The organism is Sulfitobacter sp. IGS-18 (assembly GCF_059628195.1).
The window spans coordinates 2,466,286-2,522,595 of the sequence record NZ_CM184556.1; the positions used below are offsets into that span (position 1 = coordinate 2,466,286).

Sequence of the window (56,310 nt, forward strand, 5' to 3'; positions counted from 1 at the left end):
AGATCGAGGCCTTTTCAACGGCGATCCCGGCCAGATCGTCGAAGGCCTCCAGATGGGCGGCGGCAACGGTGGTGACCATCGCCACATCCGCCTGGGCCATCCGCGCCAGCGGGGCGATCTCTCCGGGGTGGTTCATGCCGATCTCGATGATGGCGAATTCGGTGTCGGCAGGCATCCGCGCCAGGGTCAGCGGCACCCCCCAGTGGTTGTTGTAGCTGGCCACGCTGGCATGGGTCCGGCCCTGGTCGCCAAGCATCGCCAGTAGCATTTCCTTGGTCGAGGTCTTGCCGACACTGCCGGTCACCGCGACCACCCTGGCCCGGGTCCGCGCACGGGCCGCCTGCCCCAGCTTTTCAAGCCCCGCCAGCACGTCATCGACAATCAGCAATGGCGCATCCTTGGCCAGGCCTTCGGGGATGCGCGACACCAGGGCGGCACCCGCGCCGCTCTCCAGCGCCTGCGCCACAAAGTCATGGCCGTCGCGGACATCCTTCAGCGCGACAAAGAGGTCGCCCTTTTCTATTGTCCTCGTGTCGATGGACACGCCGTCACAGGTCCATTCCCCCAGCGCCCGCCCGCCGGTGGCTGCCGCGGCCTCCGCTGCCGTCCAGAGCGTCATGCAAGCCTCCCGTCCAGCGCCGCCACGGCAACGCTTGCCTGTTCCACATCGTCAAAGGGCAGCACATCCTGCCCCACGATCTGCCCCGTCTCATGGCCTTTGCCCGCGATCAGCAGCGCATCTCCCGGTCCCAGCAGGTCGATGCCGCGCAGGATCGCCTCGGCCCGGTCGCCGACTTCCATCGCCCCGGGCGCGCCTTCGAGGACCGCCGCGCGGATGCTTGCGGGATCTTCGGAGCGGGGATTGTCGTCGGTAACGATCACCGTGTCGGCATGGGTCATCGCCGCCGCCCCCATCAGGGGCCTTTTGGCCCGGTCACGGTCACCGCCCGCGCCGACGATGGCAATCAGACGGCCCATCACATGCGGGCGCATCGCGGCCAGCGCGGTGGCAATGGCATCGGGCGTATGGGCATAATCGACAAAGACCGCCGCCCCGTTGCCCCGGGTCGCGGCAAGCTGCATGCGGCCCCGTACCGTGGTCAGATGCGGAAATGTATCAAAAACCTCCTGCGGTTGCCCGCCGCAGGCGATCACGAGGCCAGCAGCCAGCAGCACATTGTCGGCCTGAAACCCGCCGATCAGTTCCAGCCGTTTCTGCACCGCCTTGCCCTGCCATTCAAAGCGCAGGTCCTGCCCGGTCGCGTCATAGCGCTGCGCCGTCAGGTGCAGATCGCCGCCGTCGCGGCCCATGGTCAGCACCTCGCAGCCGCGCGCGCGGGCAATCGCGGCCATGTCGACCCCGCGGGGGTCGTCGGTGTTGATCACCGCCGTGCCATCCTCTGCCAGCACGCGGGCAAACAGCCCCGCCTTGGCGTCGAAATAGGCGTCAAAGGTCTCGTGATAATCCAGATGATCCTGGGTGAAGTTGGTAAAGCCCGCGGCGCGCAGGGTCACGCCATCAAGCCGCCGCTGGTCCAGCCCGTGGCTGGAGGCCTCCATCGCCGCATGGGTGATGCCATTGTCCGCCGCCGCGCGCAGGGTGCGATGCAGGGTGATCGGCTCCGGCGTGGTATGGGCCAGCGGCGCGGTCCAGGCCCCCTCCACACCGGTGGTGCCAAGGTTCACGGCAGCAAAGCCCATCTCGATCCAGATCTGGCGCACAAAGGTCGAAACGGAGGTCTTGCCATTGGTCCCGGTCACCGCCGTCATGGTTTTGGGCTGGCCGCCGAACCACAGGGCAGCGGTGCGCGCCAGCGCCTCGCGGGGAACGTCAGAGACCACCAGCGCGGCCCCGGCGGCGCGGATCGCATCGCCTGCCATCGCGGCCCCCTCGGGGTCGGTCAGAACCGCCACGGCACCGTCGCCAAGCGCCTTGCCGATGAACCGCGCGCCATGGACCTGGGTGCCGGGCATCGCCGCAAACAGGCACCCCGGCCCGACCTTGCGGCTGTCCACCTGCAGGTCTTCGATTGTCGGATTCGCCCCATTGGCCGCCATCAGGCCAAGGGAGTTCAGAGATGTTTTTCGGGGGCTGCTCATGGCTGCGCCTTTGCGGCTTGGTTCTTGAGGCTAGTTGTTGCCCGCAAGCGTTACCACAGCCTCCTCAAGCGGTTCAACAGTGGGTCGCAGCCCCAGCAGCGGCGCAATCCGGCGGATCATCTCAGCCGCAACCGGCACGGCGGTCCAGCCCGCGGTACGGCGCGGTTTCGCGCCGGAGGTTTCGACCGCTTCGTCCAGCGTGACGATCAGCACGTATTTGGGATCATTTGCCGGGAAAAAGGATGCGAATGTCGCGATCACCTTGTCCTTGTAATATCCGCCCGTGGGTTTGGGTTTGTCCGCTGTACCGGTCTTGCCCGCGATCTGGTAACCCGGCACTTCGGCAAAGCTTGCGGTGCCGTCGGTGACCACCTTGCGCAGGATCCGGCGCGCATCGGCCGAGGCATTGGCCGAGATCAGGCGCGGCCCGAGCTGGGGGGTTTCCTGTTTGATCAGCGTCGGTTTGACCTGATATCCGCCATTGGCCAGCATCGCATAGCCCGCCGCCAGATGCATCGGGCTGCTGGACATGCCATGGCCATAGGAAATCGTGACCGATGACAGTTCGGTCCAGCGTTTCGGCAGCAATGGCTTGCCACCTGCGGCCTCCACGATCTCGAAGGGGGTCGCCTCGAAGAAACCCAGCTTCTTGAGGAATTCCTGCTGCCTGGCCGCCCCGATCTGCAGGGCGAGCCGCCCGGTGCCCCGGTTCGACGAATGGACGATGATATCCGCCACGCTCAGCTTGCCGTAGTTCTTGCCATGGAATTCGCCGATCCTGAAACCGCCGACCTTCATCGGCCCGGCGGTGTCGATCACGGTGTCTGCATTGACCAGCCCCAGTTCGATCGCCTGTGTTGCCGCAAAGATCTTGAAGGCCGAGCCCAGTTCGTAAACCCCCTGAACCGAGCGGTTGAACAGCGGGCTGTCCGAGGCATCCCCCTTTGTTGCAGGCCGGGGGCGGTCGTTGGGATCGAAACTAGGCAAGGAGACGACACTGACCACTTCGCCGGTCTTCACGTCCATCAGGACCGATGTGGCGCCCTTTGCATTGAACAGTTTCATCCCGCCCGCCAGCACCTGTTCGGCGGCCGCCTGAACGGTCAGGTCCAGCGACAGCTGCAGCGGCTTGTTGCCGTTGGCAGGGTCGCGCAAATAGTCGTCAAAGTATTTCTCGACGCCCGCCACACCGATGACTTCGGCGGCATGTACGCCTTCCTTGCCAAAGCTGGCGCCGCCCATCACATGGGCCGCCAGCTTGCCATTGGGATAAAGACGCATGTCGCGCGGTGCGAACAACAGGCCCGGATCGCCGATGTCATGCACCGCCTGCATCTGCTCGGGGCTGATTTTCTTCTTGATCCACAGGAACTTGCGCTTGCCGGTGAAATCCTTGAGCAGAAGTTCCTCGTCCAGGTCCGGGAAAACACCCACCAGCTTTTTGGCCGCGGCTGCCGGGTCCACCATATGGCGGGGCTGGGCATAAAGCGCATGGGTCTCGAAATTGGTCGCCAGAATGTTGCCGTTGCGGTCCACGATATCCGCCCGCGAGGCCGAGATCACGGCACCCGGCGCATGGGCGCGCGGCTCCACCGCTTCGGAAGTTGCCAGAAGCCCCATACGCGCGCCCACCACGGAAAAGGCGCAGAAAAAGAACACGCCCAGCACCAGCAACCGCCCTTCGGCGCGTTGCCGCGACCGGTCGCGCATCTGCTCGTGCCGGATGCGCTTGTTCTCGCGTTCGATGGCGTCGGGGTTCTCGCCCCGCTGGCGGGCATCCAGAATACGCGCCAGCGGGCGCAGCGGTGTGCGGATCATAGCGGGTCCTCCTGGCTGTCGGGAGCATTCATGGTCGAGACATCGACCGGATCGGTGATCGGCAGCAGCGGTGCCGGCGGATAGGCCACCTGGTCCACCGCGCCGAACTGGTCGGGTTGCAGCGGCAAAAGCCCCAGCCGGTCAAAGTTGAGCACCGCCAGGTCGCGCAGCCGTTCGGGGCGGTTCTGATAGGCCCATTCCGCCTTGAGCACGGCGAGGCGCGCATAGGCGCCGCGAATATTGGCATGCAGCTTGTCAGCTTCGCTCAGCGCCTGCTGGGTCGCGTAATTCTCGCGGTAGGCCCAGAAGGCCAGTCCGATGACCGCCATGGAGGTGAGAACGTATAAGACTGCTCGCATCGTTACTGTCCCTTGACCATCGGCATCCCGATGGATTTCGCATCAACCGCACCGCTGGGTGCATCCGTTCTGATCGCCACCCGAAGCTTTGCCGACCGGCTGCGCGGGTTTTCGTCCAGTTCCTGCGCGTCCGGCCCGATGGCCTTGCGCTTTTCCACCCGGAACTGAGGCTCCGGGCGGTCAACCTCGGGGGCAAAGCGGTTGGCATTGCCGCCGCCGCCCGACCGGGCCGTCAGGAATCGTTTGACCATCCGGTCCTCGACCGAGTGAAAGGTCACGACAGCCAGTTGACCGCCGGGCCGCAGGGCGCGCTCTGCCGCCATAAGGCCTTGGAAAAGCTCGCCATATTCATCGTTGACCGCAATACGGATCGCCTGAAAGCTGCGGGTCGCCGGATGCGACTGACCGGGCTTGGCGCGCGGCAGGCAGCCTTCGATCAACTTTGCCAGTTGCAATGTGGTGGTGATCGGCGCCTCGGCACGGGCGCGCACGATTGCCTTGGCGATGCGACGGCTTGCGCGTTCCTCGCCATATTGGAACAGGATGTTGGCAATCAGCTCTTCGTCGCCCTCGTTCACCAGATCGGCAGCCGAGGGGCCGTCCTGCGACATGCGCATGTCCAGCGGCCCGTCGCGCATGAAGGAAAAACCGCGTTCGGCCAGGTCCAGCTGCATCGAGGACACACCGAGGTCGAGCACGATCCCGTCGAGATCCTGCGCATAGGTGTCCATCTTCGAAAACACGCCCTGCTGCATGGTGATCCGCTCGCCATAGGCATCGGCCCATTCCGCCGCCATCTCGAAGGCCAGCGGGTCGCGGTCCACCGCGATCACCCGGGACGCCCCCGCCTCTATCAGGCCGCGGGTATAGCCGCCTGCCCCGAAGGTGCCATCCAGCCAGACACCCGACACGGGTGCGACGGCAGCCAGCAAGGGGCGCAGCAGAACGGGAGTGTGGGGGGCAGTCTGTTGAGGGGAGGCCGCAGCAGCCATCAGGTTCAGGCCTCCTGATCGCCGTCCAGGAAGGCCATCGGATCGAAATCCTCAGGCAGGTCGGTTGCCCAGGCTTCCTCTTCGGCTTCGTAGGTTTCGGGTTTCCAGATCTGGAAGGTATCGCCGGTGGCGAAAAAGAACGCCTCGGCGTCCAGGTCGATCTTCTTGCGCAGCTTGGCGGGGAGCACCAGGCGGCCGGTTTCATCCACCGTGGTGGGAAAGGACTGACCATGGAACAGGCGTTGCAGCGCCTTACGGGCAACCGATCCACGCGGCAGCGCGTCGATCTTGCTGTCCACCTCGTCGATGGCTTCCATTGTATAGCATTCAAGGAAATTGCGCTTGGCATCGCCATAGACGATCACAAGCTCGGGGTTCTCGCCGGATTTCCAGTTGGGGTCGCCGGCTTCCAGCACACGCCGAAAAGAGGCCGGTATGGATACCCGCCCCTTGCTATCGACCTTGTGCTGGCTTTCGCCTCTGAACCTGCGGCCCACTTGTTTTCCTGCCTGCGCGCTTTGCGCTTATCTTCTTGTCGCGCCCCCGCGAATTTTCTGTCCTCTGGTCCGAAGTGATCTCCGGACATGGAAACGGCGGGTTGATCTGCTGCCACTGATCAACCCGCCGCCCTCGTCCCGCAGCTTGGCGGGGAAGTCCGACTGCGCGCGCCACCTGGGGGGATGTCTGCTCGCCCGCGCGCCGGATCTCTTTGGTCTGATGAAAGCGAGGTGCCTGTATGAAACCTGCTAGGTTTTATTTTTATTTGGGGTCGTTTGGTGCCCCGTGTCCCGTTCTCATCCGATGCACTAGGGATGCCACGGGAAATCATGGGCGTCTACATTTTTTTTGCCATAAACCCACGATATTTAGTTTTACACATGCTGGTGAGACTAAATCTGGTGGCGAAATTCCGGCCATTTTCCGCCTATTAAGTATGATTTTCAGAAATTAACACAATATATAGGGTCGCGTCATCGCGCGCCAAAACTTCCCACGAATTCCCAGAAAAATTCATCCGCAGATTTATCCACAGGGTATGTTCCACTCCTGTTCCATAAAACGAAGGCCAGATTCAAGGGAGATCAACCCATTTCCCATAAATTTGATTCGTATTCGGCAGGTTCTGGCCGAATCACCGGCCCGGGTCCCTCCCATTTCCCGCGATTTCCCAGAACACCGCCCCTGATGAGCGGTCTGTCCCATGATTGCCCAGAGAAAGCCCCCGCAACCTTTCCACCAGACCGGATTTCCCGTATAAAGGGAACTATCACCAGGGTTTCGCCTTGCCACCTGCACCGGCGCTGCCCCTTTTCGTTCACAGGAAAAGCCCAGAAAAAACCAAAAACAGGGCGAACCATGACCGCATTCCTGCCGTCAAACAGGTTTTAATCTTTCGACCCGATAACTAAGCGTCAGCCGTCCGGCGCCCACGATCAAAGGAATGATGAATGAGTATCGCTTCTGATATCGAAGCTTACATGTTGACGCTGATCAACGAGGTACGTGCCGAACATGGCCTGGGGGCGCTGACCCTTGAAATGAATCTGAACCAATCCGCAGACGACCATAGCGACTGGATGATCCGGACCGATACCTTCAGCCATACCGGCGTCGGTGACAGCACGTCGAACGATCGCATTCGGGCCGCAGGCTTTGACCTTTCCGGCGCCTGGCGCACGGGAGAGAACCTTGCGGTTCAGACCATTCGCGGCCCGGATGGCCTGTGGGACGATGTGCGCGACCTGCATGAGGGGCTGATGAACTCCGCCTCGCACCGGGCGAATATCCTGAATGCAAGCTATACCCACATCGGCATCGGCATTGACGTCGGCCCGATGAGCTATGGCACCGGCACCTTTTACAACTCCATCGTCGTCACCCAGAACTTTGGCGCGACCCAGGGCGCCCTGGACGAGCAGATCATGGGTGACGCCCGCGCCAACGTGATCGAAACATCCTTTGGCGAGGATTATATCACCGGTGGCGCAGGCAATGATCTGATCAGCACCGGCAGCGGCCACGACACCATCGACGGCGGCGGCGGCAATGACAGCGTCCGCGCAGGCGATGGCGCGGACTTTGTACGGGGTGGCATTGGCGCGGACGATCTGCACGGCAATGCCGGGTCTGACACCATCCTGGGTGATATCGGCAATGATGCCATCCTCGGCGGCAACGGGAACGATCTGCTGCGCGGCGGCGCGCAGGAGGACAGCATCGCCGGTGGCGAGGGCAATGACCGCATCTTTGGCGAAGGCGGCTTTGACCTGCTGCGCGGTGGTGCGGGCAATGACACCATCGACGGCGGGGATCAGGCCGACAACCTATACGGCGACGGCGGTGACGACCTGCTGCTGGGCGGTGCCGGCTTCGACCGGCTGTTCGGCGGTGACGGCAATGACATGCTCCTTGGCGGCGATACCGGTGACGCCCTGTTCGGCCAGCTGGGCAATGACACCCTGCGCGGCGAAGACGGCGATGACCGCTTTTTCGGCGGTGAGGGCAATGACCTGATCGAGGGTGGCAACGGCAATGACGCGATGAGAGGTGGCGCGGGCTTTGACCGGCTGGACGGGGGGGCAGGCAATGACGTGCTGGTCGGCCTTTTCAATGCCGATACCTTTGTCTTTGCGGATATGGCTGGCGGCTTTGGCAACGACACCATCAATGATTTCGACGCCAACAACCGCTTTGAGCGGATCGACCTCAGCGCGGTACATGCGATTGCCGATTTCAACGACCTGATCACGCACCACGTGCAGCAGGTCGGCCGCAGCGTGCTGATCGACGCAGGCGACAACAGTTCCATCCTTCTGCTTGGCGTCAGCCTGGGCGATCTCGACGGGACCGATTTCATCTTCTGACCTGCCCGGTTGAATGTGCCGATGGCCTGAAAGCTGCGGGAAACCGCAGCTTTTTCATTTCCAGCCGGATTGCTGACCTCCTGATCAAGAATTTGACTGCATCTGCTTGCACCGGCGCGGCACATTAGCCAAAAGGTTTATAACTTCAGGAGCATACTTTTGACCGTCGGACTAGCCATCATCGCCCATGCCATACGCATGTTGATTCATGAGCCGGGCACCACCCTGCGGGTGATCCTGCCGGGGCTGGCCATGGTCCTGCTCAGCACCATCGCCGCGACAGTGCTGGTGTCCGATGTGATTGCCGCCCTCTCCGGCAGCAACGCCAATGCGATACTTCAGATCGCCCCCGCCGATGTCCTGCTGATGCTGGCGCTGGGGCTGACCGGGCTGCTGGGCTATGCCCTGATGGCGATCCACTGGCACCGCCATGTCCTGCTGAACGGCCCGGAGCGCGCCCGGGACCTGCGTCCGGGCTGGAGCGTCATTGCCTTCTACATCTGGCGGGCCATCACCGTTGCCCTTGTCCAGATGCTGGCCGCCGTTCCGATTCTGACTGCCCTCACCGTGCTGGCCGGGTTCACCGGCTGGCAGGCCACGCCGGGCCAGACCGGTTCCTCCATGATCCTCGGGCTTCTGGCGGGCATCGCCTTTGTCTGGATCGCCCTGCGGTTCAGCATCACCCTGCCCGCCGCCGCCATGGGCCAGCGCATGGGCCTGCTGCAAAGCTGGATCGTCTCTGCCCCGATGTCCGGCGCGATCCTGTCGGTTGCGGCCCTGCTGTCCCTGATCAACGTGGCGACAAGCGTTACCCTGTCGCTGCTGCTGCCGGGTCCCGGCCCCGCGGGCCTGCTGCTGGAAACCTGTGTGTTCCTGGCCGAAGGGATCATCTTTGTCTCGGTCCTGACCACGCTCTACGGTCATCTGGTGGAAAAACGCCCCCTGGGCTGAAGCGGCGGCGGCTCAGGCCATGCCGCCCTTGACCAGCCCTTCCGCAATCCGCGCATAGGCCTGCGCCATCGGGCCGTCACCGGCGGCCACCGGCGTGCCCGCATCCCCCGCCAGACGGGTTTCCAGATCAATCGGCAAAGCCCCGAGCAAGGGCACGCCCATCTTCTCGGCCTCCGCCGCGACACCGCCATGCCCGAAGATCGCATGTTCCGCCCCGCAATCGGGACAGACAAACATCGACATGTTCTCGATCAGCCCCAGAACCGGGGTCTTGAGCGTCGCGAACATGTCGATGGCCTTGCGCGCGTCGATCAGGGCCACGTCCTGCGGCGTGCTGACAACAATCGCCCCGGTCAGTTCGGACTTGGTACAAAGGGTCAGCTGCACATCCCCCGTGCCCGGCGGCAGATCGACCAGCAGCACGTCCAGCTCCCCCCATTGCACCTGCCCCAGCATCTGCTGCAATGCGCCCATGAGCATCGGTCCGCGCCAGACCACCGCCTTGCCCTCTTCCATCATGAAGCCGATAGACATCATGGTGACCCCATGCGCCTGCAGGGGAATGATCGTCTTGCCATCCGGGCTGGCGGGACGCTTGTTCACCCCCATCATGCGGGGCTGGCTGGGGCCATAGATATCCGCGTCCAGCAGCCCCACCCGGCGGCCCTGACGCGCCAGCGCCACGGCAAGGTTGGAACTGACGGTGGATTTGCCTACCCCGCCCTTGCCGGAGGCAATGGCGAGAATGCGGTCCACCCCTGCGGGCCTGACCGGGCCCTCCTGCGGCTTGGGATGGCCCCCGATCTTCAGGCTGGGCGGTGCCGGCGGTTTCCTGGCCGGCCCATGTGCCGTCAGGGCCACGGAAACGCTGCGCACCCCCGGCAATTCCGCGACAACCTTTTCCGCCGCGTCGCGTAGCGGGCCCATGGCCTGCGCCACCTCGGCCGAGGGTGCCTCGATGACAAAGCGCACCACATCATCCTCGATCCGCAAGGCCCGGACCAGATCATGTTCGATCAGGTTCTTGCCATCGGGCAGGCTCACACGGGAAAGCGCGGTTTCGACATCGGTCTTGGTGATCGGCATGATAATCTCCTGTGGCTGCCCCTGACATGCCAGTTTCTGCAAAAATCACAAGGGGAGGCGCGCATCTGCCCAAGTCTTCGGCACTGCGCCCAGGAAACGTACCGGAACACCATGTTTTTGCTGCATAGCAGCATTGCAAAACTAATCATTGTGCAGACGCAGCATTGCGGCGATATTGTGTACAAGAAGCGCGGCAACGCCCTTCGAGAGAAAGACCAGACGGGGTCATCCTCCTCCCGACACCGTCTGTGATTGGCGGCGACATCCTCCTCCTCCCTGATGTCGCCGCCCTTTTTCTGTTCCCCCCCCCTGCCCGCAAGCACCGCGCCCTCCACAGCGCGGCGTTTCCGCATTCAGAACAATGACTTGCCGAAGATGCCGCCCATGCGCGCGCCGCATAACGGCAATGCAGCGATGGACGTTGTTCAGGATTTTTTGAGGCGTATATGCCTCTCATCCGAAACGACGATGATATGAAAACAAGAGGCGCCAAAATGGCATATTCGACACTGACAACCGCACCGACATCTTCCTTGCTCAGCCGCATCGGCTCCGCCTTTGATGCGCTGGCAACCCGCTACAAACAGCACCGTATGTACCGTGAAACATTCGACGGTCTCAGTGCATTGAGCAACCGCGACCTGGCCGACCTCGGCCTGAGCCGCAGCGACATCAAGCGCATTGCGATGGAAGCCGCCCGCGGCTGAGATACCTGAATCGGTCGTCCGCCTCCTCCCGGTTGGACGACTGGTACCCGGGGCCGCTGCACTTTCCTCCTCCCTGATGCAGCAGCGCCCCGACAAGACCCGAAGCCGATCCTCCCTTGACGCTTCGGGCCGACAAAGAGCAGCGGTGCCGTCCTCCCACGGCACCGCTGTTTCTTTATCCGCCCCCAAACACCTCTGGTCTGGCGCCGCCCTTGCTTGAACCTGGCAGGGCGCGCGACGGGCGGACACACCAGCCAAATCGCCGAGGGCCCCCGAAGGGGATACGGCTATTTTGCTTGTGGGGCCGCACGACGGGTGCCAGGACGGGATCAATCAAGGGTGGTGCCAGACCCTCTGGGATGGTGGGCCCGCAGCGAAAATCAAGCATGTCTTGCGCGCGCAGCGCGCTCCGCAGGATCACGCCTGCGTCAGGGCAGCCGTCTCAGAACGGCACGTCATCGCAGCCGGACAGGAATCGCGAGACCACCTTTTTCACCCCGGCCTTCTCGAAATCCACTTCCAGCTTGTCCCCTTCGATCCCGATGATCGCGCCATAGCCGAACTTCTGGTGAAACACCCGTTCACCCATGACAAAACTGCTGACAGCCTGCATGTCGATGGTCACATTGCGCTGCTCGCGCGGCTGGCTGATGCCACGTTCGCCCGCCCGCGCCTGCAGCCGCCGCCAGCCGGGCGAATTATAGACATTCGCCTCCGCCGCCGCTTCATGCAGGGTGCTTTTCGGCATCGCCGCCCCGAAACTGCCGCCATAAAGGCCGGGCGGGGTCAGCACTTCCACGTGGTCCTCGGGCAATTCGTCGATGAACCGCGAGGGCATGGCGCTTTGCCATTGGCCGAACACCATGCGGTTCCCGGCGAATGAGATCGTGCATAACTCCTCGGCCCGGGTGATTCCGACATAGGCCAGACGGCGCTCTTCCTCCAGCCCCTTGATCCCGCTCTCGTCCATGGAGCGCTGCGAGGGAAACAGCCCGTCCTCCCAGCCCGGCAGGAAGACGGCCGGAAATTCCAGCCCCTTGGCCGCATGCAGGGTCATGATGCTGACCTTCTCGCCGCCATCGTCGCTTTCATTGTCCATGATCAGGCTGACATGTTCCAGGAAACCCTGCAGGTTCTCGAATTGCTCCAGTGCCTTGACCAGTTCCTTGAGGTTGTCGAGCCGCCCCGGCGCCTCCGGCGTCTTGTCGTTCTGCCACATGCCGGTATAGCCGGATTCGTCCAGGATGATCTCTGCCAGCTCCACATGGCTGCTGCTGTCATCCGCCGCCCTGCGCCCCCAGCGGTCGATCCCCTCGATCAGCTGCCGCAGCTGCGCCGCACCCTTGCCGCCGATGCCGTCATGCGCGAGCAGGATGCGTGCGCCTTCCACCAGGTTCACGCCATGTTCGCGGGCGGTGGTCTGGATCTTCTGCTGCGCCACATTGCCCAGCCCCCGCTTGGGCGTGTTCACGATCCGCTCGAAGGCCAGATCGTCATCGGGCGAGGTCACCACCCGGAAATAGGCCATCGCGTCCCGGATCTCCAACCGCTCGTAGAAACGCGGCCCGCCGATCACCCGGTAGGGCAGACCGATGGTCAGGAACCGGTCCTCGAAGGCACGCATCTGGTGGCTGGCGCGCACCAGGATCGCCATGGAATCGAGCCCCATCGCATCCATCCCACGGGTGCCGCGCTGCATCGCCTCGATTTCCTCGCCGATCCAGCGGGCCTCTTCCTCACCGTCCCAATGGCCGATCAGGCGCACCTTCTCGCCCTCCTCGGCCTCGGTCCACAGCGTCTTGCCCAGCCGCCCCTCGTTGCCCGCGATCACGCCGGAAGCGGCGGCAAGGATATGCGGGGTTGAGCGGTAGTTCTGCTCCAGCTTGACCACATGCGCGCCGGGAAAGTCGGTCTCGAAGCGCAGGATGTTGCCCACTTCGGCGCCGCGCCAGCCATAGATCGACTGGTCGTCGTCGCCCACGCAGCAGATGTTGCGGTGCCCCTGCGCCAGCAGCCGCAGCCAGAGGTACTGGGCCACGTTGGTATCCTGGTATTCATCCACCAGAATATATCTGAACCAGCGCTGATATTGCTCCAGCACATCCGGGTGCCTTTGAAAGATCGTGACCATATGCAGCAGCAGGTCGCCGAAATCGCAGGCGTTCAGCTCTTTCAGCCGCCGCTGGTACTGATCGTAGATCTCGGTGCCGCGATTGTTATATAGCCCCGCATCGGCAGCAGGCACCTTTTCAGGCGTCAGCGCGCGGTTCTTCCAACTGTCGATGATTCCGGACAGCACCCGGGCGGGCCAGCGCTTGTCGTCGATGTTCTCTGCCGCAACCAATTGCTTGAGCAGGCGCAGCTGATCATCCGTGTCCAGAATGGTAAAGTTCGACTTCAGCCCCACCAGTTCGGCGTGGCGGCGCAGAAGTTTCACGCAGATGGCGTGGAACGTGCCCAGCCAGGGCATCCCCTCGACCTGCTGACCCAGCATCTGGCCCACGCGATTCTTCATCTCGCGCGCCGCCTTGTTGGTGAAGGTCACCGCCAGCACCTCATTGGGCCGCGCACGGCCCGTCACCATCAGGTGCACGATCCGCGTGGTCAGCGCCTTGGTCTTGCCGGTGCCCGCCCCCGCCAGCATCAGCACGGGGCCGTCCAGTTGTTCGACCGCGGCACGTTGCGCGGGGTTCAGACCATCCAGGTAGGGCTGCGGCCGCGCTGCCATTGCGCGGGCGGACAGCGACGCGCCTTCGAAGGCGTCCATTTCATCAAAGCTGCTCATGCCGCGAAACATAGCGAGTCGCGGGCCTGATGGAAAGCCAGGTTCTCATTATGTTCACGGCTCGTAAATCAACCCTAACAGAGCCTGAAAGTATCAGTCTAACCATATGCTTTAGAAGAATTTTCAACGGCTTTAACTGTTTACGGTTCTCTAACCAAATGGCGCTTAGTTTGTTTGGAGTTGGGCAACAAGAACAAGGAAGAAGCAATGTTCACCACAGCAGATGTCCGGGGCCTGCGGCGGCAGATCGACAGGTTCAATGTGCCCATGTTCATCGCCCAGCGCTACCGCGACACCGACACTTTTGAAATTCTCGCCCTGAACCGCCGGCACGAAATCGAAAGCGGCATGTCGATGAAGGGCGTGATGGGCAAACCCCTGAGTGATCTGTTGCCACCGAAACAGGCCGCCGCCGTCGCGGAGAAATATGAAAAATGCCTGACGGAAAAAAACCCCCAGCGCTACCGGGAGGTTCTGAACCTGCCAAGCGGGGCGATGATCTGGGATACGACCTTGCAATATGCGCATATCGCCGGACAGCCGGACCGGATCATCGGCAGCGCCATCGTGCTGGAGCGGATCGAACATGACGACCATGACGAGCTTGCCTTTCAGGACATGCGGTATCTTGCCGCCGCATCGGGCTGTGAGCTGGGCAAGGTATCCGCGCTGCTTGAAGCCGTGGAACAGGGACATTTCGATTCCGAACGTCTGGCAGGCTCGGCCGGGATGCTGGCCGGCCTGTGCCGCACGATTGATTCCAAGCTGAACGAAATCCGCACCGCCGCGGAAAAGCGTATCAATGACCGTGCCGCCCGCGCCCTTGCCCCTGCCCGGATCCACCTGATCGAAACGCCCAAGTCGCAAACCCACAACACGGATGAGGTTGACGCCGCGATCACGGCGCTGGTGGCGCTGATCGGTGCAATGCCGGATCACGACGCCCTGTCATCGCATCGGGCTTCCGCAAGCAACTGACGATCTGGCGCCGTCACCGGGCATCTGGACATTGCCATCTGACCCGGCACAAATGGCGCATGGACCTTCACAACAGATACCCCGCCATCGCCGACCTGCGCGCCCGCGCGCAACGGCGCATTCCGCCCTTTGTCTGGGAATACCTCGACAGTGGCACCGGCACCGAGGCCGCCAAGTCCCGTAACCGCACGGCGCTGGACCGGATCGGCATGATGCCATCGGTCCTGCATGGCGAGATCACGCCGGATCTGACCACGGAGTTTCTGGGTCAGACCTTCCCGGTCCCCTTCGGCATCGCACCGATTGGCATGTCGGGGCTGATCTGGCCCGGGGCCGAGGGCCATCTGGCCCGCGCCGCGGCCCGCCACGAGATCCCCTATGCGATCTCGACCGTCGCCACCCAGAGCCCCGAAGACATCGCCCCCGACCTGGGCAAACACGCCTGGTTCCAGCTTTACCCGCCCCGTGACCCCGAGATTCGCGCCGACATGCTGGCGCGCGCCCGCACCGCCGGTTTCGGCACGCTGGTCCTGACCGTGGATGTGCCCGCCTCCTCCCGGCGCGAACGGCAGGTACGCTCGGGGCTGACCAATCCGCCCCGGCTGACCCCACGGCTGCTGGCACAGGTGGCAACGCGGCCGACCTGGGCCTGGCAGACGGCGAAACGCGGCATGCCGCATATGCGGGGGCTGGACAAATATGTTACCGACGCCACTGCAAACCTGCCACCCACGGCGCATATGGGCTACCTGCTGCGCACCGCGCCCGACTGGGAGTATGTCGCCTGGCTGCGCGATGCCTGGGAGGGGCCCTTCATCGTCAAGGGCGTGCTGCGCCCCGACGACGCGGTGCGGCTGGCACAGATGGGCATTGACGCGGTCTGGGTCTCCAACCACGCGGGCCGCCAGTTCGACGGCGCCCCCGCCAGCATCGAGGCGCTACCGGACATCCGCGCCGCCACCACCCTGCCCCTGATCTTCGACAGCGGCATCGAAGGCGGGCTCGACATCCTGCGCGCGCTGGCGCTCGGGGCGGATTTCGTGATGCTGGGGCGGGCCTTCCATTTTGCCCTGGGCGCCCTTGGCCCGCGCGGCGCCGATCATCTGATCGACCTGCTGGCAAAGGACATGATCGCCAACATGGGCCAGCTGGGCCTGGCAGACCTCGCCACCCTGCCCGACCCGATCTTCCTGTCCTGAGGTCGCAATGCCGCTGCAAGACGCCGCAGCAAACCTTGCAAAATTGTTACAATCATGACCTTCTGGCTGTTGCGCCGCACCGCAGCATCCCTAGTATGCGCGAAACCTGTCCAGAGGAAGACAAGCCATGCCTGACTTTTCGAAGATCCTGATTGCCAACCGTGGTGAGATTGCCATTCGCATCATGCGTGCGGCCAATGAGATGGGGAAGAAGACGGTTGCCGTCTTTGCGGAGGAGGACAAGCTGGGGCTGCACCGGTTCAAGGCGGACGAGGCCTATCGCATCGGCGAGGGGCTGGGGCCGGTTGCGGCCTATCTGAGCATTGACGAGATCATTCGCGTGGCCAAGGCCTCGGGCGCGGATGCGATCCATCCGGGTTACGGGCTGCTGTCGGAGAACCCCGATCTGGTGGATGCCTGCGTGCAGAACGGCATCACCTTCATCGGTCCGCGCGCCGAGACCATGCGCGCGCTTGGCGACAAGGCCAGCGCGCGGCGGGTTGCCATCGAGGCCGGGGTGCCGGTGATCCCGGCCTCCGAAGTGCTGGGCGACGACATGGATGCAATCCGCGCCGAGGCGCGCGAGATCGGCTATCCCTTCATGCTCAAGGCCTCCTGGGGGGGCGGCGGACGTGGCATGCGCCCGATCTACAAGGAAGAAGAGCTGGAGGAGAAGATCCTGGAAGGCCGCCGCGAGGCGGAAGCGGCCTTTGGCAATGGCGAGGGCTATCTGGAAAAGATGATCCTAAAGGCGCGCCACGTCGAGGTGCAGATCCTGGGCGACAAACAGGGCGAGATCTATCACCTCTATGAGCGCGACTGCTCGGTCCAGCGCCGCAACCAGAAGGTCGTCGAACGCGCCCCCGCCCCCTATCTGACCGAGGCACAGCGCGCCGAGATCTGCGAGCTGGGCCGCAAGATCTGCGCCCATGTGGGCTATGAATGCGCGGGCACCGTCGAGTTCCTGATGGATATGGCGGATGAGAAGTTCTACTTCATCGAGGTGAACCCGCGGGTGCAGGTGGAACATACCGTCACCGAGGAAGTCACCGGCATCGACATCGTGCGCGCCCAGATCCTGATCGCCGAGGGCAAGAGCATCGCCGAGGCCACCGGCAAGGCCAGCCAGGATGACGTGCATCTGACCGGCCATGCGCTGCAGACCCGGATCACCACCGAGGATCCGCAGAACAACTTCATCCCCGACTATGGCCGCCTGACCGCCTATCGCTCTGCCACCGGCATGGGCATTCGCCTGGATGGCGGCACCGCCTATGCGGGCGGGGTGATCACCCGCTATTACGACAGCCTGCTGACCAAGATCACCGCCAAGGCGCCGACGCCGGAGATGGCCATCGCCCGCATGGACCGCGCCCTGCGCGAGTTCCGCATCCGCGGCGTCAGCACCAACATCGCCTTTGTCGAGAACCTGCTGAAGCACCCGACCTTCCTGAACAACACCTACCACACGAAGTTCATTGACGAGACGCCGGAGCTGTTCCAGTTCTCCTCGCGCCGCGACCGGGGCACCAAGGTGCTGACCTATATCGCGGATATCACCGTGAACGGCCATCCGGAGACCAAGGGCCATGCCCGCCCCGGCGCGCATCTGCGTGACCCCAGGCCGCCCGCCAGCCGGGCCGAGCCGATGATGGGCACCCGCAACCTGCTGGAGCAGAAGGGCCCCCAGGCGGTCGCCGACTGGATGAGCCAGCAGCGCCAGTTGCTGATCACCGACACCACCATGCGCGACGGGCATCAGTCGCTGCTGGCCACGCGGATGCGCAGCCATGACATGATCAAGGTCGCCCCCGCCTATGCCGCCAACCTGCCGCAGCTGTTCAGCGTCGAATGCTGGGGCGGTGCCACCTTTGACGTGGCCTACCGGTTCCTGCAGGAATGCCCCTGGCAGCGGTTGCGCGACCTGCGCGAAGGCATGCCCAACCTGATGACCCAGATGCTGCTGCGCGCCTCCAACGGGGTGGGCTACACCAATTATCCCGACAATGTGGTGCAGCATTTTGTCCGGACCGCCGCCAGCTCGGGCGTGGATGTCTTCCGCGTCTTCGACAGTCTCAACTGGGTGGAGAACATGCGCGTCGCCATGGATGCGGTGATCGAGGCGAACAAGGTCTGCGAGGGCACGATCTGCTATACCGGTGACATCTTTGACCCGGACCGGGCCAAATATGACCTGAAGTATTACGTCAAGATGGGTCAGGATCTGAAGGCCGCGGGCGCCCATGTGCTGGGGCTGAAGGACATGGCAGGGCTGCTGAAACCCGCCCAGGCGCGGGTGCTGATCAAGGCCCTGAAATCCGAGGTCGGCCTGCCGATCCACTTCCACACCCATGACACCGCGGGCATCGCCTGCGCCACCATCCTCGCCGCGTCCGAAGCCGGGGTCGATGCTGTCGATTGCGCCATGGATGCGCTGTCGGGCAATACCTCCCAGGCCACGCTGGGCTCGGTTGTCTCGGCGCTGCAACATACCGACCGCGACACCGGGCTGGACATGACCGCGATCCGCGAGATCTCGGACTACTGGGAAGAGGTGCGCGCCCATTACGGTGCCTTCGAGACCGGCATGCAGGCGCCTTCCTCCGAGGTCTACCTGCATGAGATGCCCGGCGGCCAGTTCACCAACCTCAAGGCGCAGGCGGCCTCGATGGGGCTGGATGACCGCTGGCCGCAGGTCGCGCGCACCTACCGGGACGTGAACCAGATGTTCGGCGATATCGTGAAGGTCACGCCTTCGTCGAAAGTGGTGGGGGACATGGCGCTGATGATGGTCAGCCAGGGCCTGACCCGCGCGCAGGTCGAAGACCCCGAAACCGATGTGTCCTTTCCCGACAGCGTGATCGACATGATGCGCGGCAACCTGGGCCAGCCCCCCGGCGGCTTCCCCGAGGGGATCGTCAAGAAGGTGCTCAAGGGCGAGAAACCCAATCTCGCGCGCCCCGGCAAACACCTCGCACCCGTGGACCTGGAGGCAACCCGAAAGGAGCTGTCCGAAAAGTTCGATGGCGCCGAAATCGACGACGAGGATCTCTGCGGCTACCTGATGTACCCACGGGTCTTTACCGATTACATGGAGCGCCATCAGCAATACGGCCCGGTGCGCACCCTGCCCACCGCGACCTTCTTTTACGGGATGGAACCTTCCGAGGAAATCTCGGCCGAGATCGACCCCGGAAAGACGCTGGAAATCCGCATGCAGGCCCTGAGCGAGACCTCCGAGGACGGCGAGGTGAAGGTCTTCTTCGAACTCAACGGCCAGCCCCGGGTGATCCGGGTGCCGAACCGCCTGATCACGGCCACCACGCAGCAGCGCCCCAAGGCGGAGGCAGGCAACGAAAGCCACATCGGCGCCCCGATGCCGGGCGTCGTCGCCTCGGTTGCGGCCACGGCGGGCCAGAAGGTCAAGGCGGGCGATCTGTTGCTGACCATCGAGGCGATGAAGATGGAAACCGGCATCCACGCCGAACGCGACGCCGTGATCAAGGCCCTCCACATCCAGCCCGGCGCCCAGATCGACGCAAAGGACCTGCTGGTGGAGCTGGAATAGCCCAGGGTTGATCCCCCGGCTGCACGACAAGATTGACCCCCGGTCCGGTTGCTGGACCGGGGGTTTGCGTTTGGGCCGCGCCCACCCGGCCCGTTCTTCGGATCAACCTGTCAGATGAGATTTCCCGCATAAGATGAATTTCTTTGGACTTTTGGCAGAGTTCTGTACAGTTTTTTCATATTTTCATGAGCAAGGTTGATCAGATGTATTTTCGCAATTCGATTGAGGCTGAGACGCCCGCATCCCGCCATTCCGGAAGACAGCTCGAACGCGGTACGGAGCGGTTTATGGCGGACAACCGGCATGATCGCTCCGACCTGCCGCATCGGGGCGACACCGGGCGATCCCCGGGGTCAGAGGACCACCGCCAGCACCCGGACGACCACGCGGCGGAAACGACAGAATCCCAGCAGCAAGCGCGGGGCGATCATTTCGAATTCACCTTTGAACATGATGCGCCTGCAGCCTCTGACAGGGGCGCGCAAGACGTGGAAACCCCGGTTGAGGAAGGCGGGAACGTCACCGCCGATGAGAATGGCGATGGCAGGCCGGACCCCGACCCGGCCCCCACGACACCGATGGACCAAGACCCCGATCCGGCGCCCCCGCCCCTTGATCCGCCAGTTGAGCCGGAAGTGCCGCCCGTCACCTCAGGCCGGCCCGGCGGGGCCATCCCGGGCACGCCGCAGGTGACACCGCCCAGCCCGCCACCGGGCAGTGACAATGCCGAAAGCGGCCGTGACCCGGACGCCATGCCGGACCCCGGTGCGGTCCCGCTGACCGGCTATACCAGCGGTGGCCCGGCCGGCACGGCGTATAATGTCACCATTGATTTCGTCGGCACCTGGTCCGCCGAATTGCAAAGCGCCTTTATCGAAGCGGCGGATTACCTGAGCACGATCATCCTGGGTGATCTGCCGGATGCGCTGGTGGACGGCATCGCCATTGATGACATCACCATCACCGCCACGCTGGACACGATCGACGGCGTTGGCGGCATCCTGGGCAGCGCAGGCCCCCGCGAGCTGCGCGGCGATGGCAGCTACCTGCCCGCGACAGGTGCCATGACCTTTGACAGCGCGGATGCCCAGAACCAGCTTGGCCTTGGCAATTGGGAGGCCATCATCCTGCATGAGATGATGCACGCCATGGGCTTTGGCGCGCTCTGGTCGCTGATGGGGCTGACCAGCGGCTCGGTCGGCGGGGGCGACCTCCGCTTTACCGGCGCAAATGCCACGGATGTCTATCAGAACGAATTTCCCGGCATTGCCGCCAATGATCCGGGCGCGCCCCTGGGGGTGCCTGTGGAAACCGATGGCGGCTCCGGCACGGCGGGCAGCCATTGGGATGAGGTCCTGTTCAATGCGGAACTGATGACCGGCTATGTGGACACAGGCAGTTTCGTGTCATTGATGACCATCGCCGCGCTGGAGGACATGGGATACGACACCGTATTCGACAACCCCTACAGCGCAACCGACCAATCCGCGCCGATCCCGCCAGACCCGCTGCTGGACATCATGGGTTGACGCTGGCGATGCCCGCCGGAGGGGCAGACCATGCGCGGCCTGCCCTGATCCCGTGTTGCGCGGCCCCGTGAATGCGGGCATCCTGCCCCCATGCATCTCTCTGCCCTGACCCTGATCATCCCCGATTATGACGAAGCCATCGCCTTTTATTGCGATGTGATGGGTTTTGACCTGACCGAAGACATTGACCAGGGCCACAAACGCTGGGTCCGCGTCACGCCACCCGGTGGGGGCGCGGGCATGATCCTGGTCGAACCGGCCAATGAGCTGCAGCGCGCCGCCATCGGCAACCAGGGCGCAGGGCGGGTCTGGCTGTTTCTGAACACCGACAACTTTGAGCGCGATTACAATGCCCTGCGCGCCAAAGCTGTCGTGTTCGAGGAGCTCCCGCGCCATGAACCCTACGGCACCGTTGCCGTCTTTCGCGACATCTTCGGCAACCGCTGGGATCTGATCGGCAGCGCGGCACCGGCTGCCGCCTGAAACCCGGCCTGCCCGGTCAGAACGATTTGGTGAGCGACACCTTGAAGGTCCGGCCCGGTGCCTTGCGGGAGGGCGATGACAGGTGCCCCACATAATCCCTGTCAAAGACATTCTCCACGCCAAAGCGCACTTCGGTCCCGTCCAGCCAGCCCTGATCGGGCCGCCAGGTCGCCCGCAGGTTATGCGCTGTGCTGTTGGGCAGATCGGCCCCCAACGCATCCCGCTGGTCCGCCGAATGGACAATTTCCCAGCTCAGATCGAAATCGTCGTTCCACCGTTTGCCCAGGGTCAGATGAACCCGGTCCGCCGCAAGGTTGCGCCAGACGGTCGAGGTGCCATTGGGATTGTATTCTGTCCCATGCCCCAGATGGCCTGCGAAATCGGCATAGAAACCACTGGCCATCCCATAGGAGGCCTCCAGTTCAAAGCCTCTCGATTCCACATGATCCAACTCCGTCCCGGTTGCCCCGGCAACCGTATAACTGGTGATGTCACGCAATTTCGTCGCATAGAGATTACCCCGGATGGTAAAACTGTCCTCCGGCGCAAAGACATCGGTGCCGGTATAGGCCGCCCCGAACTCCAGCGTATGCGATTTCTCTGCCGTGGCGATGCGCCGCTGGGCCGTGGGGCTTGTGCCCAGATCGTCGATGATCGGCAGCCCTTCGGTATAGGCGGCGCTGCCAAAGACGGAGAGGCCATTGCCGAAATCATAGGCCAGCGCCAGCCCGCCCATCAGCGCATCCTTTTGATAGCTATCCGGTTCAGGTGCCAGCGGCAGCGCCGAGGTGATCCGGGAATTTTCATAGCGCAACGCAGGTGTGATGGTGAACCGTCCCACCGTCATCTCATCTACCACGAAAAGCGCATGGCGGTCATCACGGCCACCGGGTGCCCCGGCAGCGGTGTTGTCGGCCCGCTCCCGGCGCTGCACCTCGAACCCCGCCAACATGTCATGTGACAGCATCCCGGTCTGGAACAGGGCGCGGTTCGTCAGGGTCAGCTTTGTGGTCTCATAGCGCTGATCGGCGTTGACCGTATCCAGAAGGAAGGGAAAGGTCGGCGTCCCTTCCAGCGGCGAAGACCCCGGCACGTAATCATATTCAATGATCTGATCGGCATAGGAAAGATTGGCCCGCAGGTCGATCAGCGCGCTGGCGGGATTATACCGGTATTCCAGAACGCTCTGGGCGGTATCCGTCAGCCGGTCCACGTTGCCGAAACTGCCGCCGGTGGTATCGAACTGGTCATAGGGGACATCCTTGTCGTCAGCCACGGTGCGCGACTGGCTGAAGGTCAGGGATTGCGCATCGTCCTGCCCGAAGGTGAATTTCGCCTTGGCCAGATAGGATGGAGTCTGAAACGCGCTGTTCCCGATCACGGCGCCATCCCCGGATTGCAGATCGTTCTGATCCCGGAAGGAATAGTTCAACAGAAATTCGGCGCGTGTCGTCGGCATCCAGGCCAGATTGGTCGAACTGACCTTTCCGTCGCCGTTGGAACTGTATTCAAAGGTCTGGGAGCCGCCAAAGCCCGGCACACCGCCGGTGAAATCGGAGGCGTCCTTTGTCTCCAGCTTGACCACACCGCCGACAATGCCGGACCCATAGGCAAAGCTGCCGATGGTGCCGCGCAGCACTTCGACCTGACGATAGAGCAGCGGATCGGTGAACAATTGCGTGCCGATGCGGTAAAGCTCTTCCGACCCGACGGTGGCACCATCCACCAGCACGGCGATCTTCTGGTCCGACCCATAGGTCGTATTGGCCCCGAACCCCCGGATGTTGATGCCCGAGCCCTGCGGCGTGGTGCCGTTCACAAGGGTCACACCGGGTATGGAATCGATCACCTGGGCCACGGTGCTGGCCTGCCGGTCGGCAATCTCCTCCTCCCCCACGACGGTCCGCGCCAGCGCCGTGCCAAAGCTCAGGTCGCGCTTGCCGCCGGTCAGGATCAGGGTGCCAAGGAAACCGGGGGTGCCCTCGTCCCGGGTCAGATCCTGGGTCAGGTCCTGGGCCAGGGCCGGTGCTGCCAGCGACAGGCAGACAAGCGCGGTCGTGCCGCGAAGTAGGGGGGTAAGCATATGCGCCATCCTTCAGGGATAAATAGCCGAAGCTTGCGGAGGCTGGCGCGGCAGGTTTTTGTGAATTGACGATTATCGCAATCGTATGGGTTGCACCCTTAATCGTACCAGACTAAAACAGTCAAGTATTTTACGAAAGCCACGTACCGGACCTGTCGGGCGCAGCCATCGGACCATCCCACATCCGAGGACGCCCTTGACCCACCCAACCCCTGCCGACATCCGTGCCTTTCAGGCCGAAAACCCCAGGCTGCGCGCGCGCGATGCCGCTGACCAGCTGAACATTTCCGAGGCAGAGCTCGTCGCCGCCCGCGTCGGGCGCGGCGTGACCCGGATAGAGGCGCATCCCGACAGGGTGATTCCCGCCGCCGAAAAGCTGGGCGAGGTCATGGCCCTGACGCGGGTTGCGGCCTGCGTTCACGAAAAGGTCGGCGCATATGGCAATTACCATCCCGGCCCCCATGCCGCGATGACACTGACAGAGAACATCGACCTGCGCATCTTCCCGTCCCATTGGGTCCATGCCTTTGCGGTCGAAACAGAGGCCGAGCAGGGCCCGCGTCGCGCGTTGCAGATATTTGATGCGGCGGGCGACGCGGTACACAAGATCCACCTCAGAGAGACCTCGAACCAGGACGCATGGGCCGGGATCGTGGCCGATCTGGCCATGGCGGATCAGGCAGAGGGTCAGACGGTCGCACAGCGCAAACCCGTCGAGGCGGCAAAATCAGCGCCGGAAAAGCTGGACATCCTGCGCGCCGAATGGGCGCGGCTGACCGACACCCATCAGTTCCTGCGCCTGTGCTCCAAGCTCAAGATGAACCGGCTGGGCGCCTACCGCATTGCCGGGGCTCCTTTCGTGCGCCAGCTTGCCCCGAAAGCCGTGGACGACATGCTGCACGCCGTCCGCGATGCCGGGATCGAGGTGATGATCTTTGTCGGGAACCGGGGCTGCATCCAGATCCACAGCGGTCCGATCCACAAGCTGCACCCGATGGGCCCCTGGCAGAACGTCATGGATCCCGGTTTCAACCTGCATCTGCGGCTCGACAAGGTGGCCGAGGTCTGGGCGGTGGAAAAACCCACGCAGCGCGGCCCGGCAGTGTCGGTAGAGGCTTTTGACGCCGAGGGCGGGCTGATCTTTCAGGTCTTTGGCCTTGGCAAGGAAGGGCGCGATTCCCGCGCCCATTGGGGCCGCATCGTCACCGGCCTGCCGGCATTGGAAGAGGTCCCGGCATGAGGATCGCCTTTCATCGCGGCCTGCTTGCTGCTGCCCTTGCCCTGCCCCTGACGCTGACGCTGGGCCTTCACCCCGCCGCCCGCGCGGATCAGCCACAGGCCGATGTGCTGGCCATCGGCGGTTCGGTGACGGAGATTGTCGTGGCCCTGGGCCAGCAGCACCGGCTGAAGGCGCGCGATACCACCTCCATCTATCCGCCCGAAGTGACCGGCCTGCCGGACGTGGGCTATATGCGCGCCCTCTCGCCCGAGGGTGTGCTCTCGGTCGGGCCTGCGCTGATCCTGTCGGAAGAGGGCGCGGGCCCGCCAGAGGCGCTGGAGGTCATCCGCGCCGCCGATGTCGATTTCGTCGAAGTGCCCGACGCCCTTACAGCAAAGGGAATTCTGAACAAGATCAGGGTGATCGGCGACGCTCTTGAAGTGCCTGACCGGGCTGCCGATCTCTCTGCACAGGTGGAGGCCGCGCTTGCCGATGCCCTGGCGGATGCCGCCCGACCCCAAGGCGAAAAGAAGCGGGTGCTCTTTGTGCTGTCCACCCAGGGCGGCAAGATCAACGCCTCCGGCACCGGCACGGAGGCCGATGCGCTGATCCGCATGGCAGGCGGGGTGAACGCGGTTTCGGACTATGCAGGCTACAAGCAGATCACCGATGAGGCGGTAGGTCTGGCCGCGCCGGATGTGATCCTGATGATGGATCGTGGCGGCGACCATGGCGCGGCGGATGATGAATTGTTCGCCCTGCCCGCCATCAGCCTGACGCCTGCGGCCCAAACCCGGTCTGTGGTGCGCATGGACGGGCTGCTGATGCTGGGGTTCGGGCCGCGCACGGCCAGCGCGATCCGGGACCTGAACGCGGCGCTTTACGGACAGGAAAGCTGACCGATGGCCTCGATGACAGAGATCATCCCGGCCCCGAGGGATCGTCTGGCCCTCGCCCGTGCGCTGCACTGGATGCTCGCAGGCGCGCTGGCGCTGGCCTGCATCGCCAGTCTTGAGGTCGGCGCAACCGATGTGACCCTCTCCGCGATGCTGGGCAAGATCCTTCAGGGACAGGCCCTGTCGCATATGGAACAGGTGGTCCTGTTTGACATCCGCCTGCCGCGTCTGGCCATGGGGGTGCTGGTGGGCGCGGCGCTGGCGGTTTCGGGGGCGGCCATGCAGGGGCTGTTCCGCAACCCGCTGGCCGATCCCGGCATCGTCGGCGTTGGCGCGGGGGCCGGTCTGGGCGCGATCCTGGCCATCGTGCTGGGCGCCTTGCTGCCCGTCTGGCTGATTGATCTGACCGGCAATCAACTGACCCCCTTTGCGGCCTTTCTGGGCGGCTGGGGCGCAACCATCCTGCTTTACAAGGTGTCGACCCGGCACGGGCGCACCTCTGTCGCGACGATGCTGCTGGCGGGCATTGCCCTTGGCGCCCTGGCGGGGGCGCTGTCCGGCATCCTTGTCTATGTGGCCGATGACCGGCAATTGCGCGACCTGACCTTCTGGGGTCTGGGGTCTCTGGCCGGGGCCAGCTGGGCCAAGGTTCTGGGCGCGGGGCCGATGATCCTGCTGGCGCTCGGCGCGGCCATGATGCTGGGCCGGGGGCTGAACGGGCTGGCCCTGGGCGAGGCCACGGCGGCCCATATCGGCATCGACGTGCAGCGCATGAAATCCATCGCCATCCTCGCGGTGGCCGGGGCCACCGGGGCGGCTGTCGCGGTCTCCGGCGGAATCGGGTTCATCGGCATTGTGGTGCCGCATCTGCTGCGCCTGGGCCTTGGCCCCGATCACCGGACATTGCTGCCCAATGCCGCGCTGATGGGGGCAACCCTGCTGATCCTCGCCGATGTGATCGCCCGCGTCGTCATCGCCCCTGCGGAGCTGCCGATCGGGATCGTCACCGCCGTACTCGGCGCGCCGGTGTTCCTGTGGATCCTGCTGAAACGCAAGGGGCTGGTGGAGCTGTGAGCCTGATCGCCGAAAACATCCGCGTCTTCTATGGCTCCCGGGCCGCCCTGCGGGGCGTCAGCCTGACCGCCCGGGCCGGAGAGGTCACAGCCATCGTCGGCCCGAACGGATCGGGCAAATCCACCCTGCTGGGGGCGATCACCGCCACCCTGCCCTGTGACGGAAAGGTCAGCATCAACGGGCGCGACATCGCCGGGATGAAACCCTGGGAACTGGCGGCGCAACGCGCGGTCCTGCCACAGGCATCGCGGCTTGCCTTCCCTTTCAGCGTGATCGAGGTCGTGCGCCTGGGCCTGCAAAGCGGCACCGCCGGGGACCGGCCCGAAGTGCCGATGCAGGCGCTTGCCCGTGTCGGGCTGGCCCATTACGCCGACCGCACCTTTCAGGCGCTTTCAGGGGGCGAGGCGCAGCGCGTCATGCTGGCCCGTGTGCTGGCGCAGGTCTGGGCGGCGGTTGAGGATGGTCAGCCGCGCTGGCTCTTGCTGGATGAACCGGTTTCAAGCCTGGATATCGCCCATCAACTGCAGGTGATGGAGATCGCCCGGCGTTTTGCCCGTGACGGCGGCGGCGTGATCGCGGTGATGCATGACCTGAACCTCACCGCACTTTATGCCGACCGGGTGGCGATCCTGGCCGAGGGGCAGCGCATCGCCTTTGGCACCCCTGCCGAGGTGCTGACGGATGACACCCTGTCACGGGCCTATGGCTGCAGGCTGCGTGTCTCCGCTCCACCCGCCGCCGGTATTCCCTATATCCTGCCCCATGCCGCCTCTGCCTGAGGGGATCGGCGATGCGGCGCCCCCCTGACGTCGCATGATGGACCGGACAGACCCCACAACCGAAAGGACACGATGATGATCTTCACCCTGACCCAACCCGCCGCCACAAAGGTGCCTTCATGATCCCCCAGGTGACACGCACCGCGCCGGTGTTTCGCAGTTTCGACGAAGCCAAGGCGCGCGCATTCTATCTCGACTGGCTCGGTTTCACCTGGGTGGGGGAGCATCGGTTTGACGCGGATGCGCCGCTTTACGCCTTTCTGCGGCTGGGTGAGTTCCACCTGCATCTGAGCGAACACCACGGCGACGCTACCCCGGGCTCCAGCGTGATGGTCCATGTGGACAACCTGCGCGCCTGGCATGCATCCCTGCCCCCCTATGCCAACATGCGTCCGGGGCTGGATCCGCTGCCCTGGGGCCTGCAGATGCGGGTCTGGGACCCCTTCGGCAACCGGCTGAATTTTCTTGACCAGAAAGACGGCAAGTCATTGCCCGATAAAGCTGCCGGTATCGCCAAGTCAATTCTTGACTGAATTTGTCAGATTACGATAACAAGGCATTAATACCCGACTCGAACAGTTGGTTTTTACACGAGCCCGCCCAAACCCGTCCCAGCCACCGCCCAGGCAGCCCGGATGTTCACGAAAAAGGAGACAGACGTGACCAAACCCGAGCATGATGCCACCCCCTCCCCGGTGGCGGCCCCGGCCAGCCCCGGCTGGCGCGATATCGTGATGTCAGGCGCTGACAAAACACAGATCGGCAACCTTGTGCTGGAGCAGTTGACCGGCCTTCCGCATGCTGTCGGAGAAAGTCGATGATCCTGATGCCCGATCTTTCCGCCCCCCGCGCACAGGACAATCCCGAGGATACCGCCGTCTATGACGCGCGCGATCTGATCGTGAACGGCCAGAAAGCCAATATCGTTCTGGACGGCCAGACCTATACCCTGCGCATCACCCGCGCGGGCAAGCTGATTTTGACAAAATGACCGAAGCGATGGATAGCCCGGGCAGCGCTGTCGTCGGCCGGCTGACCAATGTCCCGCCCTGGGAGGCGGAGCTGATTCTGTCGATGCGCCTGTGGATGGACAGCCTTGAGGGGCAGGAAAAGGTCGGCACCGGCTTTGCCCGCTGTTTCGGCACCGCAGGCGGCCGTGCAGAGATCCGCCAGTTCGAAAGACTGCTGACCGCTCTCTGCGCCTATGCGCGCCGTCCGCTGGTGCGGCACGGCCTTGGCTGCGACTGCATCGGCTCGGACGAGGCGGTGCTGCAAACCCTCGTGCGCGAGGCGGCACGCGGCGACCTGGCCGAAGCGGCGATGGTGGCCAGCCTGCTTGTGCCTGCCTCCCAGGCGGAACATGTGGCGCTGATGGCGGCTCAGGTCGGCCTGGCCATGCAATGCATCGCCCGCCAGTCACCACCGCCCCGCGGCACTGCCGAAACCGTCCGGAGCCGCACGCTTCACTGACCCGGACACCCAAGCCAGATCGGGCCAAAGCCCCCCTCAAGCGAGTAGACCATGACCAAAGTTCCCAGCCCCTGCATCGACGTCTGCAAATTCAAACGCGAAGGCCATTGCATCGGCTGTTCCATGACAAAGGCACAGAAGTCCGTCTTCAAGGGCCTGAAAAAGAACGCCGCCCGCGAGGCCTTCATCGAACTTCTGGTTGCGCAGCAATCGGTGATGGGGCGCTACAGCCACTGGGAAAAGGCCTATGAGACCCGCTGCCGCAAGAAAAAGATCAGCCTCTCCGTCTTGTCCGGCGGCAAGGCGGCGTGAAGGCGGCATCAGGCATCAGGCATCAGGCAGGCCGCAGAGACCAGAGCAGACCGGAAAAGGACAAGGCAGAGATGACAGCAGCACAGCGCAAGGTATCGTTTGACGACAGCGAGGGCCCGGCCAGCGACCAGCCCGGCCTTTCGCTGCTGGAACACCTGCGCCATGCCGCCCGCAGGGGGCGCTGCAAGACCTATGTCGATCTCTTCGGTGCCTGTGCCGCCCTGTCGGGCAACCGGCAGGTGGCCGCGCAGGCCGCGTCAGAGGTGCTGATGCGCTGTCTTCATCAGGCCCTGGGGCAACGCCCCGTGATCTACCGGAGCGGCGAGCGGGCAACTTCCTTTGACGAGGACTGGCTGATGGCCCTCGCCCGCAGCCTGAAATCCAACGACACAGCCAGCGCGACCTTCCTGCTGCATTCCCGCGTGCCCAGACACGCGCGGCGGAACCTTGCCTTCCTTTTGCAGACTGTCGTCGATGCGCAGGAACAAGTTTAGAATAATTCTAATTCGACTTGCCAAACCTCTGCCCCACCTGTAATTTGACGGTGCAAGCCAGCCGGATGCCAGCCAGCACCCCATTCATGATGCAGGAGGCCGCAATGACCCAGACAGCACAGACCCTTTCCACCGATGCAGCGACCCAGATCGTCGAGGCGCTGAACCAATGCGTGGCCGAGACCGCCGTGACCACGATGCTCGCACAGAATTTCCACTGGAACGTGACAGGCATGGCATTCGGCCCCCTGCACGCCCTGTTCCAGACCATCTATGAGGATCATTTCACCGCGCAGGACGATCTGGCCGAACGGGTCAAGGCGCTTGAGGGCCATGCCGAAGGCACCCTTGCCGGTATGCTGAAGCGGTCCAAGGTGGCCGAGGTCACGGGTGTGCCCGCAGCCGCGGACATGGTCCGCCTGATGAAAGAGGCCCAGGAAACGCTTGCTGAAACCCTTGCCGGGGCCGGTGAACTGGCCGCCGAACAGGGCGACACGCTGACCGAGGATCTGTGCATCGCACGGGGCCAGGCGCATGAGAAATTCGCCTGGATTCTGCGCGCCCATCTGGCCTGAACCCCAGCCTGTACTCTGATCTGAACTCTGGCCTGAAAACGGCGGCAGACCGCCGACAGGTACAGAGGCCGCAAAAGCAGACTAATTCAATCAGGTATTGAATCCTCCCTTGCCGGATGGTAGCACCGCGCCATCCAGCAAGGGCAAATGCCCCAGCCAGACTATCCATGAGGTAATCGGAGGCTGGAGCCATGCAGGCAATCCAACATATCCTTGCAGCCACAGTGCTGACACTTGTCCAACCGGGCGCGGGCTGTTTCGCCCAGGAGGCCCAGGGCAAGCACGTCATGATCGAGCTGAACGCGCTTGAACCGGTCGAAGATGCCTGCCGGGTCACATTCCTGGTCCAGAACGGCCATGACACCGACATCGACAGCGCCGTCTATGAGGCCGTGCTTTTCGACACCTCCGGCCAGGTAGACCGGCTGACCCTTTTCGACTTTGGCAGCCTGCCCGCCAGCCGCCCGAGGGCCCGGCAATTTGTCGTGCCGGGACTGGCCTGCGCCGCGCTTGGCCGTTTGCTGATCAACGGGGCCGAAACCTGCACCGGTACGGACCTGCCCGATGACGCCTGCAACAAGGATCTGGAGCTGCGCAGCCGGGTTGAGACGGAGGTGCTGGGATGATCGCGGCGGTGCGGGAAGCCATCCAGCGCGTCACCGACCTGGGGGGGCCGGTCGTGCTTCTGCTGGGGGTGATTTCGGTCCTTGTTCTGAGTGTTGTGCTGTACAAGCTCTGGCAATTCACGGTCGAAGGTGTCGGCCGCCACAAGGCGCTGCAGGCCGCCATTGCCGCCTGGGATGCGGGCGACCGCAGCGCGGCGCGGGGCCATGTCGCGCAATCGCGCAGCTACCTTGTGCCCGTGATGACCATGGCCTTCGACGGTCAGGTCGATCGCGCCCGGCTCGAAGCGGAGGCCGAGGCGCGCTTTGCCCGGCTCGAAGGCGGTTTCCGCCTGATGGATTCGGTGGCCCAGCTGGCCCCGCTGCTGGGGCTGTTCGGCACGGTTCTGGGCATGATCTCTGCCTTTCAGGCCCTGCAGGAAGCGGGCGCGCAGGTTGATCCTTCGATCCTGGCAGGTGGCATCTGGGTCGCGCTGCTGACAACGGCGGTGGGGCTTGCCGTGGCGATGCCCACATCGGTGGTGCTGAGCTGGTTCGAGGCACGGATGGATGCCGACCGGGTGCTGGCGCAAAAGGCGCTGCAAACAATCCTGGCCCCGCAGGGTCACGGCAATGCGGGCGAGGCTGTCGGGGTTCCGGCCCATGCGTAGAACCCGCCAGCGGCGCGCCTTGTCGATGACCTCCCTGATCGACGTGATCTTTCTGCTGCTGCTGTTCTTCATGCTGACCTCCACATTTACCCGCTTTGCGGAGGTCGAATTCGCCTCTGCCGGGTCGGGCGCTGCCGCGCCCGCGCAGAAACCGGTTTTTGTCTCGCTCTCGGCAGATGATCTGCGCCTGAACGGCACTGCCCTGGCGCTTCCGGAGCTTTCCGGGGCGCTGGCCCCGCACCGCGCGGAGGGCGCGCCCCTTGGCGTTCTGGTTGCGGCCCGCGCGGATGTGACGGCGCAACGGCTGACCGATCTTCTGGGCGCGCTGCGCGGCATCCCCGGGCTGAGCGTGACCGTGCTGGAGCCGTCATGAGACGGCGCAGCGGCAAATCCCGGCGCGAGCCGACCATCGCGCTGATCAACATCGTTTTCCTGATGCTGATCTTCTTTCTGGTGGCCGGCACCATTGCGGCACCACTTGATGCAAATCTGGCGCTTGTGCGCACGGAAGGGATCGAGGGGACCGCGCCCGCCGATGTGCTGATCGTGCACAGTGACGGGCGCATGACGCACCGGGGCGCACCGGTGGCAAGTGCCGCGGCATTCTACGCCGAGCTTCCGCAGGGCGCACGCGACAGGGTGCGGGTCATGCCGGACCGCGACCTGCCGGCAGCAACCCTGATCACCCTGGGCCGTGACCTGCGCAACGCCGGGGCAAAACAGGTCGCCATCGTCACCGAAAGGGGGCTGCAATGACCCGTGTTTCCACCATCGCAAAAGGGGCCGCCCTGTCCTGTGCGGTGCTGGCCCATGGCGCGCTTGCGCTTGTCCTGGTCACGCCGGAACCTGTCCAGATCGAAGGGGCGCAGGGCGCCGCCGAGGTGCGCCTGGGCAGTGGTTTTCAGGACATGGCGGCAGGCACCCTCGCGCCGGAACGGGCAGATGCAGCACTGACGCCTGAACCGGCCGAGAGCACTCCGGCCAAAACCGCCGCAAAGGCCGAAGCGCAGCGCAGCCCCGAAGCCATGGCACCGGAGGCTGCCACCCCCTCCGCCATGGCAAGCAGCGATTTGCTTGCCCCCCGGCAACCCGATGTCGCGGCCCCGGCGGTCAGGAGCCTCAGCAGCACCTCGGTGCCCGACCGGCTTGCCAGCACGCCGCCCGAAACCGCCAGCGTCACGCAATCTGCACGCCCCAGGCTCCGCAGCGCCGCCTTTGTGGCCAAACACAAGGCCCCGCCCCCGCCAAAGACCGAAGCCCGCAGCGCTGTGAAAAAGTCTCAACCCAAGGGCAACGCCCGGCAGAACGCCCGTGCCGGTGAGGCCTCCGGAAAAGCCACCGCCAAGGCACGCGCCAGCGGCAACGGCGGGCAGAAACAGGCGGCAGGCAATGCGGCAGCCAGCAATTACCCCGGCGTGGTGATGCGCAGGCTGTCCCGCGCGGGCAAGCCGCGGGTCAATGCAAGGGGAACCGCCGTGATCGCCTTTTCCATCGCGGCCAGCGGCGGCATCGCATCGGTCTCGCTCGCCCGCAGTTCGGGCTCCGCGACACTTGATCAGGCCGCTGTCCGGCTGGTGCGTGGCGCAGGCCCCTTCCCCAAACCGCCACAGGGGGCCATGCGACGCTTCTCGATCGAGATCAAGGGGCGGTAGCGGTTGAACGTTCGGTCCTTGGGTTTTGCTGTGCTGGTGATCACGCAAACCGACAGCCATGATCCGGGGCTTTCAACATAGCCAGTCGGCCTGGATCGACACGCCCAGTCGGCATAGTCATGCTGAGAGCGGACCTTCATCGACAAGTTGACGAATGGCGGCTGAGTGGACGGAGTTGCCGTTCGCAACAAAACCCCAAGCCGCGCATCGACGGGCCGTGGTGCGGCGATCCGACCGTCGTGACTGGCACTTTATGGCAGCCAAGCACTTCCAAGCTATCCGTGGGACACGACAGCAGACAAATCGCCGTGCCAGGGGACGGCCCGGCGATGCGCGGCGGCCTGCGGCCTTGATTCCGCGCTTGGTAAAGCGGAAAGGGCTCTCTCCCGCCTTTCGCTGCGATCTGCACGAGGGTCCGGTTTCGGAAGCGAGGACAGCAATCCTGTCGATTGGCTTGCGCAGCAATGTCGGTTCATGCTGAACACCGGTGATGGTTTTGCTGTTGATCAGCATGCTGCCGTCAATCACTGACGCCAATGCCCGGAACAAGCCGCGCGTCACGTTGCTTCGGCCACAAACTGCCGCCCACCGCAAACCACCGATACGAAACAGCCCTATTCCGGCGCGATACATGATGGCTGGAACTGCAGGTCCGCACGTTCCCGCTCGGTCATGCGGGCGATGTCGGGATGCGACAGCGGGTCCCTGCCCCAGAGGGCGCGCGCATGGGCCTCGGCGCGGGCCTTGCGCCTGTCCCGGCTGAACCAGCCAAACAGATTTCCAAGTGCATGTGTCATGGCCAGATGATCCGCCAGGCCCCGGCAAAATGGAATCGACTTCGCCAGCACTTCTGTTTAGAAAAACTAAATGCGAAACCTGAACAACATCCCGCTTGCATCGCTCAGGGTGGTGGAGGCCGTCGCCCGCCACGGCACCCTTGCCCGCGCGGCGCTGGAACTGGGGGTCACCTCCGGCGCCTTGAGCCAGCGCCTGACCAAGGCAGAGACCGCCCTGGGCCAGAGCCTGTTCATCCGCACTTCCACAGGCCTCAAGCCGAACAGAACATGCGCCGAGATCGCGCCGCGCCTGACCCGCGTCATGGCGGAACTCTCCTCCATCCTGTCCGACATTGACGCCACCCAGGGCACGACGCTGACGGTCTCGGTCGCGCCGATCTTTGCAAGCCGTTGGCTTATATGGAGAATTAACAAATTCAATCAGGCAAACCCCGGCATCGGCCTGCGGGTTTTCCCCACGGTGCAGGTGATTGATCTGGACCGGTCGGACGTGGACATCGGAATACGCGTGGGCAGCGACCCTGCCCTGGGCGCCGGTGCCGCCAAACTGCTGGATCAGCGCGTCTTTCCGGTCTGTTCCGCCGGGATCGCCGATCAGATCAGCACGCCCCGAGACCTGCTGAAATTCCCGGTGATCCGCGAGAACGATGACCTTTACGGATGGCGGAACTGGCTGTCCGATCATCACCTTGAAATGCCGCAGTTTCCGCCCGGCCCGACCTATGCGGACGCCTCGCTGTGTTTAGATGCGGCGATGACGGGCCAGGGCGTGTTCATGGCCTGGGAAACCCTGGCAAGCGACGCGCTGGAGCGGGGGCAGATCATCTCTCCGTTCCGCCACAGGTCCCTGACCGGCGCGACCTACTGGCTGGCAACCAGCCAGTATTCCGCCCGCAAACCCGGTGTCCGGAAGTTCGCGAAATGGCTGGAAGCGGAGCTGAAATGTTCCCAGACCTTCTGGAACAGCCCCGCTGGCTGACGCGCCGTGAACCGCGCGGCCCGGGCGCAGGTGCCGCATTGCCTCTGCCCGCGATGCCGCTATTTTCCCGCCATGCCCTATGAATGGACCACCAAACCAGACGAGACCCCGCAGCGCATGCGCCTCTGGCCGCATCAGTCGCTGCCTGCAAGGGGGTTTGCCGCTTTCGTTCTGGTCACCTTCGCCCTGATCCTGATCCCGACGCTGCCGCTGCTCGGCACCGTGCTTTTGTGGGGGCTGCTGCCCTTCGTGCTGGCGGCGGTGGCCGGCCTCTATTTCGCCCTGCAAAGCAACCATCACGCGCGCCGGATCGAAGAGATCCTGACGCTGGACGCCGATACCGCCCGGCTGACCCACCGCACCGCCAAGGGCGAGCTGAAGGAATGGGATTGCAACCGCTATTGGACCCGGGTGACGAAATACGAAAAGCACGGCCCGGTGCCCCATTACGTGACCCTGTCCGGGCATGGTCGCGAGGTCGAGATCGGCCGTTTCCTGAGCGAGGAGGAGCGCATCGCGCTTTATGACGATCTGAATCGGTCGCTGCGCGGCTGAGCGCGACTTGTGCAATCAACGCCCCTTATAATAGGCTGATCCCAATTCTGTCGGAGATTGCCATGCGCCCGTTCCCGTCCGCCGCCCTTCTGGCCTTGTTGCTGTCCGTGCCGGCCGTCGCAGAGGAACAGGTCGCCTGTACCATACTCGGCTGTGAAAAGGTCGAAATCGAAGTGCCGGACCTCACCGCAGCCGACAGCTTCACGGTTCAGGAAGTCTGGAGCGTGGTCAACGACATTCTAAGTGTCTCCGGGCTTGCTCCCAATTTTCAGGTGGTCGAAACTCAGGAAGTGGGCAACGCGGCGGCGGTCATCATCGACGAACAACGCTATCTCGCCTTCAACCCGATCTGGATGCGCACCTATCGCGACAAACCCGAAAGCCATTGGCAGCTCTATGCGGTGATGGCGCATGAGGTCGGTCACCACCTTCAGGGCCATACCATCGCCGCTGGCGGATCGCGCCCGCCCACCGAACTGGAGGCTGATGAGTACGCAGGCTTCGTGCTGGCGGCCCTGGGGGCGTCACTGGATCAGGCGCAGGTCTTGTGGAAATCCTTGGACGCCGAGGGCTCGGCCACACATCCGCCCCGCCACCAGCGCTTGGAGGCCGTTCAGCGCGGCTGGGAGCGGCGCAACGGCACGTCCACGCCTGCCCGCCCGATGGCGCAGGCCCCGGCCGTTGAGGGCGAAACCTGCCAGAGGTTCGCGCTTGCAATCGGCCCCGCGCGGGTCTGCGCATCGACCACCCTTGTGAACCAACATCATTGCGCACGATATCAGACGTACAAACCGCGTGCCGACCGGTTCGAAATGGGCCACCTCTTCGACGGTGATATCGCAACCGCTTGGTCCGCAGAGCACAGGGATTCGGGCCGCAAGACAAGCATCAGTTTCAGTTTCGAACGCCCGACCACCCTGCGTGTGATCGACATCGTGACCGGAGATCCGAGTGTGGAGGGCCTGTACGGCCGAGACAACGGCACCGCACGCGTGCGCACACTTGGCATCCGCACGTCAGCCAGCAACCCCCGCAAGCTGGACCTCAAGGACAACGGAGCGGTGCAAAGCTTTGACCTTGGCGAAATCAAGAATGTCGAGTGGGTCGAGCTGGTAATGGGCGATACCTACCGGAGCGATCACTGCAAAAACGCCGCATTAAGCGAGATCACCCTGCGCTGAGCATTCCTGACCAGTCGCCGTGCCGCAACGCGTGCCCCTGCACAGTCGTTTTCGCGACAGAGACTTCAGCCCTCCCCGCTCAGCTTTTCCTTCACCATCGGGCCAACTTTGCCAAAATCCATCTGGCCGGTGTATTTGCCCTTGAGCACGCCGATCACCTTGCCCATGTCACGAATGGAGCTGGCGTTCTGATCGGCAATGGCCTCTTCCACCGCTGCGGCGACCTCGGCCTCGGTCAGCTGGCGGGGCAGGAATTCCTCGATCACCTCGATTTCGGCGTTCTCACGCTCTGCAAGGTCGAGCCGGCCGCCTTCCTCATAGGCGCGGGCCGATTCCTGTCGTTGCTTGGCCATCTTGCCAAGGATCGCCAGCACCTCGTCGTCGGCCACGCCGTCATCGTTGCCGGTGGCGCGCACCGCGATGTCCTTGTCCTTGATCGCGGCATTGATCAGCCGCAGGGTGGACAGCCGGTCGACGGCCTTGTCTCTCATCGCCTGTTTCAGCGATTCCGAAATGCGCGTGCGCAGTGTCATGCGGTCCCCTATTTGGTCCAGACAATATCAAAGAGCCTACCATACCCATAGTGGGCGGGGCAGGCAATGGGGCGCGCGCAATGCCAACCTGTTGATCTTTAAGGAAATCTGTTTTCGCCCGCAGCCTTGACCCCGCCCCCGGCGGGCAGTAGGTTGCCAGCCGTTTACCCTGCCACACCCCGTTCTGGAGGCTGCCCCGATGCCCGCGCCCACCCCCCTTCGCCCGACCGCCTGCCTTGCTCTTGCGGATGGGTCGCTTTTTTACGGCATGGGCTTTGGTGCCACCGGCCAGACCACGGCGGAACTGTGCTTCAACACCGCGATGACCGGCTATCAGGAAATCATGACCGACCCCTCCTATGCGGGCCAGATCGTGACCTTTACCTTCCCGCATGTGGGCAATGTCGGCACCAACCCCGAAGACGACGAAACCGGCGATCCGGTGGCAGAGGGCATGGTGGTCAAATGGATGCCCACCGACCCCAGCAACTGGCGCAATGTGCAGCCGCTGTCGGACTGGCTGGCGGCGCGGGGCCGCATTGCCATCGGCGGCGTGGACACCCGGCGCCTGACCCGTGCGATCCGGCATCTGGGCGCGCCGCATGTGGCGCTGGCCCATGACCCCGAGGGCAATTTCGACATCGAGGCGCTGGTGGCCGCCGCCCGGTCCTTTGCCGGGCTGGAAGGTATGGACCTGGCCAAGGACGTGACCTGTGCGCAATCCTATCGCTGGGATGAAATGCGCTGGGCCTGGCCCGATGGCTATCCGAAACAGGAAAGCCCGAGGCACAGGGTCGTCGCGGTGGATTACGGTGCCAAGCGCAACATCCTGCGTTGCCTGGCCTCTGCCGGCTGCGAAGTGACGGTCCTGCCCGCCACGGCCACCTTTGACGACATCATGGCGCATCAGCCGGACGGGGTGTTCCTGTCCAACGGACCGGGCGACCCGGCGGCAACCGGCGTCTATGCCGTGCCGATGATCCGCGACGTGCTGGACAAGACCGACCTGCCCGTCTTTGGCATCTGCCTTGGCCACCAGATGCTGGCGCTCGCCCTGGGTGGCAAGACCGTCAAGATGAGCCACGGCCACCATGGGGCCAACCACCCCGTCAAGGACTACGATACCGGCAAGGTGGAAATCACCTCGATGAACCACGGTTTCGCGGTCGATGGGCAATCCCTGCCAGATGGGGTGGTGGAAACCCATGTCTCCCTGTTTGACGGATCCAACTGCGGCATCAGGATGGAGGGCCGCCCGGTCTGGTCCGTGCAGCACCACCCCGAAGCCTCGCCCGGCCCGCAGGACAGCTACTACCTGTTCGAGCGTTTTGCCGCCGCCATGGCGGAACGCGCCCCGGAACCGGCGCAGGCCTGAGCTGCCCCGCGCCGTTAACCCCTTGTTAATCTTCTGTTAGTGCAGCCTTAACCGGTTCATTCATACCCTGTCCGAAGTTGAAACATTCGGGCCGGTAACGCATGAGTAACCTTCGCCTGCATTGGCCCGAAGCAACGGTTGCGCAACCCGCGTTGCCCCACAAGCCGCTTGGCCGGCATCTGATCGACGCAGGCGTGATCGGAACCCGCGATCTGCTGCATGCGCTGGATTTGCAACGGCGCCTTGATGCGCCACTGGGCGAAATCCTGATTTGCCAGGGACTTGCCACACAAGATGAGGTTCTGGACGCCCTCTGCGCCCAATGCCGCGCGCATCGGGTCGATCTGGCGGTCGATCCCCCTGACCCGACACTGACCGAGGCCTTGCCGGCCGCGCTCTGCCTGCGTTTTCGCGTGGTGCCCTGGATGCGCGTGGGGGGCATTCTGCTGGTCGCGACCAGCAATCCGGCCGATTTTGACAGGCTTCGGGCCTGCATGATGCCCGAAGGCTTCGCGCTTTTGCCGGTAATCTCGGACGCGCGCCAGATCCGGCACAACATCGGCCTGCTTTATGGCCCTGAACTGGCGTTGCGCGCGGCGCAGCGCGTGCCCGAGGTCGAAAGCTGCCGCAGCTGGCGCGGGGAAGGCAATGCACGTCGTTACCTGGCCCTGGCCATCTGCGCGGCATCCGGTGCCGCGCTGGTCCTGGCACCGCTCTGGACCCTGACGGTGGCGCTGCTTTGGGCCTTTGTGACGCTGATGCTCAGCACCGGGCTGAAGATTGCTGCCTTTGCCGCGCAGCTGTCTCATTTTTTGGCCGACCGGCCGCCAGACCACCCTGCCGCCTGCACCCCCTTCAGGCTGCCGCGGGTGTCAATCCTTGTGCCCCTGCTGAAGGAGACCGAAATCGCGGGTGCCCTGATCGCCCGCCTGTCCCGGCTGACCTATCCCAAGTCGCTGCTGAACGTGATTCTGGTCCTGGAAGAGGAAGACCAGCTGACCCGGAAGACCATCGCCCGCACAAAGCTGCCCGGTTGGATCACGGTGATCGAAGTGCCCACGGGAAACGGGCTGACCACCAAGCCCCGCGCGCTGAACTATGCGCTGGATTTCTGCGAGGGGAGCATCATCGGCGTCTGGGATGCAGAGGATGCGCCGGAGCCTGACCAGATCGAAAAGGTGGTGACCCGGTTTCAGTCCGCGCCGGAAAACGTGGCCTGCCTGCAGGGTATCCTGGATTATTACAACAGCAAGGCGAACTGGATTTCCCGTTGTTTTACAATTGAATACGCGACGTGGTGGCGGATGATCCTGCCCGGGGTCGCGCGGCTTGGCATGGTGATCCCGCTGGGCGGCACAACCCTGTTCTTTCGCCGCGACATCCTGGAAAAGCTGAACGGCTGGGATGCCCATAACGTGACCGAAGACGCCGATCTCGGCGTGCGGCTGGCGCGCCATGGCTATGTCACCGAATTGCTGCCGACCGTCACCTATGAGGAGGCGAATTGCCGTGCCTGGCCCTGGGTGCGGCAACGCTCGCGCTGGCTCAAGGGGTTCCTGATCACCTGGATCGTCCATATGCGGCACCCCCGGCAATTGCTGCGCGAGCTGGGCTGGAAACGCTTCTGGGGCGTGCAGACCCTGCTGCTGGCCACCTTTTCGCAGTTTGCCTGCGCGCCGCTGCTCTGGTCCTTCTGGATCACGCTGTTCGGCGTGACACATCCCGTGTCACAGACCCTGGGTGCCCCGGCCATGTGGCTGTTGGCGGGTTTCTTTGCACTGGCCGAAATCGTGAACCTCTGCATCGCCATGGTGGCGGTGTCAGGCCCCCGCCACCGGCACCTGACGGGCTGGGTGCTCAGCACGCCGCTCTACTTTCCGATGGGGGCGCTGGCGGCCTACAAGGCTTTGCATGAATTCGTGGTCAGCCCGTTTTTCTGGGACAAGACGGCGCATGGCACCGCGCCTGTCACCCATCCGTCTCCAGCCGCGCGGCCTCCTGCTTGAGCCTGGTGACAAAGGCGAGGGAGATATGCGAGCGCAACGCCTCTTCCGCCCCCGCCTCATCGCGCGCCTCGATGCGGGCGACAATCCGGTCGTGTTCGGCCTGGGCAATCTCTCCGCGCCCCTCGGCGGCAAGCGAGGTCGTCGCCATCAGCGCCATGGAGCGGTAGACGAGGTCCAGCTGCTGCACCAGATAGCGGTTGTGCGAGGCCAGATGGATCTGCTTGTGAAACCGCCGGTTCGACCGGGCAAGCGCCGTGGGGTCGCCCACCAGCGCATCATCGGCGCTGACCATCTCGCGCAGCACGCGGATTTCCTCCGGCGTGGCATGGCGCGCGGCCAGACGGGCGGCCAGCCCCTCCAGCTCTCCGCGCACCACGTAAAGCTCGGCGGTCTGGTTGTGATCCAGCGAGGCGACAATCAGGCTGCGCCCGTCGCGCGACAGCAAGGACTGGGTTTCAAGCCGTTGCAATGCCTCCCTGACCGGCGTGCGTGACACGCCGAACCGCTCCGCCAGTTCACTTTCGACCAGCCGGTCGCCGGGGCGGTAAATGCCAGTGTCGATGGCATCCAGGATCATGGAATAGGCATCGGTCGATCCGGGTTTTGGCGGCGGCATGGCGAATTTCCTCTTTGACGCGCCACCTTAGCGCCCTGCCGCAGCAGCGCAAGGCTTGCAGGGCCGCGATCCAGCGCCTAACACAAGCACATGACGCGCGATGCCTTTTCCCATGTGGACACCTGGGTCTTTGACCTCGACCACACGCTGTACCCGCCCTCTGCCGGGCTTTTCGCATTGATCGAGGTGCGGATGACCGCCTGGGTGATGCGCAGCCTGAATGTGGCACAACCCGAGGCCGACCGGCTGCGCCTGCACTACTGGCAGACCCATGGCACCACCCTGGCCGGCCTGATGCGCGAACATGACGTGGACCCGGCCCCCTATCTGGAAGATGTCCATGACATTTCCATGGACAGCCTGACCCCCGACCCGGAACTGGCCGCACAGATCCGCGCCCTGCCGGGGCGGCGCATTGTCTATACCAACGGCTGCGCCCCCTATGCCGAACGGGTGCTGGCAGCGCGCGGGTTAAGCGGGCTGTTCGATGCGGTCTATGGCGTTGAACACGCGGGCTTTCTGCCCAAACCCGACCGCGCCGCATTCGACCGGGTGTTCGCGCTGGACGGTCTGGCGCCGGACCGCGCCGCCATGTTCGAGGATGATGACCGCAACCTGATCGCGCCCCATGCAATGGGGATGAAAACCATCCACGTCGCCCCGGCGCGACGCGATGCCGCGCATATTCACTACCATACCGACGATCTGACCGCTTTCCTTGGCCTTCTGAAAGGCTAGGGCCTGTGGACGTTCATCGTCGACCACCCGCGCGAGACGGATTTTGCCGCTGGCGCCCTGATGTGAGCGCAGCAATGTGATCATTGGAAGCGAACATCCGGGAGGGCAGAGGCAAAATCCGCCGCGCCCCGAAGGGGTTTCGCCAAAATTGCCCATTTCTGCGTAAAGAGAGCTTGAAATAGCTGGCTATTCCTGCGCTCTCTTGCCTGGAACTGAGCAATTTTGGACTGAAACGGGTGGTCGACGATGAACGTCCACAGGCCCTGGATATCCTTTATGGAATTTGACTGCGACATTCTGATTTCCGGCGGCGGGATTGCGGGCCTTACCGCGGCTGCGGCCTTTGGCACCGCCGGGTTCGACGTGATCTGCGTTGACCCGGCCCCGCCGGTGACAGCCCGTGACACCAAAGGCGCCGACATGCGCAGCACGGCGATGCTGCAACCGGCCCGCAAGGTGCTGGAGGATGCAGGCGTCTGGGATGCGCTCGCCCCGCATGCTGCGCCCTTGCAGATCATGCGCATTGTTGACGCCGGCGGAGCGCAGGCAGAGCCGCGCGTGAGCCGTGAATTTGACGCCGCCGACATCTCCGACGCGCCCTTCGGGTGGAATTTCCCCAACTGGCTGCTGCGCCGTGAACTGGTGGCGCGACTGGCGGCACTGCCATCCGTCGATTTCAGACCCGGCACCGGCACCACATCCCTGTTCACCCGCATGGCCGAGGCCCGCGTGGGTCTGACCGACGGCAGCCGCGTGACCACGCGGCTTGTTATCGCCGCCGACGGCCGCACAAGCCCGATGCGCGAGGCTGCCGGAATCGCCGTCACCACCCGGCGCTACGGGCAAAAGGCGCTGGCCTTTGCCGCGACACATCCGATCCCGCATCAGAATGTCTCGACCGAGATTCACCGCACCGGCGGCCCCTTCACGCTGGTGCCGCTGCCCGATCATGATGGCCTGCCCTGCTCTGCCATTGTCTGGATGGATGACGGACCGGCACAGCTTGCCCGGTCGGAGATGCCGGTCGCGGCATTTGAACAGGAAATGTCTGAGCGCTCCTGCCATCTCTTCGGCCCGCTCACCCTGGTCACGCCGCGCAACCTCTGGCCGATCATCAGCCAGCATGCCGCAAGCCTGACCGGCGAACGGCTGGCCCTGATCGCGGAGGCCGCACATGTGCTGCCGCCCATCGGGGCGCAGGGGCTGAACATGTCGCTGAAAGACATCGCAACCCTGCTGGAACTGGCGCAGGCCCGTCCCGATGCCCTGGGCGACGCCGCCATGCTCAGGGCTTATCATCAGGCCCGCCACGGTGACATCCAGCTGCGGGTGCGGGGCATCGACCTGCTGAACCGCGCCAGCCAGGCCAGCACACCGCTGGCCCGGGATGCCCGCGCCGCCGGGCTCAACGCGCTTTACGGGCTGGCCCCGGTGCGCAGGATGCTGATGCAGATGGGATTGGGTGTCCGGTAGGAATCGCCTGAACCTGTCGTCGGCGGCCCTGTCAGGATCGAATACTGGAGCATAAAGAAGCACTTGTCCGCGCTTCCTTATGTCAGAATCCCTCCAATCCAATCGCCAGGATCGCGGTCCCGGCGGCGGTCAGAGAACCTTGTCCACCACCGCCCGGAGCCGCGCAAGCGTGGTATCCACGTCATAGAGCTTGTCCAATCCGAACAGCCCCAGCCGGAAAGTGCTGAACCCTTCGGGCTCGCCCACCTGCAAGGGCACACCCGCTGCGATCTGCATCCCCTGGGCGGCAAAGGCGCGGCCGGACTGGATTTCGGGATCGTCGGTGTAGCTCACAACCACCCCCGGCGCGCCAAACCCTTCGGCGGCAACCGACACAACCCCCTTGTCGCGCAGCATCCCGCGCACGCCCTCGCCCAGACGCCACTGCGCCTCCTTCAAACGCGCAAAGCCGTAGTCCCGCGTTTCCAGAATCGTATCCCGGAAGGCGCGCAGCGCATCGGTCGGCATGGTCGCGTGATAGGCATGACCGCCATCCTCATAGGCCTTCATGATCGCGCGCCATTTTGCCAGGTCGATGGCGAAACTGTCAGACCGGGTTTCTGCCAGCCGCGCCTCGGCATCCCGGGACATCATCACCAGCCCGGCAGAGGGCGAGGCCGACCAGCCTTTTTGCGGGGCGGAGATCAGCACATCCACCCCCAGCGCCCGCATGTCGATCCAGGCACAGCCAGATGCGATGCAGTCCAGCACCATCAGGGCGCCGACCTCATGCGCGGCCCTGGCCATGGCGGCAATGTAATCATCCGGCAGGATCACACCCGCCGCGGTTTCCACATGCGGCGCAAAGACCACCTGCGGCCTGTTCTCCGCAATCGCGGCAACCACGTCCTCGATCGGGGCGGGTGCAAAGGGGCTGGCCGGGGCATTACCCTGCGCGCGCGCCTTCATCACCGTGACATTCCCGGTCAGATCGCCGCTTTCGATGATCTGGCTCCAGCGGTAGGAAAACCAACCGTTGCGCACCACCAGCACCTCTGCCCCGCGGGCGAACTGGCGTGCCACCGCCTCCATCGCATAGGTGCCGCCACCGGGCACCAGAGCCACCGCATCGGCCTGATAGACCTCGCGCAGCATCGCCGAAATGTCGCGCATCACCTGCTGGAAGGCCGCCGACATGTGGTTCAGCGAACGGTCGGTAAAGACCACCGAAAATTCATCAAGCCCCGCAGGGTCCACGGAATCGAGCAATGCCATCGTCAGGTTCCTTCTGTGAGATCATGCACCGGTCTTAGGCGGCGATGACGCGCTTGGCAATTCCCGCCAGGCAAGGCGCCGTCAAAGCGGCCCCGGCAGGCGCTCCTCGCTCAGCAGCACATTCGCCTCGACCTCGCCCGCACCGGGCAATGTCATGATGCGCCGCCGCAGGACCCGCTCGAAATCCGGCAGGTCGCGCGCAACCACCCGCAGGCGGTAGTCATACATGCCCAGCACATGTTCCACCGTCTGCACCTCGGGAATCGCCACGACAGCGCGTTCGAAATCCTCCAGCGAGACCCGCCCCTTGGTCGCCAGCTTGATGCCCAGAAAGACGGTTACGCCAAACCCCAGCGCCTCGGCGTTCAGCCGCAGCTGCCGCGCGCGGATGATCCCCGCCTCCTCCAGCCGCCGGATGCGCCGCCAGGTGGCGGGCTGCGACAGGCCGAAACGCTTGCCCAGGGCGCTGGCCGATTGCCGCGCGTCCCGCGCAAGTGCCCGGATCAGCTTGCGGTCGATGGCGTCCAATTCGGTCATAGCGGCAACGCGGCCTCCATCTTGATCCGCGCCACATGCATCAGCGCTTCGATATCCGCGATATGCGGCAGGGTCAGGATGCGGCTGCGGTAGATATCCTGATAATGCGCCATGTCGCGCGCGATGATCGACAGCCGCACATCAACCCGGCCAAGAAAGGTCTGCACCTCGATCACCTCCGGCACCTGCCGCGCCCTGGCCAGAAAACTGTCAAAGGCATTGCCCTGGGTCTTGTCCAGCGTCACCCGCAGCGACACCTCCACCGCATAGCCCAATGCGGCCCAGTTGATCACCGCCCCCACCCCGCGCAGCACGCCCGCCTCCTCCAGCCGCGCGATGCGCCGCGCGGTCTTGCCCGCGGTCATGCCGCAGCGCTCGCCCAGGTCCGCCGGGCTCAGCGTCGGTTCTGCCTGCCAGTAGCGCAGCAATCGGCGGTCGACATCATCAAGCATGATTTTCCCGTTCTTTGCCAATTTGACGAATAACATTTTTCATTGTTCCCCAAATACACATAAAACATCAATGGCCACCAGCGCCAACATCCCTATGGTGCACCTCAGAATTCACCAACCAAAGGACAAGCGATATGCGCGTTTATTATGACCGTGACTGCGACGTGAACCTGATCAAGGACAAGAAGGTCGCCATCCTCGGCTATGGCTCGCAGGGCCATGCCCACGCCCTGAACCTGCGCGATTCAGGTGCCAAGAACCTCGTCGTCGCCCTGCGCGAAGGCTCCGCTTCCGCCGCCAAGGCGACCGGCGAAGGCCTCAAGGTCATGGGCATTGCCGAAGCCGCCGCATGGGCCGACCTGATCATGTTCACCATGCCCGACGAACTTCAGGCCGAAACCTACCGCAAATACGTCCATGACAACATCCGCGAAGGTGCCGCGATTGCCTTTGCCCATGGTCTGAACGTGCATTTCGGCCTGATCGAGCCGAAAGAAGGCATCGACGTGATCATGATGGCGCCCAAGGGCCCCGGTCACACCGTGCGCGGCGAATACACCAAGGGCGGCGGCGTGCCCTGCCTGGTGGCCGTGGACAAGGACGCTTCCGGCAAGGCGCTGGAAATCGGCCTGTCCTATTGCTCCGCCATCGGCGGTGGCCGGTCGGGCATCATCGAAACCAACTTCCGCGAAGAATGCGAAACCGACCTCTTCGGCGAACAGGCGGTGCTCTGTGGCGGTCTGGTCGAACTGATCCGCATGGGTTTTGAGACCCTGGTCGAAGCCGGCTACGCGCCGGAAATGGCCTATTTCGAATGCCTGCACGAAGTGAAGCTGATCGTGGACCTGATCTATGAAGGCGGTATCGCCAACATGAACTACTCGATCTCCAACACGGCCGAATATGGCGAATATGTCTCCGGCCCGCGCATCCTGCCCTATGACGAGACCAAGGCGCGGATGAAAGCAGTGCTGAACGACATCCAGTCCGGTGCCTTCGTGCGCGACTTCATGCAGGAAAACGCCGTGGGTCAGCCCTTCTTCAAAGGCAGACGCCGCATGAACGACGAACACCAGATCGAACAGGTCGGCGCAAAACTGCGCGAGATGATGCCCTGGATCTCTGCCGGCAAGATGGTCGACAAATCCAAGAACTGATCGGTATGACCACCTGCGAAGCCCGGTTCTGACCGGGCTTCGCACCTCTCCCCCGGCGGGTCCCGACAGCTGCGCGAAATGCCCCGGCTTTATCCCGCCGCCCCTGACCGGCATCATTCGACCGGGATCGAAGCATTCACCTTTGACTTCGCCCTGATCCGGGCCCATCAGTGCATGAGCAAAAGGACAGCCCATGCAAGATGCCCCAAGGATCACCACAACCAGCTGGTTGATGATCGCCCTGCTGGCCCTCATCTGGGGCGGCACCTTTCTTGTCACCGAAATTGCGCTGCGCGGCATCACGCCCTTCTGGCTGGCTGCGGCGCGCATCCTCTTTGCGACACTTGTGATGGTCGTGGTCTGGGGGGTGCGGGGGTTCACGCTTTTCGCCAGCCCGCCCGCCGCTGGCGATCTTGTGGCCCTTGTCCTCATCGGGGCGCTCAGCGGGGCCGTGCCGTTTTCCCTGCTCGCCTGGGGCCAACAGCATGTCATCTCCGGCTTTGCAGGTGTCTCGATGGCCGCCATCGCGCTGATCGTCTTGCCGCTGGCGCATTTCTTTGTGCCCGGCGAACGGCTCAACACCCGCAAGGTGATCGGTTTTCTGCTCGGCTTTGCCGGGGTCTGCCTGCTGATCGGCAGCCGGGCTTTCGAGAGCAGCGGCACGGCGCTGGAACTGCCCGGCCGCCTTGCCTGCATCGCGGCGGCGGCCTGCTATGCCGTCAGCTCGATCCTGATGCGCCGCCTGCCTGCCGTGGATACCATCGGGCTGGCCGCGGTTCTGCTGGTGATCGGTGCCGCCCTGATCCTGCCCGCCGCCTGGGCCGTCGAAGGGCCGCCGCCGCTGCCCGACCGCAATACATTGTTCGTGCTGGCCTTTCTCGGCCTTGTGCCGACGGCGGCCGCCAACCTGCTGCGGGTGACGGTGGTGCGCAGCGCCGGTCCCGTCTTCATGAGCCTGGTGAATTATCAGGTGCCGGTCTGGTCCGTGGTTCTGGGCGCGCTGCTGCTGTCAGAGCCGCTGCCCCCCGCCCTGATCGGTGCCATGGCGCTGATCCTGGCCGGCGTCGCCCTCAGCCAGTTTGGCGCGCTGCGGCGGCTGTTTGGCCGGTAAAGCGTCATGGAAAAACCTGAATCGCCTGACGCTGCCTGAAATCAGGGATTTCAACACGTTACATGATACCTGATGCTTCGGGTATTTCGTCAGACGCGATAGGTGAAACCCCGGATTTGGTGATTTTCCGTTTTCGCGCTATCCTGACCCTATTGATCGCACTTCGCATTACACCTGAACCACCTGACGCTGCCCGAGATCCTGGACTTCTACGCCCTGGGGCATTTCGCCCGGATTTGAGCCGGTTCTGAACGCCTCGGACATGCGAAACCAACAGGTTAGACCGCATCGCGTGACCTCGCATGAACGCGACGCGACCTGAGCGACGACAGCGCCGCGAGGTATAAGCGAAAGGCATTCAGGAAGGGGGAAACCATGACTAGATTTGACAGAAGAGACGTCGTTTCAACGCTGACGGCCCTTGCCGTCGCGGGCTTTTTCACCATGCCGGATGCGGCAGAAGCCGGTGGCGAGGGGCGCTCGCCCTCCACTGCGGCGCTGATCCTGCTGATTGTGACACAAGTGCATTTGCTCGTGCTGTTCCTGGCCGTGCTGGTGATGACGCAGAACATCAGGAATGCCAAACTTGTGGCAGACAGCCGCGCAGCGGGCGGTGTGCCTGCCCGGCAACGAACCAAACGCGCGGCCAAGGTCGGCTCGGTGCGCCAGCATGGCGATGCGCTTTTTGCCGAGATGAGCAAGAACGGCGCGGCGGCCCTGGCCAAGGCACGTTCGGTAAGGCTCAGCATCCCGATCGCAGGCCAGAATGCCGCGGTGGAAACCACCCTGCGCAAAGCCAACAAAAGCAATACCGCAGCTTTGCAGGCCCAGAGGAAAGCGGCCCGCAACGCCAAGGTCGTGGGCACGCTTTATATGGATTCAATCGGCCTGATCATGGACATGAAGCGCGCAAGACTGGGGTGATCCGCCGCGATCAACCGTCAGCGGGCAGTGAAACCGCATCGCCCACGGCATCGACCACGCTGTCAACGGCCCGTTCCATCAGCGCCGCATCCTCATGTTCGGCCATGACGCGCACCAGCGGCTCGGTCCCCGATTTGCGGATCAGCAACCGCCCGCCGGTGGCAAGATCTGCCTCCGCCTGCGCGATGGCCGCCTGCACCGCCGCATCCTCCAGCGGGGTCTGACCCGCGCCGAAACGCACATTCTTCAGCAATTGCGGCACCGGGTCGAACTGATGCAGCAATTGCGACGCCGCCTTGCCCGACTGGCACATCTCGGCCAGGAATTGCAGCCCCGCCATCAGGCCGTCGCCAGTGGTGGCATGGTCTGTCATCACGATATGGCCCGATTGTTCCCCGCCAAGGTTGAAGCCGCCCTTGCGCATCCGTTCCACCACATAGCGGTCACCGACATTGGTACGTTCCAGCCGCAGGCCGCGCCCTTCCAGGAATTGCTCCAGGCCAAGGTTGCTCATCACCGTGGCGACCAGCGCACCGCCTGCCAGCTTGCCCTCGTCGGCCCAACGTGCCGCCATCAGCGCCATGAACTGGTCACCATCGCCGACCATGCCGTTCTCGTCGATCAGGACAACCCGGTCCGCATCCCCGTCAAGGCAGATCCCGACATCGGCACCATGCGCCACGACCGCCTCTGCCGCCGCCTCCGGATGGGTCGATCCGCAGCCCTCGTTGATGTTGTGCCCATTGGGGGAAACCCCCATCGGCACCACCGTCGCCCCCAGTTCCCACAGGGCCATCGGTGCCACATGGTGCGCGGCGCCATTGGCGCAGTCGATCACCACCTTCAGACCATCAAGCCGCATCTGCCGGGGAAAGGAGGATTTGACCCGCTCGATATAGCGAAAGCGGCTGTCGTCGATCCGCTTGGCGCGGCCGATCTCGGGCGCCTGCACCATCTCGACCCCGTCGGCCACCAGCGCCTCGATCTCGGCCTCCGCCTGATCTGACAGCTTGTAGCCGTCGGGACCAAAGAACTTGATCCCGTTGTCATGCGCGTGATTGTGGCTGGCCGAAATCATCACCCCCAGATCGGCGCGCATCGACCGGGTCAGCAAGCCCACCGCCGGTGTCGGCACCGGGCCCAGCAGCAGCACATTCATCCCCGAACTGGTCAGGCCGGCGGTCAGCGCGTTCTCGAACATATAGCCGGACAGCCGGGTGTCCTTGCCGATGACCACCCGGTGCACCCCCTTGCTCTCGCGGCGAAAGTACCGGCCCACCGCCGCACCGATGCGCAGCGCCATTTCGGCGGTCATCGGATAGATGTTTGCCGTGCCGCGCACGCCGTCGGTGCCAAATAGCTTAGTCATCTCGTCGTCCTGATATTGCCGCACGCCACAGCGTGATTGCCTGCAAGGTATCTGCCACGTCATGAACCCGCAATATCTGCGCCCCCTGCGTCACCCCCGCCAGAGCCACGCCAATCGACCCGCCTGCGCGGGAACCCGCCAAAGGCGCGTTCCCAAGTGTCCCGATGAAACCTTTGCGTGAGGCCCCCAGCAGAATCGGCACGCCCAGACCGTGAAACAGGCTGAGCCCCGACAGCAGCGTCAGGTTGTGTTCCAGCGTCTTGCCAAAGCCGATGCCGGGGTCCGCGATGATCCTGTCACGGGCGATGCCCGCGCCCTCCAGCACCGCGATCTGCGCCGCGAGGAAATCATAGACGTCCAGCAGCACATTTTCATACTGCGGGTTCTTTTGCATCGTGGCCGGGTCCCCCAGCGCATGCATCACGCAGACAGGCACGCCCGCCCCTGCCGCCACGCCGGCCAGTGCCGGATCATAGGTAAAGCCCGAAACATCATTGATCAGCCCCGCACCGGCCTCCAGCGCGGCCTCTGCGACACTGGCCTTGCGCGTATCGACAGAGATCAGCACGCCGGTCTCGCGCAGCCCGGCGATGATCGGGACAACGCGGCGCGCCTCCTCTTCGGGGTCCACCGTCACCGCGCCGGGCCGGGTCGATTCCCCGCCCACATCGAACAGGTCCACCCCCGCATCCCGCATCCGCAACCCTGCCGCGATGGCATCATCCGCCGCCGCATGCAGCCCACCGTCGGAAAAACTGTCCGGCGTCGCGTTCAGGATGCCCATGACACGGGGCTGGCCCATGTGGAGCCCGCCAACCTTCGCGCGCGGCGCAGACAGCGCCGCCAGCGGCGCGGCCGGGATCTCCTGCACCGGGATGACGCGGGATGGTTCTGTCCGCGACAGGGCTTCGGCATGGGTGAACCATGCCCAGCCCCCGGCAAGCGCCACAGCCCCTTCCGGCCGGGCCGGGCCGAGCTGTGCCAGCGGTCGGTAATAGACCCTCACAGCTTTGCCTGATCCAGCGAGACACCGCGCAGGGGGACGGATGCGCCCTCGGGCAGATCGGCCCCCACCACCAGCATTTCCTCCGCATCGAAGGTCGCGGCGAACCATGCGGCCAGCGCCACGGCGTCATGCGGTTGCGCCGAGGGGGTATCGACGGAATCAAGTACGATCTTGGATGGCGCCCAGACGCAGGTCTGGCCGTTGCGCATCGCCCAGTCCAGTTCGGTCCGGGTGGCGACCACCACGCAGCGGTCGTCACGGGCCGCAAGCACCCAGGCATTCTGCTCGATCGCCAGCAGGTCGATCCGCCGCTGCGCCATGCGGTGCTTGAGCTGCGGTGCCGCCACATCCGGCGCCCCCACACACAGGATCAGGGGCCGCCCCAGTTTTTCCAGCTGGTCCAGCCAGCCCGGCAGATGTGGCGAGGCGATGGCGGCATTGCTGAGATAGACCAGTTCGGGATGCGGCGCGTCACCGGGGGCGACCTCTGCCGCCGGGGCATCGCCGCGCGCGCGCACGATCTCGACCCCCAGGGCACCGGGGCCGCGATCCAGCTTCTCGATCCGGATAAAGGCACGCACTGCCTGCGGTTCCAGCAGAATGCGGTCCGCCACCCGTTCGGCAAGGGTTTCCAGCAAGGCCAGCCGTTCCACCGCCAGTTCGGCGGCAATCGCCTCTGTCACGCGGTCATAGCTCAGGATGCGGTCCACATCATCATCGACCGGCCCGGTCAGCGGCTGCACCTCGACCACCACGTTGAAGCAGATGCGCTGCCTCACGCCGCGCTCGGCCTGAAAGGCGCCGATCTCGACCTCGACAATGTGATTGCGCAGGGAAATGCGGTCCAGCGGGTCCGCCCCGGCCAGGGCATCGGCCCGCTCGGAGGGATGGGCAAAGGCAAGGCGGGCTTCTTTGGACATGGCAGGGCTTTCGGATCATGCGGCTCGGACAGGGGTGACTGAGGTATTTCTACCGCGTCACCGCGTCCTTAGCAGCCTGCAATCCGTCAGGCCAGCACCCGAAAACGGCGTCAGTTGGACGCCGACCGCCAAGTATGACGATAAAACAAGTGCACGCCAATCTGCGCGGTTCTGGTATAGACCTTGCTCCAGCGCGGACGCACGGCAGTAGTGTGGTAATGCGTGGCACCGTTTGTCAGCGCAGGCACCTTGCCGTCGATGGTGTATTTGGCAACCTTGGCCACCCGGGCAAAGGCCTTGGGCTCCGCGATGACTTCCTTGTTGCCGTCACAGGTATAGGTGAACTGGCATTGGTACTTCTTGCCGGTGCCCTGGTGGATCACCCCGCAGAAAGACCCCGGGAAACGTCCGCTCTTGACGCGGTTCTTGATCACTTCGGCAACCGCGAACTGGCCCTTGACCGTCTCGCCGCGCGCTTCGAAATAGAGCGCCTCTGCCAGACAGCGCCATTCAGACGACCCGTTCGCCCTGGGCTGTGCATCCAGCCAGGCCTTGGAGAATTTCACATCCCCCTGCGCACCCTCCGGCGCGCTGACGAAAGACTTCAACCGTTTCGCCCCGGCAGATTTCAGACCATTGGTTTCGAGCCGAGCAAGTTCTTCTGCCTTCTCCGCATTGGCATGTGCCGCGACCGGCACCATCAGCATGAGCGAGAGCAGCAGAAAGCTGGCAGTGGAAAGAAACAGACGCATCCTGCGCCCCCATTATGTTATTTCGGTTGGGGCGGGCCTAGCCAAGAATGGGCCGCGCGTAAACCCATCGGCCCGTGCGACATATTGGACGTCAAGTGCTAGATGGCGGAATACCGCCTGCTACCCGATCTTGTGGCCGATCGCCAATTGCGCGGCCGCAAGCCGTGCAACCGGTACGCGAAACGGCGAGCAGGAAACATAGTCAAATCCCACCGCGCGGCAAAAAGCGATTGATTCGGGGTTGCCGCCATGTTCCCCGCAGATCGACAAGGTGATGCCCGGACGGGCCTTGCGGCCACGTTCCGCGCCCAGTTGCAGCAGCTCCCCTACCCCGTCCGTATCAAGCACGTGAAACGGGTCTTCCGGGAAAACGCCCTGCTGGACATAATTCGACATGAACCGCCCCGCATCGTCGCGCGACAGCCCATAGGTCATCTGTGTCAGGTCATTGGTGCCGAAGCTGAGAAAGGAACAATGGGGCGCGATTTCGCCTGCCCGCAGAGCGGCCCGGGGCGTTTCGACCATCACGCCGAGGCGATAGGTGAACTGCACCCCGGTTTCGTTGCGCACGGCGGCGGCGATGGCATCGACGGAGGTCTTGATCAGCTCCACCTCGCGGCGGGCGCTGACCAGCGGGATCATCACCTCGGGCACCACCGGCTCGCCATCGCGGCTGGCGGCAATGGTCGCCTCAAAGATCGCGCGGGCCTGCATCTCGTAGATTTCCGGCACCGTCACGCCCAGGCGCACACCGCGCATCCCCAGCATCGGGTTGTATTCGCTCAGCCCCTCGACCCGCCGGATCACGTCGGACAGGGGCAGGTTCAGCGCCTCCGCCAGCTCGCGCTGGCCGGCCTTGTCACCGGGCAGGAATTCATGCAGCGGCGGGTCGAACAGCCGGATGCAGACCGGCTGGCCCTGCATGATGCGGAACAACTGGGTAAAGTCGTCGCGCTGCATCGGCAGCAGCCGCTCCAGCACCGCGCGCCGATCCTCCCCGGTTTCGGCAAAGATCATCTCGCGCATCACCGTCAGGCGGCCGGGATCAAAGAACATATGTTCCGTCCGGCACAGCCCGATGCCATGGGCGTTGAAATTGCGCGCGGTCTGGGCATCGGCGGGGGTGTCGGCATTGGCACGGATCTTGATGTCCGCCACCTCCTCGGCCCAGGTCATCAGCCGGTTGAAAGTATCGTCAAGCGCCGCTTCGCGCATCTGGGCGGCCCCGGCCAGCACCTGACCGTTGGAGCCGTCCACGGTGATCTCGTCCCCGGTGGAGAATGTCCGCCCGTCCGATGCGGTGATCTGGCCCTTGCGCAGGTTGAACCGCATGTTGGAGGCCCCCACCACGCAGGGCAGACCGATGCCGCGCCCGATCACGGCGGCATGGCTGGTGATGCCGCCCCGCTCTGTCAGCACGGCGGCGGCGGCATGCATGCCGCGAATATCCTCGGGCGAGGTTTCGCGCCGGATCAGGATACAGGCTTCGCCCCGCGCGGCACTTGCCTGCGCCTCTGTCGCGGTAAAGACGATCTTGCCGGTGGCGGCACCGGGGCTGGCGGCAATGCCGCGCCCGATCACGTCGCGCTTGGTGCGCGGGTCCACCTGCCGGTGCAGCAATTCGGTCAGCGTGCGGGGCTGTACCCGCATCAGGGCTTCCTCCCGCGTGATGATCTTGTCATCCGCCAGGGCCACGGAGATGCGCACCGCCGCCCGCGAGGACCGCGCCACGCGCACGCCGTCCAGAATATGCAGGCGCCCGTCCTCAATGACGAATTCCACCTGCATTTCCTCGCGCAGCTTCCTGCGCATCAGGGCGGCATGTTCGGTCAGCTCGGCAAAGGCCTCCGGTGCCAGTTCCTCCAGCGACTCGCCGCGCGGGTCCTTGGTCAGGTACAGCGCTGCCGCATCGCCTTCCAGCGCGTCGCGCCCCTGCGACTGGCTCAGGTAGCGCCCGGTGATCTGCGGCGCGCCGGTGTCGCTGTTGACCAGTTGCAGCACGCCAGAGCCGCATTGCCCCGAGCCGACGCCAAAGGCCATTTCCTGCACCACCAGCCCCAGCCCGGCATCGGCAGGCGCGCCCTTGGCCTGACGCAGCAGGCGGGCCGATGTGCCGTTCCAGGCCCGCGCCATCGACCGCAGCACCGCCGAGAGCTGGGTGGTGCGGTCCTGGGGAAAGGCCTCTTCCGTTTCCTGTTCATAGGCCTGCAGCGACTGCGCCAGCGCGGCGCGGCCATCGCCGTTCACATCGTCGAACATGTCGGGGTCCAGCCGCGCCACATTGACCGCGTAGGATTGCACGAAACGGGTATAAAGCCCGGCGGCGGCCTCTTCGCCCAGGGATTTGGACAATTCCTTGAGCCGCGCGTCATTGATCCCGATGTTCAGCACCGCCCCCGGCCCGCCCCAGTCCGGGTCTTCGCTGGAGGGGCGCACGCAGAGCATGGCATCTTCGGGGAATTCCGCCACCACCGCATCGACATTTGGCAATTGCGCGTCGCCCAGCCGGTGTACCGCGTCAAAGGACAGGGCAACGGTGCGCGGCACCGGCAAGTCCAGACGCACCAGCCGTTGCAGGCATTTGGCGCGACCACCGTGGCTTTCGTTGGCGATGGGCGCAGTGGCCGTGACGAGGGTGGTATCGGGATTATTCTGCACTGCAGCACCTTTGGGTTTCATCGCAGCATAGGGCCTTGCGGCTTCGTGGCAAGAGTGACGATGGGCTGGCGCTGTCTCGCGGGGAACCGCTGGCGGTGGATCGCCCTCCCCGGGTCGCCCCGGGGAGGATGGGCGCTTAACCCTCGATCTTCGTCAGATCCGCGACGGAGGTACAGATGCTGCGGATCCGGCTGAGCAGGTTCAGGCGGTTGCGGCGCACCATGCCATTGTCGGAATTGACCTGCACCGCTTTGAAAAACGCATCAATCGGGTCACGCAGGGCGGCCATGGCGGACATGGCGGCGGCAAAGTCCTGCGCCTCCATCGCCGGTTTGATCTGCGCCTCTGCCTGATCGAGGGCCGCAAACAATGCGCGTTCCGCGTCGTCCTCGGCGTATTTGATGTCCGCGCCAAAGGAATATTCGACGCCATCGGCCTCTTCCGCCTGGGTCAGGATGTTGTTCGCGCGTTTGAAGCCCTGGATCAGGTTTTCGCCGTCATCGGTTTTCAGCGTCTCGGAGAGGGCTTTGGCACGTTTGACGAGGAGGGTCAGGTCGTCGTTGCCGGGCATGGCGATGCAGGCGTCGATCACGTCGTGGCGGATGCCCTGATCCTTGAGATAGACCTTGAGGCGGTCGTGGAGGAAGGAGAGGAGGTCCGGAACTACCCAG

55 protein-coding genes (2 of these 55 cut by a window edge) are annotated in these 56,310 nt (G+C 64.1%); 34 read left to right on the top strand and 21 right to left on the bottom strand.

The window, feature by feature from the left end; all coding sequences use genetic code 11:
- The 6 genes in view from ACWNZ3_RS11915 to mraZ are tightly spaced (at most 30 nt apart) and all read right to left on the bottom strand, a layout consistent with a single transcriptional unit that may run on beyond the window.
- Positions 1-619: the 5' end (the start) of a UDP-N-acetylmuramoyl-tripeptide--D-alanyl-D-alanine ligase gene (locus tag ACWNZ3_RS11915; RefSeq protein ID WP_496900066.1), read on the bottom strand. It extends 809 nt beyond the left edge of the window; 619 of the gene's 1,428 nt are visible here — the first part of the coding sequence; its start codon is at positions 617-619; the stop codon falls past the left edge of the window.
- Positions 616-2,100 (bottom strand): UDP-N-acetylmuramoyl-L-alanyl-D-glutamate--2,6-diaminopimelate ligase, encoded by a 1,485-nt coding sequence (locus ACWNZ3_RS11920; RefSeq protein WP_496900067.1) that lies wholly within the window; start codon positions 2,098-2,100, stop codon positions 616-618. The genes ACWNZ3_RS11915 and ACWNZ3_RS11920 overlap by 4 nt, the downstream gene beginning before the upstream one ends.
- A gap of 30 nt (positions 2,101-2,130) precedes the next feature.
- On the bottom strand, positions 2,131-3,918 hold the full coding sequence (locus ACWNZ3_RS11925; RefSeq protein ID WP_269363704.1) for a peptidoglycan D,D-transpeptidase FtsI family protein: 1,788 nt from the start codon (positions 3,916-3,918) through the stop codon (positions 2,131-2,133).
- A complete protein-coding gene (gene ftsL, locus ACWNZ3_RS11930) occupies positions 3,915-4,277 on the bottom strand; it encodes a cell division protein FtsL (protein WP_114276583.1) in 363 nt (120 codons plus the stop codon). Before ftsL ends, ACWNZ3_RS11925 begins: the two co-directional genes overlap by 4 nt.
- 2 nt (positions 4,278-4,279) lie before the next feature.
- Positions 4,280-5,269, bottom strand: coding sequence for a 16S rRNA (cytosine(1402)-N(4))-methyltransferase RsmH (gene rsmH / locus ACWNZ3_RS11935; protein WP_496900068.1), 990 nt, complete (start codon positions 5,267-5,269; stop codon positions 4,280-4,282).
- Positions 5,270-5,274: 5 nt separating this feature from the next.
- A complete protein-coding gene (gene mraZ, locus ACWNZ3_RS11940) occupies positions 5,275-5,766 on the bottom strand; it encodes a division/cell wall cluster transcriptional repressor MraZ (RefSeq protein WP_114276585.1) in 492 nt (163 codons plus the stop codon).
- Between the two features lie 951 nt (positions 5,767-6,717).
- Here mraZ and ACWNZ3_RS11945 point away from each other — a divergent pair.
- A complete protein-coding gene (locus ACWNZ3_RS11945; RefSeq protein ID WP_496900069.1) occupies positions 6,718-8,133 on the top strand; it encodes a CAP domain-containing protein in 1,416 nt (471 codons plus the stop codon).
- A 159-nt stretch (positions 8,134-8,292) separates the two neighbouring features.
- Positions 8,293-9,084 carry a hypothetical protein gene (locus ACWNZ3_RS11950; RefSeq protein ID WP_496900070.1) on the top strand — a complete coding sequence of 264 codons (792 nt, stop codon included), beginning with the start codon at positions 8,293-8,295 and terminating at the stop codon, positions 9,082-9,084.
- Between the two features lie 12 nt (positions 9,085-9,096).
- Here ACWNZ3_RS11950 and ACWNZ3_RS11955 read toward each other — a convergent pair whose 3' ends face one another.
- Complete coding sequence (locus tag ACWNZ3_RS11955; RefSeq protein WP_274575081.1) at positions 9,097-10,170, bottom strand: Mrp/NBP35 family ATP-binding protein; 1,074 nt, start codon at positions 10,168-10,170, stop codon at positions 9,097-9,099.
- Between the two features lie 494 nt (positions 10,171-10,664).
- Between ACWNZ3_RS11955 and ACWNZ3_RS11960 the strand changes: the two genes are divergently transcribed.
- Positions 10,665-10,877, top strand: a complete 213-nt coding sequence (locus ACWNZ3_RS11960) for a DUF1127 domain-containing protein (RefSeq protein ID WP_114276589.1) — start codon at positions 10,665-10,667, stop codon at positions 10,875-10,877.
- 442 nt (positions 10,878-11,319) lie between these two features.
- Here the strand turns inward: ACWNZ3_RS11960 and ACWNZ3_RS11965 are convergent, their stop codons facing one another.
- Entirely contained in the window at positions 11,320-13,662 is a 2,343-nt protein-coding gene (locus ACWNZ3_RS11965) for an ATP-dependent helicase (protein ID WP_496900071.1), read from the bottom strand.
- Positions 13,663-13,869: 207 nt separating this feature from the next.
- On the opposite strand from ACWNZ3_RS11965, the gene ACWNZ3_RS11970 reads away from it, so the two are divergent.
- The 5 genes from ACWNZ3_RS11970 (at position 13,870) to ACWNZ3_RS11990 (ending at position 21,419) form a co-directional block, all read left to right on the top strand.
- Entirely contained in the window at positions 13,870-14,640 is a 771-nt protein-coding gene (locus ACWNZ3_RS11970) for a PAS domain S-box protein (protein ID WP_496900072.1), read from the top strand.
- A 59-nt stretch (positions 14,641-14,699) separates the two neighbouring features.
- Positions 14,700-15,839, top strand: a complete 1,140-nt coding sequence (locus tag ACWNZ3_RS11975; protein WP_496900073.1) for an alpha-hydroxy acid oxidase — start codon at positions 14,700-14,702, stop codon at positions 15,837-15,839.
- 127 nt (positions 15,840-15,966) lie between these two features.
- Positions 15,967-19,407: a pyruvate carboxylase gene (locus ACWNZ3_RS11980; protein ID WP_496900074.1), complete on the top strand. Its 3,441-nt coding sequence runs from the start codon at positions 15,967-15,969 to the stop codon at positions 19,405-19,407.
- A gap of 287 nt (positions 19,408-19,694) precedes the next feature.
- Positions 19,695-20,936: a leishmanolysin-related zinc metalloendopeptidase gene (locus tag ACWNZ3_RS11985; RefSeq protein ID WP_496900075.1), complete on the top strand. Its 1,242-nt coding sequence runs from the start codon at positions 19,695-19,697 to the stop codon at positions 20,934-20,936.
- A gap of 90 nt (positions 20,937-21,026) precedes the next feature.
- Positions 21,027-21,419, top strand: coding sequence for a VOC family protein (locus ACWNZ3_RS11990; protein WP_496900076.1), 393 nt, complete (start codon positions 21,027-21,029; stop codon positions 21,417-21,419).
- A gap of 16 nt (positions 21,420-21,435) precedes the next feature.
- Here ACWNZ3_RS11990 and ACWNZ3_RS11995 read toward each other — a convergent pair whose 3' ends face one another.
- Positions 21,436-23,502, bottom strand: a complete 2,067-nt coding sequence (locus ACWNZ3_RS11995) for a TonB-dependent receptor plug domain-containing protein (RefSeq protein WP_496900077.1) — start codon at positions 23,500-23,502, stop codon at positions 21,436-21,438.
- Between the two features lie 196 nt (positions 23,503-23,698).
- On the opposite strand from ACWNZ3_RS11995, the gene ACWNZ3_RS12000 reads away from it, so the two are divergent.
- The 16 genes from ACWNZ3_RS12000 to ACWNZ3_RS12075 all read left to right on the top strand — a co-directional run bounded on the left by ACWNZ3_RS12000 (position 23,699) and on the right by ACWNZ3_RS12075 (position 33,246).
- Complete coding sequence (locus tag ACWNZ3_RS12000) at positions 23,699-24,742, top strand: hemin-degrading factor (RefSeq protein ID WP_496900078.1); 1,044 nt, start codon at positions 23,699-23,701, stop codon at positions 24,740-24,742.
- Complete coding sequence (locus ACWNZ3_RS12005) at positions 24,739-25,620, top strand: heme/hemin ABC transporter substrate-binding protein (RefSeq protein WP_496900079.1); 882 nt, start codon at positions 24,739-24,741, stop codon at positions 25,618-25,620. The genes ACWNZ3_RS12000 and ACWNZ3_RS12005 overlap by 4 nt, the downstream gene beginning before the upstream one ends.
- A 3-nt stretch (positions 25,621-25,623) precedes the next feature.
- A complete protein-coding gene (locus ACWNZ3_RS12010) occupies positions 25,624-26,691 on the top strand; it encodes a FecCD family ABC transporter permease (RefSeq protein WP_496900080.1) in 1,068 nt (355 codons plus the stop codon).
- Positions 26,688-27,470 carry a heme ABC transporter ATP-binding protein gene (locus tag ACWNZ3_RS12015; protein WP_496900081.1) on the top strand — a complete coding sequence of 261 codons (783 nt, stop codon included), beginning with the start codon at positions 26,688-26,690 and terminating at the stop codon, positions 27,468-27,470. Before ACWNZ3_RS12010 ends, ACWNZ3_RS12015 begins: the two co-directional genes overlap by 4 nt.
- 119 nt (positions 27,471-27,589) lie before the next feature.
- Positions 27,590-28,003, top strand: coding sequence for a glyoxalase superfamily protein (locus ACWNZ3_RS12020; protein ID WP_496900082.1), 414 nt, complete (start codon positions 27,590-27,592; stop codon positions 28,001-28,003).
- 126 nt (positions 28,004-28,129) lie between these two features.
- Positions 28,130-28,291 carry a hypothetical protein gene (locus ACWNZ3_RS12025; RefSeq protein ID WP_274575064.1) on the top strand — a complete coding sequence of 54 codons (162 nt, stop codon included), beginning with the start codon at positions 28,130-28,132 and terminating at the stop codon, positions 28,289-28,291.
- A 5-nt stretch (positions 28,292-28,296) separates the two neighbouring features.
- Entirely contained in the window at positions 28,297-28,461 is a 165-nt protein-coding gene (gene hemP, locus ACWNZ3_RS12030; RefSeq protein WP_269363901.1) for a hemin uptake protein HemP, read from the top strand.
- Positions 28,462-28,469: 8 nt separating this feature from the next.
- Positions 28,470-28,940, top strand: coding sequence for a hypothetical protein (locus ACWNZ3_RS12035; protein ID WP_274575063.1), 471 nt, complete (start codon positions 28,470-28,472; stop codon positions 28,938-28,940).
- A gap of 51 nt (positions 28,941-28,991) precedes the next feature.
- Entirely contained in the window at positions 28,992-29,252 is a 261-nt protein-coding gene (locus ACWNZ3_RS12040; RefSeq protein ID WP_269363736.1) for a DUF1289 domain-containing protein, read from the top strand.
- A gap of 71 nt (positions 29,253-29,323) precedes the next feature.
- Positions 29,324-29,746 carry a hypothetical protein gene (locus ACWNZ3_RS12045; RefSeq protein WP_114275664.1) on the top strand — a complete coding sequence of 141 codons (423 nt, stop codon included), beginning with the start codon at positions 29,324-29,326 and terminating at the stop codon, positions 29,744-29,746.
- Between the two features lie 104 nt (positions 29,747-29,850).
- The gene (locus ACWNZ3_RS12050) at positions 29,851-30,321 is read left to right on the top strand and encodes a Dps family protein (protein ID WP_269363740.1); all 471 of its coding nucleotides are present in this window, start codon (positions 29,851-29,853) and stop codon (positions 30,319-30,321) included.
- A 191-nt stretch (positions 30,322-30,512) separates the two neighbouring features.
- Positions 30,513-30,947 carry a hypothetical protein gene (locus tag ACWNZ3_RS12055; RefSeq protein ID WP_496900083.1) on the top strand — a complete coding sequence of 145 codons (435 nt, stop codon included), beginning with the start codon at positions 30,513-30,515 and terminating at the stop codon, positions 30,945-30,947.
- Positions 30,944-31,594 (top strand): MotA/TolQ/ExbB proton channel family protein, encoded by a 651-nt coding sequence (locus tag ACWNZ3_RS12060; protein ID WP_269363742.1) that lies wholly within the window; start codon positions 30,944-30,946, stop codon positions 31,592-31,594. Before ACWNZ3_RS12055 ends, ACWNZ3_RS12060 begins: the two co-directional genes overlap by 4 nt.
- The gene (locus ACWNZ3_RS12065) at positions 31,587-31,967 is read left to right on the top strand and encodes an ExbD/TolR family protein (protein ID WP_496900084.1); all 381 of its coding nucleotides are present in this window, start codon (positions 31,587-31,589) and stop codon (positions 31,965-31,967) included. The genes ACWNZ3_RS12060 and ACWNZ3_RS12065 overlap by 8 nt, the downstream gene beginning before the upstream one ends.
- Positions 31,964-32,350, top strand: coding sequence for an ExbD/TolR family protein (locus tag ACWNZ3_RS12070; RefSeq protein WP_496900085.1), 387 nt, complete (start codon positions 31,964-31,966; stop codon positions 32,348-32,350). The genes ACWNZ3_RS12065 and ACWNZ3_RS12070 overlap by 4 nt, the downstream gene beginning before the upstream one ends.
- Entirely contained in the window at positions 32,347-33,246 is a 900-nt protein-coding gene (locus ACWNZ3_RS12075; RefSeq protein WP_496900086.1) for an energy transducer TonB family protein, read from the top strand. Before ACWNZ3_RS12070 ends, ACWNZ3_RS12075 begins: the two co-directional genes overlap by 4 nt.
- Before the next feature lie 614 nt (positions 33,247-33,860).
- Here ACWNZ3_RS12075 and ACWNZ3_RS12080 read toward each other — a convergent pair.
- Positions 33,861-34,043: a hypothetical protein gene (locus ACWNZ3_RS12080; protein ID WP_496900087.1), complete on the bottom strand. Its 183-nt coding sequence runs from the start codon at positions 34,041-34,043 to the stop codon at positions 33,861-33,863.
- Between the two features lie 70 nt (positions 34,044-34,113).
- Between ACWNZ3_RS12080 and ACWNZ3_RS12085 the strand changes: the two genes are divergently transcribed.
- The 3 genes from ACWNZ3_RS12085 (at position 34,114) to ACWNZ3_RS12095 (ending at position 36,758) form a co-directional block, all read left to right on the top strand.
- Positions 34,114-35,022, top strand: a complete 909-nt coding sequence (locus ACWNZ3_RS12085; RefSeq protein WP_496900088.1) for a LysR substrate-binding domain-containing protein — start codon at positions 34,114-34,116, stop codon at positions 35,020-35,022.
- Positions 35,023-35,094: 72 nt separating this feature from the next.
- The gene (locus tag ACWNZ3_RS12090) at positions 35,095-35,577 is read left to right on the top strand and encodes a DUF2244 domain-containing protein (RefSeq protein WP_496901904.1); all 483 of its coding nucleotides are present in this window, start codon (positions 35,095-35,097) and stop codon (positions 35,575-35,577) included.
- A 62-nt stretch (positions 35,578-35,639) separates the two neighbouring features.
- Positions 35,640-36,758, top strand: a complete 1,119-nt coding sequence (locus ACWNZ3_RS12095) for an NADase-type glycan-binding domain-containing protein (RefSeq protein WP_496900089.1) — start codon at positions 35,640-35,642, stop codon at positions 36,756-36,758.
- A 65-nt stretch (positions 36,759-36,823) separates the two neighbouring features.
- Here ACWNZ3_RS12095 and ACWNZ3_RS12100 read toward each other — a convergent pair whose 3' ends face one another.
- On the bottom strand, positions 36,824-37,291 hold the full coding sequence (locus ACWNZ3_RS12100; RefSeq protein WP_496900090.1) for a GatB/YqeY domain-containing protein: 468 nt from the start codon (positions 37,289-37,291) through the stop codon (positions 36,824-36,826).
- A gap of 199 nt (positions 37,292-37,490) precedes the next feature.
- Between ACWNZ3_RS12100 and carA the strand changes: the two genes are divergently transcribed.
- Together carA and ACWNZ3_RS12110 are read left to right on the top strand one after the other, a co-directional pair.
- Complete coding sequence (carA, locus tag ACWNZ3_RS12105; protein WP_496900091.1) at positions 37,491-38,666, top strand: glutamine-hydrolyzing carbamoyl-phosphate synthase small subunit; 1,176 nt, start codon at positions 37,491-37,493, stop codon at positions 38,664-38,666.
- 101 nt (positions 38,667-38,767) lie between these two features.
- Positions 38,768-40,672 (top strand): glycosyltransferase, encoded by a 1,905-nt coding sequence (locus tag ACWNZ3_RS12110; protein WP_496900092.1) that lies wholly within the window; start codon positions 38,768-38,770, stop codon positions 40,670-40,672.
- On the opposite strand, the gene ACWNZ3_RS12115 is transcribed toward ACWNZ3_RS12110, so the two are convergent.
- Positions 40,635-41,288, bottom strand: coding sequence for a GntR family transcriptional regulator (locus ACWNZ3_RS12115; protein WP_269363759.1), 654 nt, complete (start codon positions 41,286-41,288; stop codon positions 40,635-40,637). The genes ACWNZ3_RS12110 and ACWNZ3_RS12115 overlap by 38 nt on opposite strands.
- 90 nt (positions 41,289-41,378) lie before the next feature.
- On the opposite strand from ACWNZ3_RS12115, the gene ACWNZ3_RS12120 reads away from it, so the two are divergent.
- The gene (locus tag ACWNZ3_RS12120) at positions 41,379-42,026 is read left to right on the top strand and encodes a pyrimidine 5'-nucleotidase (RefSeq protein WP_496900093.1); all 648 of its coding nucleotides are present in this window, start codon (positions 41,379-41,381) and stop codon (positions 42,024-42,026) included.
- A gap of 276 nt (positions 42,027-42,302) precedes the next feature.
- Positions 42,303-43,499 carry a UbiH/UbiF family hydroxylase gene (locus ACWNZ3_RS12125; protein WP_496900094.1) on the top strand — a complete coding sequence of 399 codons (1,197 nt, stop codon included), beginning with the start codon at positions 42,303-42,305 and terminating at the stop codon, positions 43,497-43,499.
- A gap of 129 nt (positions 43,500-43,628) precedes the next feature.
- Here ACWNZ3_RS12125 and ACWNZ3_RS12130 read toward each other — a convergent pair whose 3' ends face one another.
- From ACWNZ3_RS12130 to ACWNZ3_RS12140, 3 genes are all read right to left on the bottom strand, one after another.
- Positions 43,629-44,753, bottom strand: a complete 1,125-nt coding sequence (locus tag ACWNZ3_RS12130; protein ID WP_269363764.1) for an aminotransferase class V-fold PLP-dependent enzyme — start codon at positions 44,751-44,753, stop codon at positions 43,629-43,631.
- Between the two features lie 81 nt (positions 44,754-44,834).
- Positions 44,835-45,290 (bottom strand): Lrp/AsnC family transcriptional regulator, encoded by a 456-nt coding sequence (locus tag ACWNZ3_RS12135; protein WP_269363765.1) that lies wholly within the window; start codon positions 45,288-45,290, stop codon positions 44,835-44,837.
- Positions 45,287-45,742 (bottom strand): Lrp/AsnC family transcriptional regulator, encoded by a 456-nt coding sequence (locus tag ACWNZ3_RS12140; protein ID WP_269363767.1) that lies wholly within the window; start codon positions 45,740-45,742, stop codon positions 45,287-45,289. The genes ACWNZ3_RS12135 and ACWNZ3_RS12140 overlap by 4 nt, the downstream gene beginning before the upstream one ends.
- A gap of 134 nt (positions 45,743-45,876) precedes the next feature.
- Between ACWNZ3_RS12140 and ilvC the strand changes: the two genes are divergently transcribed.
- The 3 genes from ilvC (at position 45,877) to ACWNZ3_RS12155 (ending at position 48,934) form a co-directional block, all read left to right on the top strand.
- Positions 45,877-46,899, top strand: a complete 1,023-nt coding sequence (gene ilvC, locus ACWNZ3_RS12145; RefSeq protein ID WP_274575041.1) for a ketol-acid reductoisomerase — start codon at positions 45,877-45,879, stop codon at positions 46,897-46,899.
- A 193-nt stretch (positions 46,900-47,092) separates the two neighbouring features.
- Positions 47,093-48,010 carry a DMT family transporter gene (locus ACWNZ3_RS12150; RefSeq protein ID WP_496900095.1) on the top strand — a complete coding sequence of 306 codons (918 nt, stop codon included), beginning with the start codon at positions 47,093-47,095 and terminating at the stop codon, positions 48,008-48,010.
- Between the two features lie 375 nt (positions 48,011-48,385).
- The gene (locus ACWNZ3_RS12155) at positions 48,386-48,934 is read left to right on the top strand and encodes a hypothetical protein (protein ID WP_274575039.1); all 549 of its coding nucleotides are present in this window, start codon (positions 48,386-48,388) and stop codon (positions 48,932-48,934) included.
- Positions 48,935-48,944: 10 nt separating this feature from the next.
- On the opposite strand, the gene glmM is transcribed toward ACWNZ3_RS12155, so the two are convergent.
- The 6 genes from glmM to glyS all read right to left on the bottom strand — a co-directional run.
- A complete protein-coding gene (glmM, locus tag ACWNZ3_RS12160) occupies positions 48,945-50,303 on the bottom strand; it encodes a phosphoglucosamine mutase (protein ID WP_269363774.1) in 1,359 nt (452 codons plus the stop codon).
- Positions 50,296-51,309 carry a dihydropteroate synthase gene (gene folP, locus ACWNZ3_RS12165; protein ID WP_496900096.1) on the bottom strand — a complete coding sequence of 338 codons (1,014 nt, stop codon included), beginning with the start codon at positions 51,307-51,309 and terminating at the stop codon, positions 50,296-50,298. The genes glmM and folP overlap by 8 nt, the downstream gene beginning before the upstream one ends.
- Complete coding sequence (locus tag ACWNZ3_RS12170) at positions 51,306-52,229, bottom strand: dihydroneopterin aldolase (RefSeq protein WP_496900097.1); 924 nt, start codon at positions 52,227-52,229, stop codon at positions 51,306-51,308. Before ACWNZ3_RS12170 ends, folP begins: the two co-directional genes overlap by 4 nt.
- Before the next feature lie 110 nt (positions 52,230-52,339).
- Positions 52,340-52,981, bottom strand: coding sequence for a cell wall hydrolase (locus ACWNZ3_RS12175; RefSeq protein ID WP_269363780.1), 642 nt, complete (start codon positions 52,979-52,981; stop codon positions 52,340-52,342).
- A gap of 120 nt (positions 52,982-53,101) precedes the next feature.
- Positions 53,102-55,660, bottom strand: coding sequence for a putative PEP-binding protein (locus ACWNZ3_RS12180; protein WP_269363782.1), 2,559 nt, complete (start codon positions 55,658-55,660; stop codon positions 53,102-53,104).
- A gap of 115 nt (positions 55,661-55,775) precedes the next feature.
- Positions 55,776-56,310: the end of a glycine--tRNA ligase subunit beta gene (glyS, locus tag ACWNZ3_RS12185; RefSeq protein WP_496900098.1), read on the bottom strand. The gene runs 1,781 nt beyond the window's last position; only the last 535 of its 2,316 coding nucleotides appear in the window; the start codon falls outside the window, past its right edge; the stop codon is at positions 55,776-55,778.

Bases quoted from the DNA above. Each gene is read 5' to 3' on its own strand.
- ACWNZ3_RS11920 (WP_496900067.1), bottom strand. From the start codon at position 2,100: ATGAGCAGCCCCCGAAAAACATCTCTGAACTCCCTTGGCCTGATGGCG.
- ACWNZ3_RS11925 (WP_269363704.1), bottom strand. From the start codon at position 3,918: ATGATCCGCACACCGCTGCGCCCGCTGGCGCGTATTCTGGATGCCCGC.
- ftsL (WP_114276583.1), bottom strand. From the start codon at position 4,277: ATGCGAGCAGTCTTATACGTTCTCACCTCCATGGCGGTCATCGGACTG.
- rsmH (WP_496900068.1), bottom strand. From the start codon at position 5,269: ATGGCTGCTGCGGCCTCCCCTCAACAGACTGCCCCCCACACTCCCGTT.
- ACWNZ3_RS11945 (WP_496900069.1), top strand. From the start codon at position 6,718: ATGAGTATCGCTTCTGATATCGAAGCTTACATGTTGACGCTGATCAAC.
- ACWNZ3_RS11955 (WP_274575081.1), bottom strand. From the start codon at position 10,170: ATGCCGATCACCAAGACCGATGTCGAAACCGCGCTTTCCCGTGTGAGC.
- ACWNZ3_RS11960 (WP_114276589.1), top strand. From the start codon at position 10,665: ATGGCATATTCGACACTGACAACCGCACCGACATCTTCCTTGCTCAGC.
- ACWNZ3_RS11965 (WP_496900071.1), bottom strand. From the start codon at position 13,662: ATGAGCAGCTTTGATGAAATGGACGCCTTCGAAGGCGCGTCGCTGTCC.
- ACWNZ3_RS11970 (WP_496900072.1), top strand. From the start codon at position 13,870: ATGTTCACCACAGCAGATGTCCGGGGCCTGCGGCGGCAGATCGACAGG.
- ACWNZ3_RS11975 (WP_496900073.1), top strand. From the start codon at position 14,700: ATGGACCTTCACAACAGATACCCCGCCATCGCCGACCTGCGCGCCCGC.
- ACWNZ3_RS11980 (WP_496900074.1), top strand. From the start codon at position 15,967: ATGCCTGACTTTTCGAAGATCCTGATTGCCAACCGTGGTGAGATTGCC.
- ACWNZ3_RS11985 (WP_496900075.1), top strand. From the start codon at position 19,695: ATGGCGGACAACCGGCATGATCGCTCCGACCTGCCGCATCGGGGCGAC.
- ACWNZ3_RS11990 (WP_496900076.1), top strand. From the start codon at position 21,027: ATGCATCTCTCTGCCCTGACCCTGATCATCCCCGATTATGACGAAGCC.
- ACWNZ3_RS11995 (WP_496900077.1), bottom strand. From the start codon at position 23,502: ATGCTTACCCCCCTACTTCGCGGCACGACCGCGCTTGTCTGCCTGTCG.
- ACWNZ3_RS12005 (WP_496900079.1), top strand. From the start codon at position 24,739: ATGAGGATCGCCTTTCATCGCGGCCTGCTTGCTGCTGCCCTTGCCCTG.
- ACWNZ3_RS12010 (WP_496900080.1), top strand. From the start codon at position 25,624: ATGGCCTCGATGACAGAGATCATCCCGGCCCCGAGGGATCGTCTGGCC.
- ACWNZ3_RS12020 (WP_496900082.1), top strand. From the start codon at position 27,590: ATGATCCCCCAGGTGACACGCACCGCGCCGGTGTTTCGCAGTTTCGAC.
- hemP (WP_269363901.1), top strand. From the start codon at position 28,297: ATGCCCGATCTTTCCGCCCCCCGCGCACAGGACAATCCCGAGGATACC.
- ACWNZ3_RS12035 (WP_274575063.1), top strand. From the start codon at position 28,470: ATGGATAGCCCGGGCAGCGCTGTCGTCGGCCGGCTGACCAATGTCCCG.
- ACWNZ3_RS12040 (WP_269363736.1), top strand. From the start codon at position 28,992: ATGACCAAAGTTCCCAGCCCCTGCATCGACGTCTGCAAATTCAAACGC.
- ACWNZ3_RS12045 (WP_114275664.1), top strand. From the start codon at position 29,324: ATGACAGCAGCACAGCGCAAGGTATCGTTTGACGACAGCGAGGGCCCG.
- ACWNZ3_RS12050 (WP_269363740.1), top strand. From the start codon at position 29,851: ATGACCCAGACAGCACAGACCCTTTCCACCGATGCAGCGACCCAGATC.
- ACWNZ3_RS12055 (WP_496900083.1), top strand. From the start codon at position 30,513: ATGCAGGCAATCCAACATATCCTTGCAGCCACAGTGCTGACACTTGTC.
- ACWNZ3_RS12060 (WP_269363742.1), top strand. From the start codon at position 30,944: ATGATCGCGGCGGTGCGGGAAGCCATCCAGCGCGTCACCGACCTGGGG.
- ACWNZ3_RS12065 (WP_496900084.1), top strand. From the start codon at position 31,587: ATGCGTAGAACCCGCCAGCGGCGCGCCTTGTCGATGACCTCCCTGATC.
- ACWNZ3_RS12070 (WP_496900085.1), top strand. From the start codon at position 31,964: ATGAGACGGCGCAGCGGCAAATCCCGGCGCGAGCCGACCATCGCGCTG.
- ACWNZ3_RS12075 (WP_496900086.1), top strand. From the start codon at position 32,347: ATGACCCGTGTTTCCACCATCGCAAAAGGGGCCGCCCTGTCCTGTGCG.
- ACWNZ3_RS12080 (WP_496900087.1), bottom strand. From the start codon at position 34,043: ATGACACATGCACTTGGAAATCTGTTTGGCTGGTTCAGCCGGGACAGG.
- ACWNZ3_RS12085 (WP_496900088.1), top strand. From the start codon at position 34,114: ATGCGAAACCTGAACAACATCCCGCTTGCATCGCTCAGGGTGGTGGAG.
- ACWNZ3_RS12090 (WP_496901904.1), top strand. From the start codon at position 35,095: ATGCCCTATGAATGGACCACCAAACCAGACGAGACCCCGCAGCGCATG.
- ACWNZ3_RS12095 (WP_496900089.1), top strand. From the start codon at position 35,640: ATGCGCCCGTTCCCGTCCGCCGCCCTTCTGGCCTTGTTGCTGTCCGTG.
- ACWNZ3_RS12100 (WP_496900090.1), bottom strand. From the start codon at position 37,291: ATGACACTGCGCACGCGCATTTCGGAATCGCTGAAACAGGCGATGAGA.
- carA (WP_496900091.1), top strand. From the start codon at position 37,491: ATGCCCGCGCCCACCCCCCTTCGCCCGACCGCCTGCCTTGCTCTTGCG.
- ACWNZ3_RS12110 (WP_496900092.1), top strand. From the start codon at position 38,768: ATGAGTAACCTTCGCCTGCATTGGCCCGAAGCAACGGTTGCGCAACCC.
- ACWNZ3_RS12115 (WP_269363759.1), bottom strand. From the start codon at position 41,288: ATGCCGCCGCCAAAACCCGGATCGACCGATGCCTATTCCATGATCCTG.
- ACWNZ3_RS12120 (WP_496900093.1), top strand. From the start codon at position 41,379: ATGACGCGCGATGCCTTTTCCCATGTGGACACCTGGGTCTTTGACCTC.
- ACWNZ3_RS12125 (WP_496900094.1), top strand. From the start codon at position 42,303: ATGGAATTTGACTGCGACATTCTGATTTCCGGCGGCGGGATTGCGGGC.
- ACWNZ3_RS12130 (WP_269363764.1), bottom strand. From the start codon at position 44,753: ATGGCATTGCTCGATTCCGTGGACCCTGCGGGGCTTGATGAATTTTCG.
- ACWNZ3_RS12135 (WP_269363765.1), bottom strand. From the start codon at position 45,290: ATGACCGAATTGGACGCCATCGACCGCAAGCTGATCCGGGCACTTGCG.
- ACWNZ3_RS12140 (WP_269363767.1), bottom strand. From the start codon at position 45,742: ATGCTTGATGATGTCGACCGCCGATTGCTGCGCTACTGGCAGGCAGAA.
- ilvC (WP_274575041.1), top strand. From the start codon at position 45,877: ATGCGCGTTTATTATGACCGTGACTGCGACGTGAACCTGATCAAGGAC.
- ACWNZ3_RS12150 (WP_496900095.1), top strand. From the start codon at position 47,093: ATGCAAGATGCCCCAAGGATCACCACAACCAGCTGGTTGATGATCGCC.
- ACWNZ3_RS12155 (WP_274575039.1), top strand. From the start codon at position 48,386: ATGACTAGATTTGACAGAAGAGACGTCGTTTCAACGCTGACGGCCCTT.
- glmM (WP_269363774.1), bottom strand. From the start codon at position 50,303: ATGACTAAGCTATTTGGCACCGACGGCGTGCGCGGCACGGCAAACATC.
- ACWNZ3_RS12170 (WP_496900097.1), bottom strand. From the start codon at position 52,229: ATGTCCAAAGAAGCCCGCCTTGCCTTTGCCCATCCCTCCGAGCGGGCC.
- ACWNZ3_RS12175 (WP_269363780.1), bottom strand. From the start codon at position 52,981: ATGCGTCTGTTTCTTTCCACTGCCAGCTTTCTGCTGCTCTCGCTCATG.
- ACWNZ3_RS12180 (WP_269363782.1), bottom strand. From the start codon at position 55,660: ATGAAACCCAAAGGTGCTGCAGTGCAGAATAATCCCGATACCACCCTC.